Annotated in this window: 45 protein-coding genes and 1 tRNA gene; 24 read left to right on the forward strand and 22 right to left on the reverse strand. The window is 64.9% G+C overall.

What is annotated here, in order from left to right; translation table 11 throughout:
- The first annotated feature begins 223 nt into the window (after positions 1-223).
- Positions 224-355: a hypothetical protein gene (locus WFP39_RS13845; RefSeq protein ID WP_336920410.1), complete on the forward strand. Its 132-nt coding sequence runs from the start codon at positions 224-226 to the stop codon at positions 353-355.
- On the opposite strand, the gene WFP39_RS13850 is transcribed toward WFP39_RS13845, so the two are convergent.
- The gene (locus WFP39_RS13850; RefSeq protein ID WP_336920412.1) at positions 352-870 is read right to left on the reverse strand and encodes a winged helix DNA-binding protein; all 519 of its coding nucleotides are present in this window, start codon (positions 868-870) and stop codon (positions 352-354) included. The genes WFP39_RS13845 and WFP39_RS13850 overlap by 4 nt on opposite strands.
- A 699-nt stretch (positions 871-1569) precedes the next feature.
- Between WFP39_RS13850 and WFP39_RS13855 the strand changes: the two genes are divergently transcribed.
- The 3 genes from WFP39_RS13855 to WFP39_RS13865 all read left to right on the forward strand — a co-directional run bounded on the left by WFP39_RS13855 (position 1570) and on the right by WFP39_RS13865 (position 4290).
- Positions 1570-2808 (forward strand): hypothetical protein, encoded by a 1239-nt coding sequence (locus WFP39_RS13855; protein WP_336920414.1) that lies wholly within the window; start codon positions 1570-1572, stop codon positions 2806-2808.
- A 126-nt stretch (positions 2809-2934) separates the two neighbouring features.
- A complete protein-coding gene (locus tag WFP39_RS13860; protein ID WP_336920416.1) occupies positions 2935-3447 on the forward strand; it encodes an META domain-containing protein in 513 nt (170 codons plus the stop codon).
- Positions 3448-3522: 75 nt separating this feature from the next.
- Positions 3523-4290 carry a DUF2189 domain-containing protein gene (locus tag WFP39_RS13865; RefSeq protein WP_336920417.1) on the forward strand — a complete coding sequence of 256 codons (768 nt, stop codon included), beginning with the start codon at positions 3523-3525 and terminating at the stop codon, positions 4288-4290.
- Positions 4291-4347: 57 nt separating this feature from the next.
- On the opposite strand, the gene WFP39_RS13870 is transcribed toward WFP39_RS13865, so the two are convergent.
- From WFP39_RS13870 to WFP39_RS13880, 3 genes are all read right to left on the reverse strand, one after another.
- Entirely contained in the window at positions 4348-5631 is a 1284-nt protein-coding gene (locus WFP39_RS13870; RefSeq protein WP_336920418.1) for a PPC domain-containing protein, read from the reverse strand.
- A 108-nt stretch (positions 5632-5739) separates the two neighbouring features.
- Entirely contained in the window at positions 5740-6345 is a 606-nt protein-coding gene (locus tag WFP39_RS13875; RefSeq protein ID WP_419716205.1) for a GNAT family N-acetyltransferase, read from the reverse strand.
- Positions 6255-7046 carry a LysR family transcriptional regulator gene (locus tag WFP39_RS13880; protein ID WP_336920421.1) on the reverse strand — a complete coding sequence of 264 codons (792 nt, stop codon included), beginning with the start codon at positions 7044-7046 and terminating at the stop codon, positions 6255-6257. Before WFP39_RS13880 ends, WFP39_RS13875 begins: the two co-directional genes overlap by 91 nt.
- A 123-nt stretch (positions 7047-7169) precedes the next feature.
- Between WFP39_RS13880 and WFP39_RS13885 the strand changes: the two genes are divergently transcribed.
- Positions 7170-9785: a M14 metallopeptidase family protein gene (locus tag WFP39_RS13885; RefSeq protein WP_336920422.1), complete on the forward strand. Its 2616-nt coding sequence runs from the start codon at positions 7170-7172 to the stop codon at positions 9783-9785.
- Between the two features lie 20 nt (positions 9786-9805).
- On the opposite strand, the gene apaG is transcribed toward WFP39_RS13885, so the two are convergent.
- From apaG to WFP39_RS13905, 4 genes are all read right to left on the reverse strand, one after another.
- Entirely contained in the window at positions 9806-10219 is a 414-nt protein-coding gene (gene apaG, locus WFP39_RS13890; RefSeq protein WP_336920423.1) for a Co2+/Mg2+ efflux protein ApaG, read from the reverse strand.
- A gap of 89 nt (positions 10220-10308) precedes the next feature.
- Entirely contained in the window at positions 10309-11649 is a 1341-nt protein-coding gene (locus tag WFP39_RS13895) for a sensor histidine kinase (protein ID WP_336920424.1), read from the reverse strand.
- Positions 11650-11752: 103 nt separating this feature from the next.
- Positions 11753-13750, reverse strand: coding sequence for an alpha/beta hydrolase family protein (locus WFP39_RS13900; RefSeq protein WP_336920426.1), 1998 nt, complete (start codon positions 13748-13750; stop codon positions 11753-11755).
- A gap of 77 nt (positions 13751-13827) precedes the next feature.
- A complete protein-coding gene (locus WFP39_RS13905) occupies positions 13828-15039 on the reverse strand; it encodes a trans-sulfuration enzyme family protein (RefSeq protein ID WP_336920427.1) in 1212 nt (403 codons plus the stop codon).
- An 80-nt stretch (positions 15040-15119) separates the two neighbouring features.
- Here WFP39_RS13905 and WFP39_RS13910 point away from each other — a divergent pair, with 80 nt between their 5' ends.
- Complete coding sequence (locus WFP39_RS13910) at positions 15120-16394, forward strand: phospholipid carrier-dependent glycosyltransferase (protein WP_336920429.1); 1275 nt, start codon at positions 15120-15122, stop codon at positions 16392-16394.
- Here WFP39_RS13910 and WFP39_RS13915 read toward each other — a convergent pair.
- The 7 genes from WFP39_RS13915 to WFP39_RS13945 form a co-directional block, all read right to left on the reverse strand.
- Positions 16391-16573, reverse strand: a complete 183-nt coding sequence (locus WFP39_RS13915) for a PLD nuclease N-terminal domain-containing protein (protein ID WP_336920430.1) — start codon at positions 16571-16573, stop codon at positions 16391-16393. The genes WFP39_RS13910 and WFP39_RS13915 overlap by 4 nt on opposite strands.
- 85 nt (positions 16574-16658) lie before the next feature.
- Positions 16659-17768 (reverse strand): glycosyltransferase family 2 protein, encoded by a 1110-nt coding sequence (locus WFP39_RS13920; RefSeq protein ID WP_336920432.1) that lies wholly within the window; start codon positions 17766-17768, stop codon positions 16659-16661.
- Positions 17769-17783: 15 nt separating this feature from the next.
- Positions 17784-18842, reverse strand: a complete 1059-nt coding sequence (gene leuB / locus WFP39_RS13925; RefSeq protein ID WP_336920433.1) for a 3-isopropylmalate dehydrogenase — start codon at positions 18840-18842, stop codon at positions 17784-17786.
- Positions 18839-19441, reverse strand: coding sequence for a DNA repair protein RecO (gene recO / locus WFP39_RS13930; protein WP_336920434.1), 603 nt, complete (start codon positions 19439-19441; stop codon positions 18839-18841). The genes leuB and recO overlap by 4 nt, the downstream gene beginning before the upstream one ends.
- Positions 19442-19491: 50 nt before the next feature.
- Entirely contained in the window at positions 19492-19740 is a 249-nt protein-coding gene (locus WFP39_RS13935; protein WP_336920435.1) for an accessory factor UbiK family protein, read from the reverse strand.
- A 38-nt stretch (positions 19741-19778) separates the two neighbouring features.
- Positions 19779-20333, reverse strand: a complete 555-nt coding sequence (locus tag WFP39_RS13940) for a TspO/MBR family protein (RefSeq protein ID WP_336920436.1) — start codon at positions 20331-20333, stop codon at positions 19779-19781.
- Between the two features lie 108 nt (positions 20334-20441).
- Complete coding sequence (locus tag WFP39_RS13945) at positions 20442-21197, reverse strand: TlyA family RNA methyltransferase (protein WP_336920437.1); 756 nt, start codon at positions 21195-21197, stop codon at positions 20442-20444.
- A 124-nt stretch (positions 21198-21321) separates the two neighbouring features.
- Here WFP39_RS13945 and WFP39_RS13950 point away from each other — a divergent pair, with 124 nt between their 5' ends.
- The 4 genes from WFP39_RS13950 (at position 21322) to WFP39_RS13965 (ending at position 24360) form a co-directional block, all read left to right on the forward strand.
- Complete coding sequence (locus WFP39_RS13950; protein WP_336920438.1) at positions 21322-21867, forward strand: hypothetical protein; 546 nt, start codon at positions 21322-21324, stop codon at positions 21865-21867.
- Positions 21864-22463 carry a hypothetical protein gene (locus WFP39_RS13955; RefSeq protein WP_336920440.1) on the forward strand — a complete coding sequence of 200 codons (600 nt, stop codon included), beginning with the start codon at positions 21864-21866 and terminating at the stop codon, positions 22461-22463. The genes WFP39_RS13950 and WFP39_RS13955 overlap by 4 nt, the downstream gene beginning before the upstream one ends.
- Before the next feature lie 506 nt (positions 22464-22969).
- On the forward strand, positions 22970-24064 hold the full coding sequence (locus WFP39_RS13960) for a branched-chain amino acid aminotransferase (RefSeq protein ID WP_336920442.1): 1095 nt from the start codon (positions 22970-22972) through the stop codon (positions 24062-24064).
- Positions 24064-24360, forward strand: coding sequence for a DUF3817 domain-containing protein (locus WFP39_RS13965; protein WP_336920443.1), 297 nt, complete (start codon positions 24064-24066; stop codon positions 24358-24360). Before WFP39_RS13960 ends, WFP39_RS13965 begins: the two co-directional genes overlap by 1 nt.
- 3 nt (positions 24361-24363) lie before the next feature.
- Here WFP39_RS13965 and WFP39_RS13970 read toward each other — a convergent pair whose 3' ends face one another.
- Positions 24364-24789, reverse strand: a complete 426-nt coding sequence (locus WFP39_RS13970; RefSeq protein WP_336920445.1) for a carboxypeptidase-like regulatory domain-containing protein — start codon at positions 24787-24789, stop codon at positions 24364-24366.
- Positions 24790-24886: 97 nt separating this feature from the next.
- Positions 24887-26488 (reverse strand): GMC family oxidoreductase, encoded by a 1602-nt coding sequence (locus WFP39_RS13975; RefSeq protein WP_452039026.1) that lies wholly within the window; start codon positions 26486-26488, stop codon positions 24887-24889.
- 55 nt (positions 26489-26543) lie between these two features.
- Between WFP39_RS13975 and WFP39_RS13980 the strand changes: the two genes are divergently transcribed.
- The 3 genes from WFP39_RS13980 (at position 26544) to WFP39_RS13990 (ending at position 28106) form a co-directional block, all read left to right on the forward strand.
- Positions 26544-26987: an MEKHLA domain-containing protein gene (locus WFP39_RS13980; protein WP_336920449.1), complete on the forward strand. Its 444-nt coding sequence runs from the start codon at positions 26544-26546 to the stop codon at positions 26985-26987.
- An 85-nt stretch (positions 26988-27072) separates the two neighbouring features.
- Positions 27073-27942, forward strand: a complete 870-nt coding sequence (gene yghU / locus WFP39_RS13985) for a glutathione-dependent disulfide-bond oxidoreductase (protein ID WP_336920450.1) — start codon at positions 27073-27075, stop codon at positions 27940-27942.
- Positions 27943-28031: 89 nt separating this feature from the next.
- Positions 28032-28106: transfer RNA gene (locus tag WFP39_RS13990), tRNA-Gln, on the forward strand.
- A 28-nt stretch (positions 28107-28134) separates the two neighbouring features.
- Here the strand turns inward: WFP39_RS13990 and WFP39_RS13995 are convergent.
- Positions 28135-29610, reverse strand: coding sequence for an ATP-binding protein (locus tag WFP39_RS13995; protein ID WP_336920451.1), 1476 nt, complete (start codon positions 29608-29610; stop codon positions 28135-28137).
- An 85-nt stretch (positions 29611-29695) separates the two neighbouring features.
- Positions 29696-30955, reverse strand: a complete 1260-nt coding sequence (locus WFP39_RS14000; RefSeq protein ID WP_336920453.1) for a lipopolysaccharide biosynthesis protein — start codon at positions 30953-30955, stop codon at positions 29696-29698.
- Positions 30956-31038: 83 nt separating this feature from the next.
- On the opposite strand from WFP39_RS14000, the gene WFP39_RS14005 reads away from it, so the two are divergent.
- On the forward strand, positions 31039-31431 hold the full coding sequence (locus WFP39_RS14005; RefSeq protein WP_336920454.1) for a VOC family protein: 393 nt from the start codon (positions 31039-31041) through the stop codon (positions 31429-31431).
- A gap of 36 nt (positions 31432-31467) precedes the next feature.
- A complete protein-coding gene (locus tag WFP39_RS14010) occupies positions 31468-32901 on the forward strand; it encodes a sulfatase family protein (RefSeq protein WP_336920455.1) in 1434 nt (477 codons plus the stop codon).
- Between the two features lie 6 nt (positions 32902-32907).
- Here WFP39_RS14010 and WFP39_RS14015 read toward each other — a convergent pair whose 3' ends face one another.
- The 3 genes from WFP39_RS14015 to WFP39_RS14025 form a co-directional block, all read right to left on the reverse strand.
- Positions 32908-34296, reverse strand: coding sequence for an MFS transporter (locus tag WFP39_RS14015; RefSeq protein WP_336920456.1), 1389 nt, complete (start codon positions 34294-34296; stop codon positions 32908-32910).
- A gap of 143 nt (positions 34297-34439) precedes the next feature.
- Positions 34440-35819, reverse strand: a complete 1380-nt coding sequence (locus WFP39_RS14020) for a class II 3-deoxy-7-phosphoheptulonate synthase (RefSeq protein WP_336920471.1) — start codon at positions 35817-35819, stop codon at positions 34440-34442.
- 129 nt (positions 35820-35948) lie between these two features.
- Entirely contained in the window at positions 35949-38882 is a 2934-nt protein-coding gene (locus WFP39_RS14025) for a M16 family metallopeptidase (protein WP_336920457.1), read from the reverse strand.
- Between the two features lie 93 nt (positions 38883-38975).
- Here WFP39_RS14025 and WFP39_RS14030 point away from each other — a divergent pair, with 93 nt between their 5' ends.
- The 9 genes from WFP39_RS14030 (at position 38976) to WFP39_RS14070 (ending at position 45624) form a co-directional block, all read left to right on the forward strand.
- Positions 38976-39557 (forward strand): NifU family protein, encoded by a 582-nt coding sequence (locus WFP39_RS14030; protein ID WP_336920459.1) that lies wholly within the window; start codon positions 38976-38978, stop codon positions 39555-39557.
- Positions 39557-40153, forward strand: a complete 597-nt coding sequence (locus tag WFP39_RS14035) for a malonic semialdehyde reductase (RefSeq protein WP_336920461.1) — start codon at positions 39557-39559, stop codon at positions 40151-40153. The genes WFP39_RS14030 and WFP39_RS14035 overlap by 1 nt, the downstream gene beginning before the upstream one ends.
- A gap of 10 nt (positions 40154-40163) precedes the next feature.
- Positions 40164-40799, forward strand: coding sequence for a tRNA (adenosine(37)-N6)-threonylcarbamoyltransferase complex dimerization subunit type 1 TsaB (gene tsaB / locus WFP39_RS14040; protein ID WP_336920462.1), 636 nt, complete (start codon positions 40164-40166; stop codon positions 40797-40799).
- Positions 40799-41260, forward strand: coding sequence for a GNAT family N-acetyltransferase (locus tag WFP39_RS14045; protein ID WP_336920463.1), 462 nt, complete (start codon positions 40799-40801; stop codon positions 41258-41260). The genes tsaB and WFP39_RS14045 overlap by 1 nt, the downstream gene beginning before the upstream one ends.
- A gap of 141 nt (positions 41261-41401) precedes the next feature.
- Positions 41402-41842 (forward strand): Ros/MucR family transcriptional regulator, encoded by a 441-nt coding sequence (locus tag WFP39_RS14050; protein ID WP_336920464.1) that lies wholly within the window; start codon positions 41402-41404, stop codon positions 41840-41842.
- 94 nt (positions 41843-41936) lie between these two features.
- The gene (locus WFP39_RS14055) at positions 41937-42362 is read left to right on the forward strand and encodes a Fur family transcriptional regulator (protein WP_336920465.1); all 426 of its coding nucleotides are present in this window, start codon (positions 41937-41939) and stop codon (positions 42360-42362) included.
- Between the two features lie 67 nt (positions 42363-42429).
- Positions 42430-43122, forward strand: a complete 693-nt coding sequence (locus WFP39_RS14060; RefSeq protein ID WP_336920466.1) for a lysophospholipid acyltransferase family protein — start codon at positions 42430-42432, stop codon at positions 43120-43122.
- Between the two features lie 12 nt (positions 43123-43134).
- Positions 43135-44478, forward strand: coding sequence for a tRNA (N6-isopentenyl adenosine(37)-C2)-methylthiotransferase MiaB (gene miaB, locus WFP39_RS14065; RefSeq protein ID WP_336920468.1), 1344 nt, complete (start codon positions 43135-43137; stop codon positions 44476-44478).
- Between the two features lie 114 nt (positions 44479-44592).
- Positions 44593-45624 (forward strand): PhoH family protein, encoded by a 1032-nt coding sequence (locus tag WFP39_RS14070; RefSeq protein ID WP_336920470.1) that lies wholly within the window; start codon positions 44593-44595, stop codon positions 45622-45624.
- The last annotated feature ends 399 nt before the right edge of the window (positions 45625-46023 follow it).

A 46023-nucleotide genomic window follows, 5' to 3' on the forward strand; every position in this document is an offset into this window, starting at 1 on the left:
CGCCAGAAACTTCCTATCCGCCGTATGCCTTGCCGCCGCCGTGGCTTTCTGGCTCTGATTGAGTCTCGACCCTAGCGAAGGACGTGCAGATTATCCCCGAAATAGAGTTTGTTGGCCATGCCTGCGCTTGTGCCAAGGCGAGAAGGTGGCGGCAAGCCGTGCGTGCCGTAAACACTGCGGAAAAACCCTTTCTTGCAGCCATCCCCCTGCTCCCCCACCGGGCATGACAACACGCAAAATCCCTCGGCAGGCCACCTCCTACATGACCACGCGCAACGGCACTGCGCCGACGCCTGATGATCCGCTGCTCGGCCTTACCCCCGTTCCCGATGCGGCGGAAACGCCTGCGCCCTAATATTGTTCGAGATAGCGTCCCACCGCCAGCACGCCCTGATCGGTAAGGGCCACGAAGGTCACGCGCTTGTCGAACTCGGATGTGCTGCGCGTCACCAGCCCGGCCTCTTCCAGCGCGTTGATATAGCGCAGCGCCGTGGTGCTGGGCACGCGGCTCGCCATGCACAGGCTGGTGGTAGACACTTTCGCCCCGCCCGCAAACTGGATGAACAGGTCAAGCAGCATATCCCACGCCGGTTCGCCCAGCAGATCGGCCGGCAGATGATCCCAGCGCCTGCCGCGCTGTTCGTAGATCACCCGCGCCTTCATCGCGAGGTTGAGCGCGTTCTTCTCGATCCGCGCAAGTTCGCTGGGCCAGCGGAAGATCGATTTCACATTCGATCCGTTCCACGCTTGATCAAGCGAATCCGCGAGGCGCAGCAGCGTGGTGCCCAACTCGCGGATGTCACTGGCCTTCCAGTCATCGGCGAGGAGTTTCAGAACCTCCTGCTTCTTTACAGCCGTCGTCTCTCCCATAGGTCCCTCTTTGCGGCTTTAGTAAGAAACACCCGGCCCCATATCGTTGAAACAGCGATAGGCGCGGCCCGGCCAGGAACTGCAAATCTTTAATTAATAGATGTTCGAAATATGGCAAACATCAATTGCATCTATGTTAGCGATAACACTCAGATTATCTGCCTACCATTCACTGTAACGAGCGTTATCAAGGGAAACCCCGTATCTGTTCCTCAACATCTCTTAAGCACTATCGGGAGTAAATAGGGGTAAACCCCTAATTCTGGTTATCCAGCCAGCCCAACGACAATCATGCCCCGTTTGGCCTTCACACCGCGATTTTCCCTGCTGCAAGGCGTATGCCGCTAGGCGAAATTGATGCCTGGCGCACCATCCACGCAGCCGCCCAGCAAGCCAATTCCCGCAGTCGGCAAACCGAAGCCGATTTGATGTATTTTTCCTACATTTCCATCTGAATCTCTACATTTGCGCCAAATGTCCCAGATTTGCGCGGATGGCAAAGGGTATTTTTCCTACATACCCTACCGCAGCCCCGCACACAGGCCCAGTCAAGGGCGCTGCGACAAAGTGTTACAGACTTTATCAATCTCGACGCTGGCATCCCCGGCGCTTCGCGCCTAATCTGGGATCAAAACCGGGGCTTTGCGTAACAGGCGGGCTGCCGGTGGACAGGATCAATTGGGAAGGGAGCCCGATACTATGACCCGCAAAGGTCTCACCTCGCTTGTCGCCATCGCCGTCGCCTCGTGCGGCCTGGCGCTTACCGCCGCCCCCGCCGCCGCGCAAAGCCGCCCGTCCGATCTCTACACCCTGCCCCCGGTGCCGACCGATTACGAACCCGCGCGCCTGCCGTGGGGCGACTATGATTTCACCGGCACCTGGCCGATCGAACGGCTGAATGAAGGCCGCATCCTGTTTCAGCGGCCCGAACAATACGGGATGCGCTTCTGGGTGACCGACGAGGAGTTTCAGCGCCGGCTCGATGCTGCACGCGGGAATGACGGCCGCTTTGCCGCCGCGACCGAAAACGGCATCGGCACATCGGGCACCGAAGGGTTGGCCGAATGGTTCGAGCAAACCGATTTCGGCCACCGCACCTCGATGCTCGTCTCCCCGGCCAACGGCCAGCTGCCGCCGCTGACCGAGGAAGGGATGCGCCTGTTCCGCGCCGGCCGTTCGGGCTGGGTGCCGGGGCAAGCCTATAACTGGGTGAGCGATTTCGACAGCTGGGATCGCTGCGTGTCGCGTGGCTTCCCGGCGTCGATGTATCCCTTCCGCTACAATAACGGCATCCGCGTGTTCCAGAGCCCCGGTTACATGACCATCGTGCTCGAAATGCTCGGCACGCGCGTGATCAAGATCTACAACAGCAAGGAAGAGGCACAGGCCGCCAAGTGGCCCGAAGCCGTCGAGGCGTGGATGGGCAATTCACGCGGCTGGTGGGAAGGCAAGACGCTGGTGATTGAGACGACCAATATCGTCAGCGGCGACAGCGTGACCGAGGATATCTTCCGCCGCGCCGCCTCGCCGCTCAACATGGCGACGCAGTTCACCGGCACGCTCGATGTCCCCGCCTTCAACACCGTGCCGATGAGCACCGAGGCGATGACGGTGGAACGCCTGACCATGACCGGCCCCAATGCCATCGTGCACGAGCTGACCTATTCCGACCCGCTGATCTATACCGCGCCGTGGACCACTCGCATCGAATGGACGCGCGACGATGATTATGTCTTCTTCGAATATGCCTGCCACGAAGGCAATTACATGCCGCGCGACTATATCAACGCCAGCCGCGCGCAGCAGGCGCGCATAGCCGCGGGCGAGGAAGAACCGGTAACGCCCGAAAATGACGACCGCAGCCGCTTTGCGCGGCCCTTCGACTGGGATCCGGGTGTCGGCCCGCGCGCCGCGCCGGGCGCCGGCCGCGGCGGCTGATCACGGCGAGCCAGCAACCTTACCGACAAGGGCTTCGGCAGAAGATGCCGGAGCCCTTATTCATTACACTTTGCAGCAGGTCAGGCGTATGCTTGTGTTTCGCGCTCCTTGACGAGGACACCTGTGATGACATTCGCTGCCCAATCGTCCGTTCGCATTGTTCTGGCCACCCTGTACGCAACCGCGATTGCCGCATGCGCGCCGGTTCCCGCCGGAAATGACGGCGCTCCATCCTCTGCGCAGCGCCCGCAGGTGCAGGAACCGCTGGTCGATCTGCGCGGGACAAGCTGGCAATTGGTCAATTTCCAATCGTCGGATGACGATATCGGCACGCTGGTTCCGCCCAACCGCGAAGGCTACACGCTCACGCTCAACGCCGATGGCACAGCCAGCCTGCGGCTTGATTGCAACCGGGCATCCTCGCGCTGGACTGCCGATCCGGTGGCAGCGCGCAGCGGTGCCATCACGTTCGAGCCGGGCGCGATGACGCGGGCATTCTGCGGCGAGGCGGCGATGGACACACGCATTGCGGCCGATCTTCCAAACCTGCGATCGTGGGTGATTGCCGATGGCGATCTGTATCTGGCGCTGATTGCCGATGGCGGCATTTACCGGTGGACTCCCGCCCCCGCGCCATAACGCCCCACTTGCCATCACCGCCAAGCTGTTGCAGCTTGGCAAAGGGGGATCGCCCTTTGGGATGATGGGGCTGGGATGACGGCAACTGCCAATGGCGCACGCGCAAAACTGCGCGTCCGAGATGATCTGACCTTTGCCGATCTGGCCCGTGCGCTAGCCGCCGGGTGGGCCGATTTTCGCCGATTTCCCGCATTCGGCCTGTTCTTTGCCGCCTTCTATGTGGTGGCGGGCTGGGCGCTCTATTTCGTGCTGGTGCAGCACGGGCAATGGGTCTGGCTGGTTCCCGCAGCCGGTTTTCCGCTGATCGCGCCGTTCACCGCGGTGGGGATGTACGAGGCGAGCCGGCGGCGCGAGGCGGGCCTACCTCCCGATTGGCGCGCCGTTCTTGGCGCGGTGCGGGGGCGCGGTGACGGGCAGGTGCTGGGCGTGGGCGTGGTCGCCTTTGTGATCTTCTGCTTCTGGGTCATCATCGGCCACGGCATCTTCTACATCTTCATGGCGCAGGCCGGGATGACGAGCGAGAGCATGGCCTTTTTCGCCACGCCTGCGGGCATGGCAATGCTGGCGGTGGGCACCACGGTGGGCGCGGGCTTTGCATTGCTGATCTTCACGCTCACCGCCATCAGCCTGCCCATGCTGGTCGACCGCGACATGGATTGCATCACCGCGATGATTGCCAGCGTGTCTGCCGTGCGCGCCAACCGGGCAGTCATGCTCGGCTGGGCGGCGCTGATCGCGGTGGTGCTGTTTGCGGCGATGATCCCGGCGCTGCTGGGCCTGCTGCTGGCCCTGCCGCTGTTCGCGCATGCCAGTTGGCATCTTTATCGCCGGGCCACCGCCTGACGCGAAAAGGGGCAGGATCGCGCCTGCCCCCTGTTCAATAGCATCTGGCGCGCAAACCTATGGCGCAGGCGGCGCCACCGCAGCGTCAAACGGAACCTCCTCCACCGCGGAAAAGTCGGTTTCCTCCTCGACAGCTTGCAAGCCTTCCACCAGTTCCAGCGCGAAGGCCCCGCCGCCGCCAATGCTGCTGGCGCGGATGCGCAGCCGTTCCAGCCAGTCGCTGCCTTCCATCGCCAACGGGCGAAGGTCCACGGCGAGGCGCGCATTCAGCCCTTCTCCGCCGTCATCATCGCTCATCACGCTCGAATAGCCGAGAGGGGTTTCAAAACCGAGTTCGAGAAACGGATCGATGTTGCTCGGAAAGTCGCTGTCCTCAAACGCCGGTGTCGTCATGTTGATCGTCACCTCGCCTGCGCCGGCCCGTATGGCAGCGATGGCCTCGGCGCCGAGGCGATAGGTCACCGCGCTTTCTTCCCCCTCAACTTCGCCATAAGCGCTCTGAGTGAGATAGCCTTCGGCCGGGTCGCCAAAGCCCAGCGCCTGCTCGCCCGTGGTCGCCGCCACATCGCGCAAGGGGGCGACACGCAGCGTAAACTGCCCTTCGCTGGCGTTGTAAGCGGAAGCGGCAATCGTGTAGGTGCCACTTTCGGGCAGGCGGATGCGCAGCAGGGAATTGAGCCCCCCGCCCCCATCATCGTCGCGCGCCACTTCCTCGCCCATCGTGCCGCTGCCCTTGTAGAGGATCAGCAGCGGATCCAGATCATCGCCCCGCGCGGTGAGCGCCACCTCCAGCAATTGCCCCGCTTCCCCGCGAATCGTGTAGAGGCGCGGATTGCCCCCCGTCAGCCGCCCGCGCATTTCCGCCCCGTAATCGATCGCAGTGGTGTGTTCGGGCACGAAAGGCGCGGGGCGCAGTTGCAGTTCGAACGGGCCGTTGGTCTCCTCGCCTGAGAAGAAGGCGAAGGCCGAGACGGTAATTTCCACCTGGCGGCGCGCTTCGGTGACAATGCGGGCGCGGCTGGCCAGATTGCCGCCGCTGTCGTCATCCTCGGCCAGCACTTCGCCGGTGCGCACATCGGTGATGGTCAGCACGGGATCGAGATCCGAGCCTTCCTTGGGGATCACATCGACTTGCAGCGTGGTATTGGGCTGCATGGTGTAACGAAACACCGCCGGCGCCGTGGTCACCGCGCCGTCAAAGATCAGCACGTCGCTGCGCGCATTGTCGAGATTGCGGGCCGATTGGGCCGATGCCGCCACCGGCACAATCGCCGGAACCAGCACAGCCGCCGCCCCGGCCAGCAGAACCGCCCGGAACCCGCTTGTCACACGCCGAATCATGAAACCCCCTTAGCCGCCAGACTGGCGCCCCTTGATACCGGAGCACTGGCACCACAAAGCGGATAATTCGTCAAAGATTAATGGAAGCTGCGCGGCGATTCAAAATGCTCAATGCCGCCATTCATCGGCCAGCACGCCCCACAGCCATGTGTCGCACCAGCCGATATGCGTTTCCATTGCGCTGCGCAGATGCGCCTCGCGCGTAAAGCCCAGCCTTTGCAGCAGGCGGTTGGATGGCGTGTTGCGCGGATCGGTATCGGCAAAGACGCGGCTATAGCCTTCGGCCCGGAACAGATGCGTCACCAATGCGGCCACACATTCCCCGCCAATGCCTTGCCGCGCATGGCCGGGCAGCACCAGATAGCCGATCTCCGCCACGCCCGGCCGTGCTTCGGAAGCCACGAGCCGCGCCACCGGATCGCCGCCTGCCTTTGGCACGGCGACCCATGTCCGCCCGCCCCAGCTGGCATCGAGCAGCCATTCGGCAAACTGCGCCCGGTTATCGAAGGGGCCACGGCTCCAATATCGCATCGCGTCGGGATCGCAAAACGCGGGCAAGAGTGCGTCAACGTCACCCGCTTCGACTGCGCGCAAGACAAAGCGCGGCGTAGCGATCTGTGAAATCACCGGGCCGCCAGATGCGCGACCAGCGCCTGCACCTTCTTCTGCCGCCATTGCGGGCGCGGGGCGACCAGCCAATAAGCGCGGCGGCATTCCTCCGGCTCACCATCCACCACCAGTCGCCCGTCGGCCAGTGCTTCGGCCACCAGCGGCAGCGGCATTGCCGCACGGCCAAAGCCCGCCAACGCAGAGGACAGCGCCTGCCCGGCATTGCCCACCTGCAACACCACATCCGCGCCATCGGGAGCGGGGAAGCCCGGCCAGCTTATCCAGCCATCAGGCGCTTGCGGTGCGGCGACGACGACCTGCGCGCCATCGGCCAATTGCACGCCTTCCAGTTCGCCCGGCCCTTCGACAAGGCGGATCGCAAGATCGAGATTGGCCTCGGTAAAATCGGCGTCTTCGTCCGCGATCAGCTGAAAGCGCGCATCGGGGTTGGCGGCGCGGAATGACGCGAGCCTTGGCGCAAGCCATTGCGCATAGAATTCGCGCGGCACGGCAATGGCATAAACGCTGCTCGCCTGCCCTGCCTGCATCGCCTGCACCGCTTCCTCGAACTTCAGGAACCCGTCGCGCAGCGGATCGAGCCCCGCCACCGCCTCATCGGTCAGCTCCAGCCCCTTGGAGGTGCGGCGGAACAATATCACGCCCAGCACGTCTTCGAGCGCGCGAATCTGCTGCCCCACGGCGGCAGGCGTCACCGCCAGCTCGTCCGCGGCGCGGGTGAAGCTGAGGTGCCGGGCGGCGGCATCGAATACGCGCAAGGCGTTGAGAGGCAAATGGGTGCGCTTCATGGTCGTGCTGCGCCATGTAAGCGGGCGGCGCGCGGGCGGCAAGCGGGCCTGCGCAATATCGCTTGACCGCTTGCAGATGAAACCACAGGACTTGGCAAATCCCTGTCGGAGTCTTTCCCGCTCATGCTGCGCCGCCTTGCCGCCTTCGCCCTGCTGCTCATCACCTTGCCCGCAGCCGTATCGGCGCAAAGCATGGTCGACGGCCGTTTCCGCGCCGATATTCCCACGCTGGAACAGGTGGTGGGGCACCGGTTGGGGGCCGAGATTACTTCGCCGGAAGAAGCGCTCGCCTATATGCAGGCGCTCGCACGCGCTGCTCCCGACCGGGTGCGATTGGTGGAATATGCGCGCAGCTGGCAGGGGCGCCCGCTGGTCTATGCGGTGATCACCTCGGCGGCGAATATGGCGCGCATCGAGGCGGTGCGCGGCGATCTGGCGCGGCTGGCGGCTGGCACTGCGCCCTCTGCCTTGCCCAACCTGTTGCCCGTCACATGGCTGTCCTATGGCGTGCACGGCGACGAGATTTCCTCCACCGATGCCGCTTTGGCGATGGCCTATCACCTGCTGGCGGCCGAAGGCGATGCGCAGGTTGACCGGATCATGAGCGGCAGCGTGGTCATCATCGACCCCAGCCAGAACCCCGACGGGCGTGCGCGTTTCGTCCATTCCTTCCGTTCGCAGGCCGGGCTTGCCCCCTCGGCCGACCGCTACACCGCCGCCGCCGATCAGCCCTGGCCGGGAGGGCGCTTCAACCATTACCTGTTCGATCTGAACCGCGACTGGTTTGCCCTGACCCAGCCCGAAACGCGCGGGCGCGTGGCCGCGATCCAGCAATGGCAGCCCGTGGTGCTGGTCGACGCGCACGAGATGGGGGGCGATGAAAGCTATTTCTTCCCGCCATCTGCCGATCCGTTCAACCCGCACATCACCGGCGGCCAGCGCGACAAGCAGGTGCTGCTGGGCCGCAATATCGCCGCCAGCCTCGACCGGGCGGGCCAGCCCTATTTCACCCGCGAAGTGTTCGATGCCTTCTACCCCGGCTATGGCGACACCTGGCCCACGCTGAACGGCGCCATCGCCATGACCTTCGAGCAGGGCAGCGCGCGGGGCCTGTTGTGGGAACGCAAGGACGGCACGCTGCTGACCTATGCCGAAGGGGTGCGCAACCACTTCCTCGCCAGCCTCGCCACCGCGCAGACCGTGGCCGACAACGCCGCGCTGTTCCTGGGCGACTATGCCGAATACCGGCGCAGCGCCGCGGCCGGGCAAGCGGGCAGCGGCACCTATGTGATCGACCTTGCCCTGCGCCGCTGGAACGCCGAACACCTCGCCCGCCGGCTGGTAGCGCAAGGCGTGGCGGTGCGCCGCGTGACCGGGCCCGCCAATGCCTGCGGGCGCAGCTATCCGGCAGGATACCTTGCGATAAGCCGCAGCCAGCCCAGCGCGCGGCTGATCCGCAGCCTGCTCGATATCAGCACCGACCTGCCGCCCGAATTCGTCGCCGCGCAGGAAGCGCGCCGCAGCCGTGATCTGGCGCACGAACTGTATGACACCACCGCATGGTCAGTCGGGCTGATGTCGGGCGTGGATGTGACGCTGTGCAGCGGCGCGGTGGCACAGGGCGTGGCGGTATCCGCTGACGAGCCGCTCGCCGCGCTGGTAGAGGAACCGGGTGCCTTCGGCATGGTCGTGCCGTGGACCGATAGCGGGCAGGCGCGGCTTGTCGCGCTCGCGCTGTCGCGTGGCCTTGTGGGCCGCGCGACCGATACCGCCTTTGTGATCGGCGGGCGCGCATACGGGCGTGGCAGCGTGGTTTTTTCCCGCGCCGATAATCCTGAAAAGCTGGAGGAACTTGCCGCCCTCGCCCGCGAGATTGGCGCAGAGGCGCTGGCACTGGAGAATGGCTGGGTCGACAGCGGCCCCAATCTCGGCAGCGAGCGCTTCGTGCGCCTTGCCTCGCCGCGCGTGGCGATGCTGTGGGATGATGGTGTCGATCCGCTTTCGGCGGGCGCGATGCGCTACACGCTCGAACAGCGGCTCGGCATCGCCGTGGCCCCGATCCGCACACGCACCGTCGCCCGTGCGCAACTGGGCCGCTACAATGTGCTGCTGGTGCCCGATGGCACCTATGCCCGATCACTCGGCACCGGCGGGCGCGCGGCGATTGAAGCCTTCATCAATGGCGGCGGCGTGGTGGTGGTGACGGGCGAGGCGATGGCCGAATTCGCCACCGGCGACAACGCGCTGTTCACCCTGTCGCGCGAGACCGTGCTGGGCGGCGATCCCGAAGCGGAGGAGGTCGAGGCCGAAACCGCAGGCAGCGCAATTGCCAGCGAGGCCGATTATCGCGCGCTGATTGCCGATGGCACGCGCCGCCCGGACACGATGCCGGGCGCGCTGCTCCACACCGCGATCGATGCCGACAGCTTCCTGTCCGCCGGGTATGACCGCGCCGCCCCGGTGGTGTTTGCCAGCGGCGATCTGGTCTTTGCCCCGATGGCGCGGGCCAATGGCACCAATGTGGTGCGCTTTGCCGCCGCGGATCGCCTGCTTGCCAGCGGCTATTTGTGGGACGAGAACCGTCGGCAAATGGCGTTCAAGCCCTTCATGGTCGCGCAGCCTGCGCGGCGCGGGTTGGCGGTGGGCTTCGTCTATGATCCCGCAACGCGCGGTTATCTTGACGGGCTGGATCTGCTGCTGGCGAACGCGGTGATGATGGCGCCTGCGCGGGTGCGGTAGGTGGGGTAAACGCCCGTCGCTCACCCCACCGGGTCAGGCATCACCAGCCGGAAATGCGGGATTGCCACAAGGAAGCTCTGCCCTGCGCCGTCGGTAAAGCTGTAATGGCCCTGCATTGCGCCTTCGCTGGTGGTCAGTTCGCAGCCCGACACATAATCGAAGCTTTCGCCGGGCGCGAGCACGGGGGTTTCGCCCACCACGCCTTCGCCATCAACCACATTGATCATGCCGCGCGCGTCGCTGATGCGCCAATGGCGCGTGCGCAGACGCACGGTGTCGTCCCGATGGTTTTCCATGCGGATGTGATAGACCCAGAACCACCGGCCCGCCTCCACCCGCGATTGTTCGGGCATGAAGTTCACCGATACGCGCACCGTCACCCCCGCCGTGGTGGCGACATGCTGGAACAACGCGTTGAGAGCATCACGGGTCATCACAATTCACGCAAGGTAACGGCAATCGGCCCCGCGGCAAGAGGGCTTTGGGTCAGGGGCCGCCGATTTTTTGCGAAGCCCCGGTATCCTTACCCGGCCACTGCCGCCAGCGGCACCGCCAGTTCCCAGACAATACCTCGCGGATCATAGTCAATTGCCGCCGATCCGCCCAGCGCCCGTTGCGGCACTTCGCAGATCAGCCTTGTGCCAAAACCCTTGCGCGCGGGCTTTGCCACCGGCGGGCCGCCGCTTTCGCTCCAGCGCAGCACGAAAGTGCCCTCCTGCACGTGCCAGCGCACATCGACCTCGCCCCCGTCTGCCGACAGCGCGCCATATTTCAGCGAATTGGTCGCCAGTTCGTGCAGCGCCATGCCAAGGGTTTCGGCGGCGCGCGGATTGATCGCGATGTCCGGCCCTTCCGCCACGACCTTGCCCGCCGCATCGGCAGCAAATTCGAGTTGCAGTTCCACCAGCTCGTCCAGCGGCACTTCGCGCCATTCGCGGCGCACCAGGATATCCTGGTTGACTGCCAGGCACTGAATCCGCTGCTGGAAACGGCGCACGAATTCCTCGTCCTCTTCCACGCTGCGGCGCAACAGCGCCTGAATCGTGGTGAGCATATTCTTCGATCGGTGATTGACCTCCATCAGCAGGAGGCGGATTTGCTCTGCCTGTTCGCGCTGTTCGGTGATGTCCGAATTGGTGCCGAACCAGCGCAGCACGCGCCCGTCTTCATCGCGCATCGGCTTGGCCCGGCTCAGGAACCAGCGCCACACCCCATCGCGTCTGCGCAGGGGGAATGTATCCTCCCAATCCTGCCCGCTTTCCAGGCAAGCACGGAAATGCGCACGCACGCGTTCGGCATGATCGGGATGCAGGATTCCATCCGCCCCATGTGTCGTCATGTAATCATAATCGGTTCCGGTAAAGTCGTACCAGCGCTGGGAATACCATTCCACCTTGCCATCGGGAGCCACAATCCAGGCCATCGGGGCGATATTGTCCGCGAGCGCCTCGAACCGCTCCTTCGCCTCGCGCAGCTCGCGCTGGTTGCGCAGGTAATTGCCCGCATCGCGCGCGATCTTGCTGGCCCCGACGATCTGGCCTGCGGCATTATGCACTGGCGAGACGCTGACCCAGACATCGACCAGATGCCCGTCCCGGTGGAGGCGGCGCGTCAGGCGCTGGCCTACCTTTTCTCCGCTGCGGATCATGGCGAGGATCTCATCTTCCTCGTGCTGACGATCTTGGGGAATCAGGCGGCGGATCGATTGCCCCACAATCTCCGCCGCAGACCAGCCGAACAGCCTTTCGGCCGCCGGATTCCACGACAGCACGACGCCATCGGTATCCTTTGCCACGATGGCATCGTCGCAGGATGCGACAAGCGCCGCGTAAAGGTCAGTCACTTCAGGCAAGAGGCGATCCATCCAATCCTCGCACGAAAATTTCGCGAGAGCGCCTAATCGTTACAAAGGCGAACGACGAATTGCGACCAATTTGCGACGAACCGAGCCCGGCCCTTATGCCCGACTAGCGAAGGTCCGGCGGATTATGGCGCTGAAGGAAGTCGACCAGAGTGGAGAGGTAGGTCTGCCGATCCTCCGGCTTGTTGAATCCGTGGCCTGCCTCGTCGAAAACCAGCGTTTCCACCGGGGCGGAGGAGGAACGGGCACGGCTGCGCATCACTTCGAACTGGGTAAAGGGCACGCGGCTGTCCTTGCGCCCATGCGCCAGCAATATCGGCCGGGTCAACCGCGCGGCCTGCACGGCAGGCGACACCTGGTCGAGATTGAAGTCGGCGCTATCGCCCTGCACCTGCCGGCGCCATTCGCGTAGTCCGGCTGTGGTGGTGGAGAGGTAATTGCGGTCATAGGCGAGCTGCCGGTTGAAATGCGTGACCCCGGCCCAGCTGGCGGCGCAGCGGTAAATTTCCGGATTGCGGATAACGCCCCACAAGGCCGCATAGCCGCCATAGCTGCCGCCCACCAGGCACACGCGCCCCGCCGCGGCCACGCCTTCGGCCACCAGATGGTGCACCACATCATCGAGGTCATCCTGCATCGCGCGGCCAATCTGGCCGTCGCCCAATTGCTCGAACGCGTGGCCATACCCGCCCGATCCGCGAAAATTGGGCCGCACCACCGCATAGCCGCGATTGGCCAGCAATTGCGCTTCGTCATCGAAATCGAGCCTGTCGCGCACGCCATAGGGGCCGCCATGCGGGTTGACGATCAGCGGATAGGGGCCATCCCCCTCGCCCGGCGGGAGGGTAAGCATGGCGCGGATCTGCGTTCCGTCGCGCGCGGTATAGGTGAAGGCGCGCGACCGGCCGAGCGCATCGGGTGGCAGGTCGGGGCGCAGATCTCCCACCAGATTGAGTCTGCGCTGCGCCGGGGTGAAGACATAGAGCGCGCCCGGATCGTCCGCGCCGTGTTGCAGCACCAGCAGCCTGTCGGTGCTCGCCCAACTGATGATATCGACCCGACTGCCCGGCAACGCCGCCTGCAAGGCGGCGTGGTGGCGCGCCAGATCGGGTTCAAGCCAGCGCGTCTGCTCCACATCGCCTTCGTAATACAGTGCCACCAGCGAGCGTTCGGGCGACAGGCCAACCGCGCTGATATCGGCCCCGTCCACCCGGTGCACGATCTCGCCCGGTTCAGCGGTGGCGAAGTTGAAACTGCGCAGCACGGCGTGGTTTTCGCCTTCCGGCACGCTGAAGGCATAGCCTTCGTCGCTGCCCGCGCGCAGGCCGACAAAACCCCATTCCTTCAGTTCGCGGCTGTCGCGCCCCACACGTGCCGAGACGCGCCATTCGCTTTGCGCATCGGGGCGGTAACGCATTTCCATCCGCCGGGCTGGCGAATAGCCCACGCCCACGCGCACAACGCCCTGCTCGTCCGCAAACCAGCTCGACACGCTGGCATGGGCGCGCTGCACCTCCACCGGGCGGGCTGCGGGATCTTCCAGATCGAACCGCCAGACCGAAGGCGGCGACCAAAGCCGTTCCGCAATCGACACGAGGGCGTAGCGGCCTTCCGGATCGGTGAATATCAGGTCGTCGCCGTCCAGATCCTGCCGTTCCAGCACCAGCGGCCGCGGGCTGTCCCCGGCCAGCGGCAAGTGGAACAGACGGGAAAAGGCGACCTCCTCCCCCACCAGCCGGGTTGTGCCGTTGACGGAAAGGAGGAAGCCCGAATTGCCCGCCCAACGGAACCAATTGGTGTCAATATCCGTGCCAAGATTGCTGCCGCCCACCATTTCCAGCGTTTCGGCATCGCGCACCAGCACATAGGTGTTGCCGCCCTGCTGCGTCAGATAGGCGATCTTGCTGCCATCGGGCGATATCTGCGTGCCTTGCAACATCGCGCGTGCGGTAAAGGCCGCAACGGGAAACGGCGCAGGCAAGGCGGCGAAGGCTTCGGCCTGCGCGCCATCGGCATCACCATCCTGGCCCGCGGCCATCGGCGGAAAAGCCGTTACCATCGTCAGCGCGGCTGCGCCTGCCAGAAACCGCCGTACTGCCCGCATTGCCCTGCCCCTTCCCCATTCGGAAAATAGGCTAGCACTTACCGTAACTTACACAAGAAAAGAACGCAGCGCTCCGATCAAATGCCCGCCTTGGCGAAGGCCTGATCCAGATCCTCGATCACGTCGAGCGGGTCTTCCAGCCCGATATTGATACGGATCATGCCTTCCTCCACGCCCATTTCGGCGCGGCCTTCGGCGCCCATATTGTGATGCGTTGTGCTGGCAGGGTGGCAGGCGAGCGATTTGGAATCGCCGATATTGTTGGAAATATCGACCAGTTCGAGCGCGTCGAGAACGGCAAACGCCGCTTCGCGCCCGCCATCGACCACGAAGCTGAAAATCGGGCCGAAGGCATCCATTTGTTTTGCCGCGAGTTCGTGCTGATGGAAGGATGGCAGGCCCGGATGCAGGATCGGCTTCTTCAACCGCTCCTCCACGAAACGGCCCACGGCGAGCGCATTCTCGCTCTGCTTGTGCGCGCGCAGGGGCAGCGTCTCCAGCCCCTTCAGCACCACCCAGGCGTTGAACGGCGACAGCACCGGGCCGGTGTTGCGCTGAAAGGGGCTCAGCACCTCGTTGATCCATTGCGCGCTGCCGCAGATGGCGCCTGCCAGCACGCGCCCCTGCCCGTCCATCAGCTTGGTGGCGGAATAAGCGACGACATCCGCGCCGTATTCCATCGGGCGCTGCAAGGCGGCGGTGGCAAAGGCGTTGTCGACGATCGTGGTAATCCCGCGCGATTTTGCCAGCCCGCAAACATAGGCGAGATCGACGATGTCGAGCGTGGGATTGGCGGGCGTTTCGAAGAAGAACGCCTTGGTATTGGGCTGGATCGCGGCTTCCCACTCGTGGTTGTTGCGCCCGTCCACCACAGTATGCGTGATGCCGAAACGGTTGAGGACATTGGCGAGGATCCATCGGCACGAACCAAACGCCGCACGCCCGGCAACCACGTGATCGCCCTGGCTGAGCATGCACAACAGTGCCGATGTCATCGCGGCCATGCCGCTTGCCTGCACCTTGCACGCCTCTGCCCCCTCCATCGCGGCAATGCGTTCTTCCAGCATGGCGACGGTGGGGTTCTGGAACCGGGAATACTGCATCCCCGTGGCTTCCCCGGCAAAACGGGCGGCGACCGTGGCGGCGCTGTCATAGGTGTAGCCGCTGGTCAGGAACAGCGCCTCGCTCGTCTCGCCATGTTCGCTGCGCGTGGTGCCCGCGCGCACCGCACGGGTGGCGGGACGCCATTTGGAGGTGAGCGCGCGGTCGGTTCCGGATGTCCTTTTCATGGGGCAAGCGTTTAGGAGTGTGACCTTGCGCCTGCAAGTGTTGCGAAATGCCGTGCTGCTGCTTTATCGCTGGCCCCCGCATGAGCCCGCCCCCTGCCCGCCCCGCCGATCCGATCCGCTGGCATCTGCTGCTGGCGGCGGTGTTCGCCGTGCTGTGTGCGATCCGGCTGACGATCCCGTCAAAGCCCTATTTCGACGAGGTGCACTACCTGCCCGCCGCGCGCGCGCTGCTGGATATGAGTCAGGCGCTCAACCGCGAGCATCCGCCGCTGGGCAAGCAGGCGATTGCGCTGGCGATGCTGTTGTTTGGCGACAACCCGCTGGGCTGGCGCGCCATGCCCTTTGCCTGCGGCGTGCTGGCGCTGTTTGCCGCCTGCCGCGCGATGTGGTTTGCCAGCCAGAGCCGTGCGGCGAGCGTGCTGACCGGCGTGTTCCTGATCACCGGTTTTCCGCTGCTGGTGCAGGCGCGCATCGCCATGCTCGATGCCGTCATGCTGGGCTTTGTCATGCTGGCGCTGTGGATGTGCGCAGGTGCGGTGCGCGAGCATGAGACGGCGCGCTGGCGGCTGGCGATGGCGGGCGCGGCGCTGGGCGCGGCGATGGCGGCGAAGTGGAACGCTATTCCGCTGGCCATGGTGCCGGGGCTGGCCTTTCTGGCGGCGCGGGTCTGGCAGGCGAAAGGCCAGTTCCTCACCACCAAACGCGGCTGGCCGATCGGGGGCATGACCTTGTGGGAAGCGGGTATCTGGCTTGGCCTGCTGCCATTGGCGGTATATGCGCTGAGTTACTGGCCCTTCCTGCTGTTTGCCGATGTGCCGGGCAATCCCACGGGCCTGATCGACCTGCACCGCCAGATGCTTGATCTTCAGACGCAGGTGCTCGCCCCGCACCCTTACCAGAGCCAGTGGTGGCAATGGGCGACCAATGCCCGCGCGATCTGGTATCTGTATGAAGTGGCCGACGGGGCGCAGCGCGGCGTGGTGCTGCTGGGCAATCCGCTGTCCTCGCTCGCCATGCTGCCCGCGCTTGTCTGGTGCCTGTGGGCGGGTTTGAAGGAAGGTCGACGCGATTGCCTCGCGCTGGCGGTGCTTTACGCGGTCAGCCTGGGCATGTGGATCGTGGCGCCCAAGCCGGTGCAGTTCTACTACCACTACATCCTGCCGCATTGTTTCGGCATGGCGGCGCTTGCCTTGGCGACCGAGCGGTTGTGGCAAAGGAATGAGCGGCTGGTCCCCACCGTGCTGGTAGGGGGATCAGCCGTCCTGTTCCTGTGGTTCTACCCCATCCTGACCGCTGCGCCGCTGGAGAGCGATCAGGATTTCCTCCACTATGCTTGGATAGAGGGCTGGCGTTAGGCGATCACTCGCTTGCCGCCACGCGGGCCGGCAATAAGCCACACGATGAAGCCGAGGATCGGCAGCAGCACCAGGCCGATCGTCCAGCCGATCTTCGCACCGGTCGTGGCGCCGCTCGTCAGCACATTATAGATGGCATACAGCGCCAGCAGCAGGCCAATAAGACCAAAGATTTCCATGATTTGCTCCTGTTTCTTGCAAGACGGTGTCTGCTCCGTCCGATGTAACAGGAATGGCCGGGGGCGCGGTTTGGTTCCCGAAGATTTACCGGAACCGGCCCCAGACGAACTTGCTCGACAGCGCGTAATTCCACACCGATGCCAGCACGACGCCTACCAGAGCGGCGGCCCACCAGCGCCAGCCATGGCTTTGCAGATAGGTCGATACCGCCACATTGGCGAAAGCGCCGACCGCGCAGGTGGCGCAGAACCCCGCCCACCCCGCCAGCATGGCCCGCGCGCCGGACAAGCGCCGGTCACGGTAGGTGAGAAGGTTGTTGAGCCAGAAATTGAACGTCATCGCCGCCAAAGTCGCCGCGCTCGTCGCCAGCGCAAAGGCCATCAGCCCCGTGCGAAACAGCGCTGCCAGCACCGCCATATGCACCACCACCCCCAGTGCGCCCACCGTGCCGAACAGCGCGTAGCGCACCGGGATCAACCGCCCCAGATAGCGGTCATACAATCCGGCGAGGAAATCGAGCACCACGGCATTATCGAGCTTGCTTTCCCCTGCCAGCCGTGGGCCGAACTGCATCGGCAGTTCCTTGACCCTGAGCGGCGGAGATGCCGTGGCAAGTATATCGAGCATGATCTTGAAACCAATACCCGAAAGATCGCCCGCCTGCCGCCGGAGCTGATCCGAACGCATCAGGAAAAAGCCGCTCATCGCGTCCGAGAGTTCGCTGCCTGTCAAGCGCCGCGCCAGCGCGTTGGCAATCCGGCTGCCTTTCTCGCGCCGCGCATCGGCAAGACCCGCAGCGCTCGCCCCGTCGGCAAAGCGGCTGGCATAGGCAAGGTCTGCCTCGCCGCTTTTGACCGCCGCCAGCATGGTGAGCAGCAGCGCCGGATCGTGCTGGTGATCGGCATCCATCACCGCCACGAAAGGCGCGGCGGTGGCGCACATCCCCTCTATCGCCGCGCTGGCAAGCCCGCGCCGACCGATGCGCTGGATCACGCGGATGCGCGGATCGGTGCGGGCAATACGCCGGGCTTCTTCGGCCGTGCCGTCATGGCTGTTGTCATCGACGAACAGCGCTTCCCAGCCCGCAGGGCCAAGCGCCGCTTCGAGCCGGGCAACCATCGGCGCGATATTGCCCGCCTCGTTCAGCGTGGGCAGCACCACGGCCAGTTCAAGCTGCGGGCCGAGATTGCTCATCGCCCCGCCCCTCCGTCAGAGCCGCGCGACTACCGCGTCACCGATTTCCGCCGTGCCCGCATGGCCGCCCAGATCGGCGCCCTTGACGCCATCGGCCAGCGCCTTGGCCACGGCGGCTTCGACCCGCGCGGCCTCCGCCTCCAGCCCCAGCGAATGGCGCAGCAGCATGGCGAGGCTGAGGATCATCGCCATCGGATTGGCCTTGCCTTGGCCCGCAATATCGGGCGCGCTGCCGTGGATCGGCTCGTAAAGCCCCTTGGTGCCGAAAGCGGTCTGCGTCTCTCCCAGCGATGCGCTGGCGAGAAGGCCGATCGAGCCGACGCACATGCTCGCCTGATCGGACAGGATATCGCCAAACAGATTGCCGGTGACCACCACATCGAACTGGCCGGGATTGCGGACAAGCTGCATTGCGGCGTTATCGACATACATGTGCGACAGCTCAACATCGGGATATTCGGCTGAAACCTCGATCACGACATCGCGCCACAGCTGACTGGTTTCCAGCACATTGGCCTTGTCCACGCTGCACAGGCGCTTGGCCCGGCCCTGCGCCGCCCGGAAGGCGACATGGGCAATGCGGCGCACCTCGTCCTCGGCATAGGACATCAGGTCAAACCCCTGCCGCCGCCCATCGGGCAGCGTGCGGATCGCCTTTTCGCCGAAATAGACATCGCCGTTGAGCTCGCGCACGATCAGAAGGTCAATCTGGCGGGCGACTTCGGGGCGCAGGGCGGACAAATCCTCAAGGCCCGCAAACATCGTGGCGGGGCGCAGATTGGCGAACAGCGTCAACGCCTGCCGCAGGCCCAGGATCGCCTGTTCGGGGCGCAGATGCCGCTCCAGATTGTCGCAGGCCGGATCGCCCACCGCGCCGAACAGCACCGCATCGGATGCCTTGCACAGCTCCAGCGTTTCGGGCGGCAGCGGGTGGCCGTGCTTGCGATAGGCAACGCCGCCCACATCGGCATCCGCCGTTTCAATTCCGGCAATGTTGAGGGCGGCGAGCACCTTCTTGGCCTCTGCCATGATTTCCGGGCCAATACCGTCCCCGGCAAGACAAGCGATTTTCATTCCACCATCCGTTGCAAGAGTTCACGCAAGCGTTCGCGCGCCGCCATAACGCCTGCGCGCCGGTCGGCAAGAAGGTAGTGGTCAAGCGGCTGTGCCAGCGCGTCCATCGCGGCAAGGATCTCCGGCAAATCGCCCTCCGGCCGCTGCCCCTGCCCGCCATAGCCCAGCTCGCGCAGCAGCAGCATTTCGTAAGCCACCAGCGCCCCCGCCCAACCGCGCGCAGACGGCGCAAGGCAGATCGCATCGAGCAGCGCGCCAAGGGCCGTATGGAGCGAGGGGTAAGGCTGGCGTTCGGGCAGCGCGGTGGCGGTCAGCGCGGTGATCCAGCCGATCGCGGCGGCGGCGAGCGGTTCGGCAAGAAACGGCGCGCGGCTGGCCTGCAATTCGACTTTGGCAAAGGGAAGCTGGCTGTCCGAACGGGCGGAAACCTGCACCTCCACCCCGTTGCCAGGGATCAGCACAGGCCGCAAACTGCGCCCGCGCCCGCCCGCGACATAGGCGGCGACAAGGCCGTATTCGGCCGTCAGGAAACGCGCCACAACGGCCGTCTCGCCATGCGGACGGGTGGCAACCAGAATGGCAGGGGCGCGCAATTGCATCAGCGCGAGGTGTGCCGCTTAACGCCCTGATGGGCAAGCAGCGCGCGGGATCAGCCCTTGGTCTTGCCTTCCAGAGCGGCAAGGCGGGCTTCGAGCGCATCGACCTTTTCGCGTGCCGTAGCGGCCATCTGCTTGACAGCGTCAAACTCCTCGCGGCTCACGAAATCCATCCCGCCCAAGGCTTCCTTCATCCGCTCGCGCGCACTGTCGCGCGCTTCGCGGGTCATCCCCGCAAGCGTTCCGGCGGCCGCATTGGCCAGTTTGACGAAGTCGGCGATGATCGGGTTTTCGCTTTGCATGGGTGTTATCTGGGCCTCTGTGCGCGGATTCTCAAGAGCTAGAGTTCAATTCGCTGCACCGCATTGTTGCCTTCGATCTCTGCCGCGTTGGGGTTAAGTTGCCAGAACTGCCAGGTCAGCACGGTGGCAAAGCACACCCACGCCAGATAGGGCACCAGCAGCCAGGCGGCGGCACGGCGCACCTTGGCAAACAGCCAGATCGTGAGCACGAGGGCGGCGATAAGCGCCACGATCACCGCCAGTGCCAGCGGGATATCGTGCAGGGCAAAAAACACCGGCGACCAGGCGAGATTCAGCGCCAATTGCACGACAAAGGCCAGGATCGCCCACGGCCGCCAGCGCGCCCCCCACGCCGCGCACACCATCGCCAGCGCCACGCCCATCATCACATACAGGATCGTCCAGACGATGCCGAACAAGGCAGGAGGCGGGTAGATCGCGGGCTTTTCGAGCGCGTCGAACCACGGATTGCCCGGCCCGCTGCCCGCAAACTGCCCCGAAACAAAGCCAAGCAGCAGGACGGTGGGCACCAGAAACAGCGACCAGCGCAGCAGGCTGGCGCGCAATTGGCCGGGGGTGGCAAGGCGGTTCATCTCGGCTCCTTCACAGGGATGCGTGTAATCAAGCCCCTGAAAATCGTGAAGCGCGGAGTTTGGCGAGAGGTTCCCGCCAGCGCAAGCAGCCCTGCGCCGCTGGCCAGATTAATCCCCGCCCCTTTGTGCGGAAACAAGGAACTCCACATTGCCCTCGGTGCCCTTGATCGGGCTTTCGATGATGTCGTCCACCACCCAGCCGCCCAGTTCGAGCCAGCGGCGCACTTCGCCGCAGACTCGCTCGTGCAGGCGCGGATCGCGCACGATGCCGCCCTTGCCGACCTCGTCCCGCGCCACTTCGAATTGCGGCTTGATCAGGGCCACCAGCCGGCATGTGGGCGCCGCAAGTTGCAGCGGCACTTCCAGCACCTTGGCCAGCGAAATGAACGATGCATCGCAAACCACCCAATTGCACGGGCGGTCGATCAAGGCAGGCGTCAGGTCGCGTGCATTGGTCTGTTCCAGAACGGTGATGCGCGGGTCGCCGCGCAGCCGGTAATCCAGCTGGTTGGTCCCCACATCCACGGCAAAGACATGCGCCGCGCCGTGATGCAGCAGCACTTGCGTAAACCCGCCGGTCGAGCTGCCGATATCCATCGCCACCGCGCCGGTGGGATCAAGGCCGAAGCTCTTTATTGCGCCGTCCAGCTTTACCCCGCCGCGTCCGACCCACGGATGATCGCGGCCCTTTACCTCGATTTCGGCGTCGATCGGAACCTGCTGGCCGGGCTTTGCCACGCGCGCACCCTTGGCAAAGACCAGCCCCGCCATCACCAATGCCTGCGCGCGGGCGCGGCTTTCCGCATCGCCGCGTTCGACCAGCAACTGGTCGATCCGTATCTTGCCCGGTTTCTTGTCCGCCATGCCGCTTGCGATAGGGGCCTGCGGCGGACAAGCGCAAGGGACAAGCGGGCGGCTGTCGGGTTCCTGTCACATTTCGGGCGCAACCGGGTGGACCCGAATCGCATTATCAAGGATTGAAGCTGTCATGACCTTCCACGCCATCTTTTCGCGCAGCACCGTGATTGCCTTGGCCGCCGGCCTGCTGGCCGCATGCAGTTCGTCCGACGAGCCGGTGGCTGAGGAGAGCCCCGCTGCTGCCCCCATGCCCGTCCTTACGCCTTCGCCCACCCCCACCGTTGCGGCGGACGGATCGCCGCTGGCGCTGGGCAGCTGGAACATCAACGAGGATGCGACGGGGGCCAGCGCCAGCTTCCAACCGCCCGAAGGCGATGCGCTGCTGGTGATTACCTGCGATGCCGCGAGCCGCAGCCTCTCGCTGGCAGTCAGCAATGCCACCCCCGGCAACCAGACCTTCGTCATCGAATCGGGCGGCACCGCCGCGCGGCTGGACATGATGGCCGATGGCAATGCCGCGCTGCCCCGGCAGGTGGCGCAGATCGCGATCAACGCGCCCGTCTTCGGCGGTTTCGTGCAGCCGGGCGGCGCGATCGAAATCAGCCAGCCGGGCGGCGCAACGGTGCGCGTTCCGGCCGCGCCGGGCATCCGCCGCGTATTTGAAAGGTGCCAATGACCCTGAAGTCTTCCCCTCCCGCCCTGCGCCGCGCCGTCCTGTTGCTGGGAGGGGCGGCGGGTGCGCTCGCTCTGGCGGGCTGCATCCCGCCAGCCAGCGACGCGCCGCCTGCGCCGCGGACAGAGCCGGTCGCCGCTCCCGCGCCGGAACCCGCGCCCGCCCCTGCCCCTGCTCCGGCCGCTCCGGCAGTATCTTCTGCCCTCGAAGCGCATCCCGAAGAATGGATCGACCAGCCGCAAACCGCAGGCGATTGGCGCTGGATGATGGCGGGCGGGCAGAGCACGGCCGAATTCAGTGATCCCGCCGGGACGGTGCTGGCACGGCTTGTCTGCACGCCAGACCGGCACGTGCTGATCGCGGTGGCGGGCAGCCAGCCGACACGCGGCGTGCGGGTGCGCACCGAAACACGCGACGCCTTGCTGACCGCGAGCCTGCGCGAAGGATGGCTGGAAACACGCCTCGCCGCGCGCGATGCGATTCTTGATGCAATGGCCTTTTCGCGCGGGCGCTTTGCGCTGGAGGTGCAAGGGGGCCGCGCGCTCTATCTGCCCAGCTATCCCGAAATCACCCGCGTTCTGGAGGATTGCCGCCGCTGACAGGCCATGAGGTGAGCGGGCCGAAACCCCAATTCTGACTGTGAAAAACATTTTTACAAGACTTGTGTTGCAGCGCGGCAGGATTCACATTGCACCCAAGGCCAGCGGTTATCGCGGTCTTCGCCCGGCAGAATACTGGCGGGTGTAGGCTCAACAGCGCGAAAGGAGGTGATCCGATGTCTCATGGTTCAGCAGAGAGGTCGGTTAGTTTCCGCGCGGGGCATTGTCGGTTCTGATTTATCGCAACCGGTAAAGGCTTCGTGGGCGGCACTTCCGGCCGCTGACCATGCGAAAGGCGGTTCCCTGTCAGACAGGGGCCGCCTTTCTCATTTGTGGCGCGCGTGTTTGCCCTGTCCAGCCCTGCGCAAAAGCCCCCCTTCCCCTTGCACGCAATGCAAGCTAGCACGGCGGCAAATCTGGTTGCGAAAGATATAATAATTCAATCTTCCACAAGGGATTGAAATTATATAACAGGCGATCGACACAAGCCCGAAGGACATCCCCCCATGGCGACCGCCGCCGCGCCCCTAACCCTTTCCCGCCTTCCCCACCCGGCCCCCACCGCGCCCGATCGGCGCGAGAGCGCGATTGCCGATCCCGGCTTTGGCCGCGTGTTCACCGATCACATGGTGGTGATCGATTGGGACGAGGCAAATGGCTGGCACAACGCCACGCTGGGCCCGCGCGGCCCCATCCCGCTCGATCCGGCGGCGAGCGTGCTGCATTACGCGCAGGAAATCTTTGAAGGGCTGAAGGCTTACCGGCTGGACGATGGCGCGATGGCGCTGTTCCGTCCCGATCAGAATGCGGCCCGCTTCAACGCCAGCGCCCGCCGCCTTGCCATGCCCGAAATCCCGGAGGAGCTGTTTGTCGAGGCGGTGCGCCAACTGGTGCTGGCCGATGCCGACTGGTTTCCCAAGGTCGAAGGCGGATCGCTCTACATCCGGCCCTTCATGTTTGCGAGCGAGCCCTTTTTGGGTGTGCGCCCGGCCAAGCAATACAAGTTCGTGGTGATCCTCAGCCCTGCCGGCAATTACTTCAAGAGCGGCGCGCCCGCCGTGTCGGTGTGGGTGTCGGACTATACGCGCGCGGCGCCCGGCGGCACCGGCGCGGCCAAGTGCGGCGGCAACTACGCCGCCAGCCTCGTGCCCACCAGCGAAGCCTTCGCCAATGGCCACGATCAGGTGGTGTTCCTCGACGCGGCCGAACGCAAATGGATCGAGGAGCTGGGCGGCATGAACCTGTTCTTCGTGTTCGATGACGGGTCGCTGCTCACCCCGCCGCTGACCGGTACGATCCTGCCCGGCATCACCCGCGACAGCCTGCTGACGCTGGCGCGCGAAGAAGGGCTTGCGTTACGCGAAGAGCGTTACAGCATCGACCAGTGGCAGGCCGACGCCGCATCGGGCCGTCTGGTGGAAACCTTTGCCTGCGGCACCGCTGCGGTTGTCACCCCGGTGGGCCGCGTGGCGGGCCGCGCGCATGATTTCACCATCGGCACCGGCGGGCCGGGGCAACTCACCGGCAAGCTGAAGCAGAAACTGGTCGATATCCAGCGCGGCCTTGCCGAGGATCGCCACAGCTGGGTGATGCGCCTTTGATGCTGCAAACCTTCCGCTGGATCGCGCTGGTCGAAGGCGTGACGACGCTTGCCTTGTTCCTCGTCGCCATGCCGCTCAAATATTGGGGCGGCAATCCGGTGCTGGTGCCACCTGTCGGCATGGCGCACGGCCTTGCCTGGGTTGCCTATGTCGCGGCGATGGCTGTGTGCCTGCCGGGCAAGGGGTTCTCGGCCAGCGAATGGGCGCGCACCTTTGTGGCGGCGCTGTTTCCCTTCGGCACGTTCCTGAATGACGGGCTGATCCGCCGGAAAATGGCGGCGCGCGGGCCGGCCTGAGGCTCAGCCGCCGATATCGTTCCAGCGCCGCGGAGGAAGCGCGGCGGCTTCGGCCAGCATGGCGTCGGCCATGCGCATGGCATCGGCCATGGCGGCTTCGTTCTGCACCGGGGTCAGCGTTTCGCCGGTCACTGCGACACGCACGCTGCGCGACAGCAGGATGATATTGCGGCGCGTCTCGCCCGTTTCGGCAACGGTTACGCCCACGCGCTGCGATCCGGCAGTCACGCTGTGTTCGCCCGCTGCCACTTCGGCAAAGCGGTAGGAGCCATCCGCCCCGCTCACCGTGCGCGCATTGCCCAGCACCAGTTCGACGCCTGCTGCCGCCTGGCCGCGCGCATCATAGACCGTGCCCGCCACATCGCCGGCCTGCGCCGCCTCGGGGGCGAGCAGGGCAAGGACGGCGGCAAGGCAGAAAGATCGGCGCAAGGACAGGGTTCCACCGGCGCGACTCGGTGCCCCGCCTGAACCTTCTCCCAAGACGCGCAATGTGACGGCTGCATTACAATGGTGTCACAGGTGAGACTTACCGCAACGCCTCCAGCACCAGCGCGCTCGCCCGTTCGCCGATCATGATGCTGGTGGCGTTTGTGTTTCCTTGCGGGATGGTGGGCATCACGCTGGCATCGGCAACCCACAGCCCCTCGACGCCCTTCACCCGGCAATCGGCGGTGAGCGGCGCGGTGGAATCATCCGCCGCCCCCATCTTCACCGTTCCCACCGGGTGATACATCGGGATTGTCGCCGCGCCGACATAGGCGCGAAGCGCCTCTGGCGAAGAACAATCCGCGCCGGGGCGCACTTCGCGCGTCACCAGCGGGGCAATCGCGTCCTGCCGCATGATGCGCCGCGCGATCTGCAGGCCTTCGACCAGTTGCACGGCATCCTCCTCCACGCCGAGCAGTTGGTGGCGGATTACCGGGGCGGCATCGGGATCATCGCTGCGCAGGGTAATTGTGCCGCGCGCTTCGGGCCGCATCAGCGCAACGAAAGTGGACACGCTGCTATTTTCACGCAGCGCCAGATTGCCCGTGGGCGTCACATCAAAGGCAAAGGCGGAGAAGGCCAGCTGGATATTGGGCGCGGGCAGCCCCTCGCGGCTGCGCACAAAGGCTTGCGCATGGCCGATGCCGGTGGTGAGCGCCCCGCGCCTGCCGAACAGGAAGGCCAGCAGGCTCTTGAACCCAGCAAAGCCCCGGCTGTCGTCGTTGAGGGTGTGCGCGGCCACCTCGTTCACCAGGTGGACGCCGGGATGTTCCTGCAGATTCTGCCCCACACCCGGCGCATCCACCGCCACCGTAATGCCGTGTTCGCGCAGATGCTCTGCCGGGCCGATGCCGGACAGCATCAGCAGGCGCGGCGAATTGAGCGCGCCCGCGCACAGCACCACCCCTTCGCGCGTGGCAAGGGTGCGCACCTCACCCCCGCGCCGGATGGTGACGCCGGTGGCGCGGCCTTTCGCCAGTTCGATCTTCAGCACCTGCGCCTCGGTCAGGATATCGAGACCAAGCGGCCTGTCCTTCAGATATGCGGCAGCGGTGGAGGAACGCAGGCCATTCCTTTGCGAGAGCTGGATATAGTCGACGCCTTCATTCTGTTTGCCGTTGAGGTCGGGCGAACGGGGAAAACCCGCCTGAGTTACCGCCGCAATCCAGTCTGCCGTCACGCCATATTTGCTGCGTACTTCCGAGACGGCAATTGGGCCGCCCGCGCCCCGCCATTCATCGCTCCCGCGTTCGTTGTCCTCCAGCCGGCGGAAATAGGGCAGCACGCTGGCGTAGTCCCATCCGGTCGCGCCAAGGCTGGCCCAGCGGTCGTAATCATACGCGTGGCCGCGAATGAACATCATCCCGTTGATCGCGCTGCCGCCGCCCAGCCGCTTGCCCGCAGGCCACACATCGCCCCTTCCGCCCACGCTGGGATCAGGCTCTGCCCGGTACATCCAGTCGAACTGCGGCGTATGCACCATCCCCGCCATCAACGCGGGGACATAGGAGCGGATATCGCGATGGCTGCGCCCGGCTTCGAGCAGCAGCACCCGCTTGCCGCCTTGCGCCAGCCGCGTGGCCATTGCCATGCCGGCAGAGCCACCGCCGATTACGATCAGGTCCGGTTCCTGCGCCAAGATCTCTCTCCCCTTGCCCCTCGCCCTTTGCTGGCGAACATGCTTTACCGCAAGCCCTATGGATGAACGGACCCTGATGGAGCGGAGTGCGGGCGCCCGGCTGGGCTTGCTGGCAAATAGCTTTGCCAAGGCAACAGGCCGCCCGCTGGCCCCCGGCGGGGATATCTGGAGCAGCTCCGCCGCGATTGTCGCCCACGACACGCAGGATCCGCCGCGCTTCTTCTACGGCAACGCCACGGCGCTGGCGCTTTTCCGGATGAGCGCGGCGCACTTCATCAGCCTGCCCAGCCACGAAAGCGCCGAAAGCGCCTTGCGCGCGGAACGTGCGGCCATGCTCGCCCGGCTGGAGGCCGACGATGTGGTCACTGGCTACCACGGGGTGCGCATTGCGAGCGACGGCACCCGCTTTCGCATCCGCGACGCGGTAATCTGGAACCTGCGCGATGCAAACGGCCAGCGCCACGGCCAGGCCGCGTGGTTCGATCAGTGGGAATTGCTGTAGCGGCCTAAAGTATCGCTTGCTTGAGCGCGCACGACAACGCACCCATTATCCGACCGAACTTCACGGGAACAGGAGAGCGCTTCCCATGTCCGATACCTACACCCCGCCCCGCGTCTGGAGCCCCGACGACATGGGCGGCGCCTTCGGCGCCATCAACCGCCCCACATCGGGCGCGCGCGAGGAGAAGGCGCTGCCCGTGGGTGAGCACCCGTTCCAGCTCTATTCGCTGGGCACGCCCAACGGGGTGAAAGTGACGATCATGTTCGAGGAGTTGCTCGAAGCCGGTTTTTCGGATGCCGAATACGACGCCTGGCAGATCCGCATCTTTGCCGGCGACCAGTTCTGGTCGGGCTTTGTTGACCTCAATCCCAATTCCAAGATCCCGGCGCTGCTCGACCGCAGCGGGCCGGAGCCGTTCCGCGTGTTCGAAAGCGGGGCGATCCTGCTGCATCTGGCGGAAAAGTTCGATTTCCTGCTGCCCAAATCGAACCCGGCGCGTGCCGAGGTGTTCAGTTGGCTGATGTGGCAGATGGGCAGTGCGCCCTTCATCGGCGGGGGCTTTGGGCATTTCTATGTCTACGCGCCCGAACGCTACAAATATCCGATCGATCGGTATGCCATGGAAACCAAACGCCTGTTCGATGTGGCGGACAAGCAATTGGCCAGGACCGAATATCTTGCCGGGAATGATTACTCGATTGCCGATATCGCCGCCTATACCTGGCTGGGGAACCTGTTCCACGGCGCGTATAACCGCTGCGACATCTTTCTGGGCCTCGACGAATACCGCAATGTCGAACGCTGGGTGCGCGCGATCGATGCGCGGCCTGCCGCCATTCGCGGGCGGCTGGTGAACACGCAGGCCCTGCCCGAACGCCACAGCGCGGCAGATTTCGATACTGTGGAAGACCGCAGCCTGTTCGATCCGGTGCGCAAACGGCCCGACACGCTGTGAGGAGGACAAAATAGGGCCTTTTGGCCCCTTCCCATATCGGCCAGCCGCTTTATATGGGCGGCTCGCTCAGGCCCTGACGGGCCACCTGCTGGGGCGTCGCCAAGTGGTAAGGCACCGGTTTTTGGTACCGGCATTCGCAGGTTCGAATCCTGCCGCCCCAGCCAGCATCCTGCGAAAAATTGTGTGAGCCGCTCAGGCTTCCAGCGGCTCTGTTGCCAGGCCCAGTTCGGGGATGGAGACCGACCGGCGGCCGCTGAAATCGGTGCGCACCACGATCAAGCCGCATTTCTCGTAATGGTCGAGCAGGCGGCGCAGCCGGCCGGGGGAATTGGTGCCGTAAATGCGCGCCAGTTCCTCGTCATCGGGGCACGGCAACCCCTCGCGCGCGGCGCGGGCAATGGCAAGGAAGGGGGCCAGCAGGTCGTCGGACAATACGCTGCTCACACGCACAATGTCGCGCCATGCCTCGCTGGCCGGATCGTCCACGCCCGCCACAGCCATGGCAAAACGGCGGCGAAACTGGCCCATGTCGAGGCTGGAGGCAGTCAGGCGCTGCATCCGGCAGCGGACGGAAAAATCCTGATAAAGCTTGGCCGGGGGCTGGAAGGTGCAGCCTTCCTCTGCCGCCATATCGGTAAGGATTGCAGCAATGGCGGCGTCCACTTCGGCGGTGGACGGCGCGAACAGCAGCGGCTGCTCTGCCTCGCCCGCCTCGGTTTCGGCGGGCACGGCGGCAATCCGGGCGAGCAACTCGTCGGCACGCGGCGCGGATGGCGGTGAGGACACCACAGAAACAGGAGCGGCCTCCTCCAGATGCAGATCTTCGTGCAGCAGCGCGTGCAGCTCGTCGGGCGATGCGGTGGGCGGCGGGGCCATTTTGGGCACCGCCACGCGCGCACCGGTCTGCACCGAACCGATCTTCACCGCCACCGGGCGGCGGCTGATCGCGGGGCCAAGTCCCAGAAATTCACCCCGCGCCAGATCGCGGATCTGTTCGGCCTGCCGCCGCTCCATCCCCAGCAAGTCCGCCGCGCGCGCCATATCGATATCAAGAAAGGTGCGCCCCATCAGAAAGTTCGACGCCTCTGCCGCCACGTTCTTCGCCAGCTTGGCAAGGCGCTGGGTCGCCACGATCCCGGCAAGCCCGCGCTTGCGCCCGCGGCACATGAGGTTGGTCATCGCGGCAAGGCTAAGGCGGCGGGCCTCGTCGCTCACTTCGCCCGCAGCGGCAGGGGCGAACATCTGCGCCTCGTCCACCACCACCAGCGCCGGGAACCACTGTTCGCGCGGGGCATCGAACAAGGCCGACAGGAACAGCGCGGCGCAGCGCATCTGCGCCTCCACCTCCAGCCCGTCGAGCGCCAGCACGACCGAGGCGCGGTGTTCGCGGATGCGCGCGCCCAGCCGGGTGAGTTCAGCGGGCGAATAGGCCGCGCCATCCACAACAATATGCCCGAACACATCGGCCAGCGTCACGAAGTCCCCTTCGGGATCGATCACGATCTGCTGCACCAGCCCGGCGCTTTCTTCGAGCAGGCGGCGCAGCAGGTGCGACTTGCCCGACCCGCTATTCCCCTGCACCAGCAGGCGCGTGGCCAGCAGTTCCTCGATATCAATCGAAACGGGGCGACCGCTTGCTTCGGTGCCGATCTGGATGGATGCGCTCACGCCAGCGGGCCTAACGGGCCGCCGGGATTCGGGCCAAGGGCGCCGCGGCGGTTTTCCAGAGGTTTTGCCAGCAATCCTCGCCCGGTCAGCGCCGGCCGCCCGCCGCCGCCGCCACGCTGCCATCGTCCTTGCGGGTGGCAAGATAGAGGCCCGTCACCGTCGCCACGCTGGCGCCCAGCACCGCCATGCCCGCCCCTGCCGGCCCGTGAATATCCACCAGCCAGACCAGCGCGGCGAGCGCGCAGGCGGTGGGCACGGCGCGCAGCAGGAAATTGGTGACCGCCCGGCCCCGCGCCACCATCAGCGCCTCAAGGCTTGCCCCGCCCAGTTCGATCGCTGCGGCCGCTGACAACAGGATCATCGGCGTATAGGCGGCCAGGAAATCCGGCCCTGCGATCACGGTAATGACCCATCGACCTGCCACCAGCGAAAGCAGGACAGCGGCAAACCCCGTCACCACCGCAATCAGCGCGATACGCCCGGCGATCGAACGCGCCAATTCGGGCGAGCGCACCAGTTCGGGATAGGTCGCGCGCAGCAGCGCCTGCGCCAGCTTGAGCAGCCCCTCGCCCAGTTGCGCGGCGACGCGGTAAATCCCCGCCAGCGCCGGCCCGCCCAGCCCGCCGACGAGCAGCACCAGCACCTGCCGCGAGGAAATGGCGAGCAGGCCCGACAGCGACGTGCCGATGACGAAGGGCCATGCGCGTTCATGCTTGGACGGGATGCGGCGCAGGCTCATATGCCGCCAGAACAAGGGCTGCGTCTTGCGCGCAAAGTGCCAGTAGGTCGCCGCGGTGATCATTTCGGCCGCCGCCCAGGCCATCAGGAAGCCTTCGATCGTGGGATAGAACAGGAAGGCCAGCCCTGCCCCCGTCACCCGCACGATCGATGTCACCGCATCCGCCGTGGCGGCGCGGGCGAACTTGTCGTGCAGGCGCAGGATACCGGTGGGGGTGGAACGGATCGAGAGCAGCGCGACGCAGGTATAGGCGAAGGTTTCCAGCCGCAGCCAACCGGGCAGCGGCAGCCAGCTTCCCGCAAAATAGAGGATGATGGCGGCGAGCACGATACCCACCGCAATCGTCAACGCATCGAGCGCGAGCGCAAAGCCGGTCGCATCGGGCAGGCTTTCCTTGCTCTGCCCCCAGCGCACCACGGTCTGCCAGGTCTGGAATTGCGAAATGCCTGCCAGCGCCTGTCCGAAGGTAACTGCCAGAATAAACTGGCCGAAATCCTCCAGCCCCAGTGCGCGCGTGGCCATGGCGAGATAGGCGAGGCTGAGCACACCGTTGATTCCGCGCGCACTCATCAGCCAGCCGGTATTCTGCAAAGCGCGCTTGATCATGGTGGATTTCGCCCTGCCCCAGATTTGCGGGAATTGCAAAACCCCAATGCGGCGATACTGTCCACCTTTGGGAGAGAAAAACCATGGGGAATGCCGCAGTCAGCTTTCGCTTCGTCAAGCTGCATGTCGCGGACATGGCCGAAGCGCTGGCCTTCTGGCAGGCGGCTTTCGGCTTCGCGGTGCAGGCGACCTATGACGAGCCGGACTTTCTGGAGCATGTACTGGCGGCTGCCGGCGATGCCAACGGCCTGTCGCTGATGCTGGTGCAACCCAAGCCCGGTGCCCCGCTGGTGCCGGGAAATGCGCATGGGCCGCTCGGCCTGGTATGCGACGATATCGCGGCAGCGCAGCAACGGGCACTGGCGGCGGGGGCGCGAGGGACCATGCCGATCACGCAAGTCGCGCCGGGCGTGCGTGTCTGCCTGCTGGAAACGCCGCAAGGCCACGCGGTTGAACTGGTGCAGATCATCACCTGACGCACGCGACACATTCGGAACGGGAGAGGAACCGAAATGACCACAGAAAACCAACAATTCGGCCTGACTCGCCGCGACGTCGTTGCGGGCGCCTTGGGCACCGCCGCGCTTGCCGTGTCGCTGCCGGGCAAGACGCATGTGCCGGGACGCCGCCCCAACTTCCTGTTCATCATGGCCGATGACCTCGGCTATGCCGACCTTTCCTGCTATGGCCGCCGCGAATACACCACGCCGGTGCTCGATGCGCTGGCCGCGCAGGGGATGAAGTTTACCCACGGCTATGCCAATTCGGCGGTCTGCTCCGCAACCCGCGTGGGGCTGATTACCGGGCGATATCAATACCGGCTGGATGTAGGTCTGGACGAACCGCTGGGCCGCCCCGGCGTGGGGCTGGAACCGCACATACCCACGCTTCCCTCGCTGCTCAAAACAGTGGGATACCGCACTGCGCTGGTCGGCAAGTGGCATCTGGGCAATCTGCCCGATTTCAGCCCGCTGAAAAGCGGTTACGACGAATTCTGGGGCAATCGCGGCGGCGGGGTGGATTGTTACACGCACAGCATCAACGGCAATCGCGACCTGTGGGACGGCGATGTGCGCGTGGATGCCTTGGGGTATTACACCGATCTGCTGGCCGACCGATCCATCCGCTTTATCGAGGAACGCGCCGCCGAGCCGGACACACCCTGGCTGCTCAGCCTGCACCTCACCGCGCCGCACTGGCCGTGGCAGGGCAATGACGCCGAAGGGGCCAGCGAAAGCGCCCGCATCGCCAGCAAGGACCCGGTGCCGGGCGAATTGGACATCGTGCATTACGATGGCGGCACGATGGAAACCTATGCCGCGATGATGACCAATATGGACGCCAATATCGGCCGCGTGCTGGCGCGGCTGGCCGAATTGGGGCTGGATCAGGACACGGTGGTGGTCTTCACCAGCGACAATGGGGGCGAGCGTTTCAGCTTCAACTGGCCGTTCACCGGCATCAAGACCGAATTGCTCGAAGGCGGCATCCGTGTGCCGTTCATCGTCAAATGGCCGGGGCTGACCGCGCCGGGATCGGAAAGCGACACGCCTGCAATGTCGATGGACTTCCTGCCCACATTCCTGGCCGCCGCAGGCACTGCGCCGCATCCCGATTACCCTTCCGACGGGATCGATCTGCGCCCCGTGCTGGCGGGATATGCCACGCCGCAGCGCGACCTGTTCTGGCGCTATCGCAGCAAGAGCCAGCGGGCGCTTCGCCGCGGACGCTACAAATATCTCAAGATCAATGACAACGAATTCCTGTTCGATATCGTCGCTGACCCGATGGAGCGGGGCAATCTGAAGGACCGGATGCCTGACCTCTTCGCTGACCTCAAATCCACCTGGGAAGCATGGAATGCCGGGATGCTCGATGATCCGGCCGCGCCCAGTTATGGCTTTGAAAGCCGGATGCTGGCGGATCATTTCGCGCCAATAAGGTAACCCGGCTCAGCCGCGCGGCGGGGCGTCCATCGCTGCCCCGCCGATGCGGCCCTTGTTGTAAATGCCCAGCAGCGTGATCAGCACCGCAATCGCCAGCGCAGGCATCGCGGCGATCAGCATGATTTCCTGCAAGCTGAGCGCATAGACCAGCGCCAATCCGCCCGCCCAGGTAAACACGATCCCGCCGAAACGGCCCACAGCGCCCGCCCAGCCAATGCCGCTCGACCGCATTTCGGGCGGATAGCCCAGCGTGGCGAGGTTGTTGATGCCCGTTTGCCCGCCCACCTGGCAGAAATTCCACACGATCAGCGCGGTCACCATCATCACCGCCGCGCCCGGCGGAACATAGCCGATCGAGGCAATCGCAATCGCATCGACCACGAAATAGCCCGCAATGATCCAATAGGGGTTCATCCGGTCCATCAGCCAGCCCATCGCCAGCGTGCCGGTGGCCCCGCCGAAATAGCCGTAGATCATGTAGAGCGCGAAGGTTTCGATGGGCATATTCGCCAGCTCGAACATGAAGGCCGCCAGCCAGCTCGACAGCAGCGCGATATTGCCCAGCGAGAAGAAGCAGATGCACCAGAGCAGCGCGGTCTGCACGCGGAAGCGCTTGCCGAACATGGCGAGCGGTCCGGCCTTTTCCACCGCGGCCTGATCGCCCATCTGGAACAGCTCGTCGCCTTTCAGCATCAGCCCCTTGTTCATCCGTCGTAGCACGCGGGGGATTTCGGGATCCTTGGCATCGCGGTTGACGCGGAAGGCCACGCTTTCGGGGATCAGCAGCAGCAGCAGGATCGCCGCCAGCGGCACCACACCGCCCGCGATGAAGAAACCCTCCCAGCCGATCTCTTCCAGCCACCACGCGGTCATCGCGCCGCTGGCGAGGTTGCCGCCCGAAAAGCACACCAGCGCAATCGACATGAACAGCGCGCGGCGGCGCTTGGGCGTCGATTCGCTGAGCAGCGCAAGGCCCACGGGCAGCATGGCGGAAAAGAAGATGCCCGATATGCCGCGCAGCCACGCCAGCATTTCAAAACTGGTGGCAAAGGCGGCCCACAGCGACAGCGATCCGAACACGAACAGGCACAACGCCAGCACCGGCTTGCGCCCGATCTTGTCCGCCAGCGGCGGCATGATGATCGCGCCTGCCAGCATTCCCACCTGCGCATAGGTCAGCACTGGCTGCATATCGACCGATGTGCCGCCAAGCCCGGCGGCAATCGCGGGCACGATCTTGCCCACGAAATACATGTCGAACCCGTCAAGAAACAGGACGACCGAGACGACCACCAATGTCAGGATTTCGCGCGCGCCAATCGCCCGCTCGTCAATGAAGGCCGCAACGTCGAACCGCGCTGCCGTGGCGGTGCCAGTGATCGCCCTTGTGGCCATGTCCCCTCCCAAGGATTTTATGGAGGCGGAGAGTGGCGGGCCGCGTGCCGCGCGTCAATAAGCGCAAGTGTCGCGGGGTGTCGCAGATGCGCGACGCCCGGCCATGCAGTCGCACAACGGCATGGCCGGGCGGCGGGCGGGGCTTACGCCGCGTCGGCGCGGCGTTCGGCCAGTTCCAGGTTCAGCATTTCGGCCAGCGTGAACGCCATTTCCAGCGACTGCGCCGCGTTGAGGCGCGGGTCGCAATGCGTGTGGTAGCGGTCGGCAAGGCCCGCATCGGTGATCGCCACTGCACCGCCGGTACATTCGGTCACATCCTGCCCGGTCATTTCCAGGTGGATACCGCCCGCATGTGTGCCTTCGGCGCGGTGCACGGCGAAGAAGCCCTTCACTTCCGAAAGGATGCGGTCGAACGGGCGCGTCTTGTAGCCGCTGTCCGACTTGATGACATTGCCGTGCATCGGGTCGCAGCTCCACACCACCGGGTGCCCTTCGCGCGCCACGGCGCGGACAAGGCGCGGCAAAGCGGCTTCGACCTTGTCGTGCCCGAAACGCGCGATCAGCGTCATCCGGCCCGCTTCGCGTGCGGGGTTGAGCACGTCGAGCATCCGCAGCAGCGCGTCCGGCTCCAGACTGGGGCCGCACTTCATGCCGATGGGGTTGTTGATGCCGCGCATGAATTCGACATGCGCCGAATCCGGAAAGCGCGTGCGATCCCCGATCCACAGCATATGGGCAGAGGTGTCATACCATTCGCCGGTCAGCGAATCCTGCCGCGTCATCGCTTCCTCGTAAGGCAGCAGCAGCGCCTCGTGGCTGGTATAGAGGCTCGCCATCTTCAGCTGCGGCTGGTCTTCGATGTCGATCCCGCAGGCTTCCATGAAATCGAGCGCCTCGCCAATGCGGTCGGCGATCGACTTGTACTTCTCTGCCCACGGGCTGCGGCCCATGAAATCCAGCGTCCACTGGTGCACCTGCCGCAGATTGGCATAGCCGCCCGTGGTGAAGGCGCGGAGCAGGTTGAGCGTTGCGGCCGCCTGACTATAGGCGCGCACCATGCGCATGGGATCGTTGCGGCGGCTTTCGGGCGTGAAGTCGATGCCGTTGATGTTGTCGCCGTAATAGCTGGGCAGTTCCACCCCGCCGATCGTCTCGGTCGCGGCGCTGCGCGGCTTGGCAAACTGGCCTGCCATGCGCGCCACCTTCACCACCGGCATCTTGCTGGCATAGGTGAGCACGGCCGCCATCTGCAGGATTACGCGCAGCGTATCGCGGATGTTGTTGGGCGTGAATTCGGCAAAGCTTTCGGCGCAATCGCCGCCCTGCAACAGGAAGGCATTGCCCGCCGCCACATCGCCCAGCTTGGCCTTCAGCGCGCGCGCTTCGCCGGCAAAGACCAGCGGCGGAAACCCGGACAGCACCCGCTCGGCCTCGGCCAAAGCGGCAGCGTCTTCATAGTGCGGCAGGTGCTTTGCAACGAATTGCTCCTGCTTCCAGCTATCGGGTGTCCAGTTCTGTGCCACGGTCTTCATATTTTCCAAAAATGCCTCGTCCGTCTTCCGCATATCGGAACGGGACGCTGCCAATTGAAGGGGGAAAAGCCCCCTTAGTCGCGAGTCAGCGTCCGCGCAAAGGTTACTTTGGTTATGGTTTCACCGACCTACCAGCGCGGCTGCTTCGCCTGTGCGCGGCAGAACCGCCACACGGGTTCCGCCGTGCCCCAGCAGGTAACGCTGTGCCAGCGCCTGCATCTCTTCGCGCGTGGTCAGCACGTAATCCGCCGCCAGCGATGGCAATTGTGCCACGCGCATCGGATCGAATGCTCCGCCCTGAATCTGGCCCAGCCAAAAGGTGTGCCCGGTCTGCGCGCGCAGGATATATTGCCGCATCGGCTCGATCACGCGGGCGAGTTCGTCCTCGCTTGGGCCATTGGCGGACAGATCGCGGACAATCTTGTCCACTTCGGTATAAAAGGCATCCATGTCACGCGGGGCGATTTGCACCAGCGCCATCAGATAGCCGCCGCCGTCCATGTCGAGCGGCCAGTTCGAGGTGGCGAAGGGAGTATAGGACGATCCCGCCGTTTCGCGCAGGCCATCGAGCAGCCGGTTGGCGATGAGCTGCGCCAGCACTTCCAGCTTGCGCGATTGCGGCAGGCCCGCCGATCCGCCGCCCGTGGGCCAGGCGATTACCGCCGCCGCCTGATCCGGATCACCGCCGTGATAGAGGATGTGCGGCACGCTGTTGGCCGCGGCAAAGCCGGGCGGGTCGAGCACGGGGCGCGCATCGCCGCGCGGGTCGAGCGCGCCGAAGGTGCGGCTGAGGGCGGCCACGGTCGCTTCGGGGTCGATATCGCCGAACACCGCCACTTCGACCGGCCCCTGCGCCAACATCCGGCTCCACACGCGGCGGAATTCGCCCGCGGTTGCGCTGCGCAGATCGTCGGGCGTGGGGCGCGCAAAGCGCGGATCGCCGCCGCGCAGCAGCGTTTCAAGGTCGCGGTTCAGCACGCTCATCGGATCATTGTCCTGCGCGTCATAGCCTAGCAGCGCGCTTGCCTTGGCGCGTTCCACGGGGGCGACATCCCAGCGCGGCTGATCCAGCTTTGCCGCGAACAGATAGAGCTGGTCCTCCAGATCCTCCGCCCGCGTCAGACCTTCGAAAGTAAACACGCCCTCGCCCACCGAAAAGCCAAAGGTCAGCTTGCGGCCCGCGCCAATGCGGTCGATCTCGTTCTGGCCCAGCGGCCCCACGCCCGAACTGACCAGCGCGCGCGTGCCCAGTTCGGCATAGACGCCTTCGCCGGGCGCGAAGCCCGCACGGCCCTGGCCAAAGCGCACGCGCACGGTCACGCGGCCCGGTTCGTTATCGCTGTCGCGCAGCAGCGCGCGCACGCCGTTGGGGAACACGATGCGTTCGGTGGTGCTGACAAGGCCGGGGCCAAGCGGTTCGCGCAAGGCCGGATCGGCGGGCGCGCCGATCGGCGGCAGGTCGGCAAAGCTGATCGCGGGGCCATCGTTCCGCGCCAGCGCGGCGGTGTCGACCGGCGCAAGCAGCGCGGCGCGCACATCGGCGGCGGTCGCCTCGCCCGGAACCGGGGTCAGCAAGATGCCGCGCACCACATTGCCTTTGAACAGGTCCTGCGTGTGGCGCAGCAGCGTGTCGGGCGTCAGCCGCGGACGCAGCGAGCGGAAGACCGACAGGAAGGTTTCAGGCGCTGCCACCGCCTCGCGGATATCGACCGCGTTGACGATATCATCCGCCAGCTTCGATCCCGCCTCGATCCGGGCCTGTCCAACCATGTCGACAAAGGCAATGTCATATTGCGCGGCGGCCTGTTCGATTTCCGCCTCAGTCGGCGGGTTGACCAGCGCATCGGCAATCACGGCGCGCACATCGGCCAGGGCCGCGCGCCAATCCTCGCCCAGCGGCGCGAAATCGACAAAGGTGCCGTCCGCCGAACGGCTTACCTTGTCGCGGCGCACCTGCGCATAGAGATAACTGGCGCCCGCGCGGGCATTCTGTTCCAGCCGCTGGTTGAGGATGGCCTGCGCCACCGCATCGATCAGCAGGCCGCGATTATATTCCAGATTGTCGACCACTTCGACGAAGGGACGCAGCACGGCATAGGATACCGCGCGCGGCTGGCCCGCCTCGACAATCACCGCGGTCTCACCCACCGGATTGCCGGGATCGGCCCCTTCGGGCATTGCGGGCTGGCCGAAATCGGGCGCGGGCGTGGGGGTGCCCGGCACCTGCCAGCCGCCAAAATGCCGCTCCACCATGGCGGCAAGGACTTGCGGGCTGGCATCGCCCACCATCACCACCACCGTATTTTCCGGCCGGTACCAGCGCTGGTGAAAGGCGCGCACCGCTTCCGGCGTGGCCCCTTGCAGCGCCTCGACCGTGCCGATGGGCGCGCGCTGCGCCAGCCGCTGCCCGGTGTAAAACAATTCGCGTGTCGCCACCGCGATGCGCATGTCCGCACCCAGCCGCTCGCGCCGCTCGGCAAGGACAATGGGCACATCCGCCGCCAGGTTTTCCGCCGACAGCGTCGGCTCCTGGATCATCCCCGCAAACAGCATCATGCTTTCTTCCAGCCGCTGCCGGAACGCACCGGGCAGGTCGAGCTGGTAGACGGTATGCGTCGGGCTGGTGATCGCATTGGTATCAAACCCCAGCCCCGCGCCCCAGCGCTGGAAATGCGGGATCGCCTCGCCGGGACCGAAATGGCGGGACTGGCGGAAGGTCAGATGTTCGATCAGATGGGCAAAGCCCTGCTCGCCCTCCTCCTCGTGCAGCGAACCTGCATCGATGCGCACGCGGATCGATACCTGGCACGGCGGCACCCCGTTGCGGCGCACGGCATAGCGCACCCCGTTGGGCAGTTCCCCCATCAGCCATTGCGGATCGACCGGAATATCTGTGCCGCGAAAGATCCACGGATCGTCGGGCATCGCAAAGGCGGGCACATCGGCCTGGCTGGCAACGCCAATCGTGCAATCGTCCTGCGCCAGAAGCGGCGCCGGCACGGCAAGGATAAGCAGGGGAGCAAGAACGCGCGTCAGGCGCCGGATCAGGGTCATGGATCGGTATAGGCCAGCCAAGGGATGAAGGACCGGTGAATAGACCCAAAAGCCGCCTTGTGAACCCCTGCCCCGGCTCCTACAACGCTAGGCATGTTTATCGAGACCGAAACCACGCCCAACCCCGCCACGCTCAAATTCCTGCCCGGCCGGCAGGTCATGCCTTCGGGCACGCGCGATTTTGCCTCTCCCGAAGATGCTGAAGCCTCGCCGCTGGCGCAGGCGCTGTTCGACACGGGCGAGGTAAGCGGCGTGTTCTTCGGCGCGAACTTCGTCTCGGTCACTGCTGCACCGGGCGCTGATTGGGCCAGCCTCAAACCGCAGGTGGTGGGCGTGCTGCTCGACCATTTCATTTCCGAGGCGCCGCTTTTCCATACCCCAAACGCGGGGGGCATCGCGGTGCCGCCGGAAGAGGACGAGTTGCTGGTAGCCGACGATCCCGCAAATGCGGAAATCGTCGACATGATCAAGGAACTGCTCGAAACCCGCATCCGTCCCGCCGTTGCCAATGACGGCGGCGACATCCGCTATCGTGGTTTCCGCGACGGGGTGGTCTATCTGCAGATGCAGGGCGCCTGTTCAGGCTGCCCCAGCTCCACCGCCACGCTGAAACAGGGGATCGAGGGGCTGATGAAGCACTATATCCCCGAAGTCACCGAAGTGCGGGCCGCCTGATGTCGGGGGTTCTCGATCCTGCCGCGCTCGACCAGTTGTTCCGCGAGGCGCGCACCTGCCAGTGGTTCGACGGGCGCGAAGTAAGCGATGAGCAGATCGCCACCATCTGGGACCTGATGAAGATGGCCCCCACTTCGATGAACCAGCTTCCCGCGCGCATCGTCTGGTGCAAGAGCGCCGAGGCAAAGGAGCGGCTGGCGGGCCATGCGGCAGAAGGCAACAAGGACAAGGTGCGCAACGCGCCGGTCTGCGCGATCATCGCAATGGATACCGATTTCCACGAATATCTGCCCGAATTCTTCCCCCCCTCGCCCGATGCCAAGGCGATGTTCGACGGCAAGGAAGAGATGCGCCGCACGCAGGCCTTCCGCAATTCATCGCTCCAGGGCGGTTACTTCATCATGGCCGCGCGCGCGCTGGGGCTGGATTGCGGGCCGATGTCGGGTTTCGACAATGCGGCGGTCGATGCCGATTTCTTTGCCGATACGCCCAGCTGGAAAAGCAATTTCATCTGCTCGGTCGGCTATGGCGACAGATCCAAAGTGCATCCGCGCCTGCCCCGCCCGGACTTCGCGCGTTTCAACCGTCTGATCTGAGCGGGCAGCAATGCGCACGCTGGCCATCGACAGCGCCACGGAAGCCTGCTCGGTGGCGCTGTTTGAGGACGACGCCGTGATTGGCCATTCGCACGAGATCATCGGGCGCGGCCATGCCGAACGGCTGGTGCCCGCGATTGCCGCCCTGCCGGGCAAGGGACGCGCCGAACGCATCCTCATCTCGCTCGGCCCCGGCAGCTTTACCGGTGTGCGCATCGGCCTTGCCGCCGCGCGTGCGCTGGGGCTTGCCTGGGCAGCGGAGGTGCGGGGCTATCCCACGCTGGCGCTGGTGGCGGCGATGGCCCGGCATATGCGCGGCGCTGTTACGGTCACGGCGTGCATGAATGGCGGGCACGGCGAATGGTTCGTGGGCGATTTTGACGCGGACGGACTGGCGCAGGGCGAGACGCTGTCGCTGCCGCCGGCGCAGGCGGTACAGCAGCACGGGCGGCAGGGCATTGTCGCGGGAAACCGCGCAGCCGAATTTGCGGCACTGGCGGGAAAAGCGGTGGAGGCGATCGACCTGCTGCCCGATGCGCGCCACGCATTGCTGGTGCCGCCCGCGCTGCTGACGCCGGATCTGGCCCCACTGTACGGCCGCGCGCCCGATGCCGCCCTGCCCGGCGCGGCGGTGGTGCGACAGTGATGGACGCGCTCGATGCCATCATGGCGGTGATGGAGGCCGCGTTCGACCCCGCTTTTGGCGAAGCGTGGAACCGCCGCCAGGTGGGCGATGCGCTGGCGCAGCCCAACACCCATTTCCTGCTGGCCGATGCGACGGGGAAGGAACCGCTGGCGGCAGAAGATGCAGTGGGCTTCACCCTCTCGCGCCAGATCGGGCCGGAAGAAGAATTGCTGCTTATCGCGGTGATGCCCGCCGCGCGCGGAAACGGCGTGGGCGGCGCCTTGCTTGCCCGTTTCATTGCAGACGCACACAGCCGCGGGGCAAATCGCCTGTTTCTTGAAATGCGCGACGGCAATCCCGCGCAGGCTCTGTATTTGCGCCACGGATTTGCCCCAGTAGGCAGGCGTCCGAACTATTACCGCGCGGGGACATCCGGGCCGCTTGATGCAATTACCTATCTGCGGGAGGCTTTGCTCAAGTAATTCCGAAGGATTTTTCCTTCCACCCGCGACTTTCCTCTCTTGCAATGTTATTATCTTGAGCGCAGGGGCCGATTCGGCCGCGAATCGCAATTCTCGTGCCCAAGAAATATAATCGTCGCACTCAAGATTGCCGAGGTAACTATGGATAATCTCCAGAATGACATGAACGAGATGCTGATCTCGCTCACCGCGGATATTGTCACCGCCCATGTCGCCAACAACAATGTCGATGTTTCCGATCTGCCGCCCCTGATACAGAGCGTGTATGGCGCGCTGGCCGGTCTTGGCGGAACGCCGGTTGTGGAAGAAGCGCGGCCGGAACCCGCCGTTTCCATCCGCGCTTCGGTAAAGCCCGATCATCTTGTCTGTCTGGAAGACGGCAAGAAGCTGAAAATGCTCAAGCGTTACTTGCGGACCAATTACAATATGAGCCCGGAAGAATACCGCGCCCGCTGGGGTCTGCCGGCCGATTATCCGATGGTCGCGCCCGATTACGCCGAAAAGCGCCGTGAACTGGCGAAGAAGATCGGCCTTGGCCGCCAACCCGGCCAGCGCCGCGGTCGCCGGAAAAAGTCGGCCTGAGGCCCGCCTTTCTTGCGCAGGTTGAAGGTTGAAAATGCGCCCCGCCGCTCTCATAGTGGCGGGGCGTGTTTCATTATTGGCAGGATGCAGGGCATTGCCGCACACCAGGATCGACCTTGAAGCTCTCTGCGCCGAACGCGGCCTGCGCATCACCGAACAGCGCCGCGTGATCGCGCGCGTCCTGTCCGACAGCGAAGACCACCCCGATGTCGAGGCGCTGCACGAACGTGCCTCTGCCATCGATCCCAAGATTTCCATTGCCACCGTCTACCGCACGGTGCGCCTGTTCGAGGAAGCGGGCATTCTCGACCGGCACGATTTCGGCGATGGCCGTGCCCGCTATGAAGCCGCACCCGAAGCGCATCACGATCACCTGATCGATGTCGAAACGGGCAAGGTGCTCGAATTCGTCGATCCCGAACTCGAAGCGCTGCAAAAGGTGATTGCCGAAAAGCTGGGCTACCGCCTTGTCGATCACCGGATGGAACTCTACGGCGTGCGCATTGATCGCGAAGGCTGAGACAGCGCCTGAGCCGCCTCTTGGCTGGCGCTGGGGACTGGTCGGATTGCGGGTCGCCCTGTGGCTCGTGATTTTTGCAGCCATCGTCGTGCCGCATCTGGTTTTTGCGGCCTTCGGGCGGCGCGACATCATTCCTCCGCTGTTTCTGGGCGCGTTGGCGCGGATTGCGGGGCTGCGAATCCGCGTGATTGGCAAGCCGCTGAAAGGCGCGCTGCTGCTGGGCAATCATGTGAGTTGGCTCGACATTCTGGCGCTGGCGGGCACCAGTCGCACCGCCTTTGTCGCGCATGATGGCCTTGCCGGGCATCCCATGCTCGAATGGCTGTGCCTGCAGAACGACACGCTGTTCATCACCCGCGATCAGCGCGGCACCGTGGCCGCGCAGGTCGAACAGGTGGTGGCACGGCTGGGCCACCGGCGGCTGACCATTTTCCCCGAAGCCACCACAGGTGACGGGCGCACGCTGCTGCCTTTCCGTTCCAGCCTGCTATCCGCGGTGGAGCGCCTGCCGCACGATATTCCGGTGCAGCCCTTTGCGCTCGATTTCGAGGAGGCGGCAGACATCGCCTGGGTGGGGGACGAACCGGGCCTTGCCAATTTCCGCCGTATCATGGCGCGCACCCGGCCCATTTACCTCACCATCCGCTTCCTCGATCCGCTGAGCGGGGCGGAGCTGACCAACCGCAAGACGATGGCGACAGCGGCGCAAGGGCGCGTGGCGGCGGCGCTGGGGATGGAAATCGGCCCGGCTTTGGCGTAAGCGCCGCAGCCCATGACCGCACACACCCCACCCAAGACCTACCGCGTCAAGAGCTTCGGCTGCCAGATGAACGTCTATGACGGCGAACGCATGGCCGAATTGCTCAGCCAAAAGGGCATCACGCCCGCCCCCGAAGGCGAGGACGCCGATCTGGTAGTGCTCAACACCTGCCACATCCGCGAAAAAGCGGCCGAGAAGGTCTATTCGGACATTGGCCGGCTGGTGAAGGCAGGGCGCGAGGCAGGCAAGGAGCCGCTGATCGCGGTGGCCGGATGCGTGGCGCAGGCCGAGGGCGAGGAGATCATGGCGCGTGCGCCCGCCGTCTCCATGGTGGTCGGCCCGCAGGCCTATCACCGCCTTGGCGACATGATCGACCGCGCGGTGGCGGGCGAGCGCGCGACCGACACCGACATGCCCGAAGATGCGAAGTTTGCCGCCCTCCCCAAACGGCGCAAGGTCGGCCCCAGCGCTTTCCTGACCATTCAGGAGGGCTGCGACAAGTTTTGCACCTATTGCGTGGTGCCCTATACGCGCGGGGCAGAAATATCACGTCCGTTCAATGATCTGCTGCGCGAAGCTCAGATCCTGCTCGAAGCGGGTGCTATCGAGATCACGCTGCTGGGGCAGAATGTGAATGCGTGGACAGGCGTGGACGATACCGGGCGCGACATCGGCTTTGACGCTCTGGTGCGCGCGCTCGCCGCCCTGCCCGACCTCAAGCGCATCCGCTACACCACCAGCCATCCCAATGACGTGACCGAAGGCATGATCGCCATGCACGGCGAGGTGGACAAGCTGATGCCTTACCTGCATCTGCCAGTGCAGAGCGGGTCTGACCGGGTGCTGAAGGCGATGAACCGCAGGCACACCGCCCGCGGCTATCTCAAACTGCTCGACCGCTTCCGCGAGGCGCGGCCCGATATTGCGCTGTCGGGCGATTTCATTGTCGGCTTTCCGGGCGAGACCGAGGCCGAGTTTGCCGAGACGCTGGCGCTGGTCGATGCGGTAAAATACGCCGCCGCCTTCAGCTTCAAATACTCGCCCCGCCCCGGCACACCTGCCGCCACGATGGACGGGCAGATCGCGCGCGAGGTGATGGAGGAGCGACTCGCCCGCCTGCAAAATGCGCTCAACCGCGACCAATACGCCTTCAACACGGCAAGCGTCGGCAAGACCTGCGAGGTGCTGGTCGAACGGCGCGGCAAGCTCCCCGGCCAATGGCTGGGCAAATCGCCCTGGCTGCAATCGGTGTTCTTTACCGGCGATGCGGCGATAGGCGATCTGGTGCGCGTGGAACTGGTGGAAGCGGGGCCGAACTCGCTGGCGGGCCGGGTGCTGGAGCGGGTTTCAGCCTGACGCGCACCCTTCGATTTGCGACGGCTGGATGACTTTCCACCGCTGACTTTCGCCGGCCACCTTGCAAGCCGGCGGCGGCGGCCTAATCTTGCACCCATCAACCGAAAGGACTCCATGGCCCGCAAATCCCCCGTGTCTGAAAGGACAGCCGCCTTCCACCCCGAAGACCGCCGCGATCATGCGCGCCGCGCCAGAGTGGAAGTGGAGTTTGAACAGCAGGCGACACTGGGCGCGCTGTTCGGGGAATTCGATGCCAATCTGGTGCTGCTGGAGAACCGGCTGGGCGTCTATATCGGCGCGCGCGGCAACCGGCTGGTGATCGAGGGGGCGGAGGATGATGTCGCCCGCGCGCGCGATGTGCTGCTCAAACTGCATGACCGGCTGCTGACCGGACAGGACATCGATACCGGCACGATCGAGGCGCTGATCGCCATGTCGAACGAGCCGGTGTTTGACGGCATCATCGCGGACGAAAAGCACCACCCGCCGATCATGATCCGCACGCGCAAGAAAACCATCGTGCCGCGCACCGCGGTGCAGGCCGATTATATGCGGATGCTCGCCAGCCGCGACATGATCTTCGCGCTCGGCCCGGCAGGCACGGGCAAAACCTATATCGCGGTGGCGCAGGCGGTTTCGCAGCTTATCACGGGCAGCGTGCAGCGCCTGATCCTTTCGCGCCCGGCGGTGGAAGCGGGCGAGAAGCTCGGCTTCCTGCCCGGCGACATGAAGGAGAAGGTCGACCCCTATCTGCGCCCGCTTTACGATGCGCTGTTCGATTGTATGCCGCCCGAACAGGTGGAGCGGCGGCTGGCCAGCGGGGAGATCGAGATTGCGCCCATCGCCTTCATGCGCGGGCGCACATTGGCCGATGCCTTCGTGATTCTGGACGAGGCGCAGAACACCACGCGCGAACAGATGAAGATGTTCCTCACCCGTTTCGGCCAGAACAGCCGCATGGTGATCTGCGGCGATCCGAAACAGGTCGACATCCCCGGCGGCGACCGGATGAGCGGCCTTGCCGACGCAGTCGAACGGCTGGAAGGCGTCGAAGGCATCGGCGTGACCCGCTTCACCGCCGCGGATGTGGTGCGCCACCCGATCGTGGGCCGCATTGTCGAGGCTTACGAAGGGACGGGGGAGTAGGTTTTTGGTGTTGAGGGTTGTGGGTAGCTGGCAGGAGCTGGCTTTTAGGCCAATAATGCGGTTAAGAGCCTTTGTTTGCCGTAAATGCTAATCAAACAATGCTAGCATATCATCTGATAGCTCTCGTCTACAGACTTCAACGGTACTTTCTTGCTCAATATCGACAGGATACCACATTGCCGCGCCCGTCTTGATACACAATCCATGTGGCATCATGTAAAAGCTGTCTTCTGTGTACGAGCGGCCACCATCCCCTTCCTCCCTTGTCAAAATAAAGCTTTTGGCTTTATTTTTTCGGTGACTCATTCCCTTTATTACTCCTTTAGGGTCTAAACCCAATCAGCCTCTTGAAATTCAGTGCGTGTATTGATTCAGAGTGTCTCCGCTGAAGCAGGAGAC

Origin of the sequence: Alteraurantiacibacter lauratis (genome assembly GCF_037154155.1) — a bacterium.
GTDB lineage: Bacteria > Pseudomonadota > Alphaproteobacteria > Sphingomonadales > Sphingomonadaceae > Alteraurantiacibacter > Alteraurantiacibacter lauratis.

Excerpts from the sequence above, each read along its gene's own strand:
- WFP39_RS14010 (WP_336920455.1), top strand. The coding sequence starts at position 31,468 with ATGACCACAGAAAACCAACAATTCGGCCTGACTCGCCGCGACGTCGTT.
- recO (WP_336920434.1), bottom strand. The coding sequence starts at position 19,441 with ATGCAATTGCGCGCCCCTGCCATTCTGGTTGCCACCCGTCCGCATGGC.
- WFP39_RS13960 (WP_336920442.1), top strand. The coding sequence starts at position 22,970 with ATGGCGACCGCCGCCGCGCCCCTAACCCTTTCCCGCCTTCCCCACCCG.
- WFP39_RS13945 (WP_336920437.1), bottom strand. The coding sequence starts at position 21,197 with ATGGCGGACAAGAAACCGGGCAAGATACGGATCGACCAGTTGCTGGTC.
- WFP39_RS13880 (WP_336920421.1), bottom strand. The coding sequence starts at position 7,046 with ATGAAGCGCACCCATTTGCCTCTCAACGCCTTGCGCGTATTCGATGCC.
- WFP39_RS13910 (WP_336920429.1), top strand. The coding sequence starts at position 15,120 with ATGAGCCCGCCCCCTGCCCGCCCCGCCGATCCGATCCGCTGGCATCTG.
- WFP39_RS13965 (WP_336920443.1), top strand. The coding sequence starts at position 24,064 with ATGCTGCAAACCTTCCGCTGGATCGCGCTGGTCGAAGGCGTGACGACG.
- WFP39_RS14000 (WP_336920453.1), bottom strand. The coding sequence starts at position 30,955 with ATGATCAAGCGCGCTTTGCAGAATACCGGCTGGCTGATGAGTGCGCGC.
- WFP39_RS13955 (WP_336920440.1), top strand. The coding sequence starts at position 21,864 with ATGACCCTGAAGTCTTCCCCTCCCGCCCTGCGCCGCGCCGTCCTGTTG.
- WFP39_RS14045 (WP_336920463.1), top strand. The coding sequence starts at position 40,799 with ATGGACGCGCTCGATGCCATCATGGCGGTGATGGAGGCCGCGTTCGAC.
- WFP39_RS13950 (WP_336920438.1), top strand. The coding sequence starts at position 21,322 with ATGACCTTCCACGCCATCTTTTCGCGCAGCACCGTGATTGCCTTGGCC.
- WFP39_RS13870 (WP_336920418.1), bottom strand. The coding sequence starts at position 5,631 with ATGATTCGGCGTGTGACAAGCGGGTTCCGGGCGGTTCTGCTGGCCGGG.
- WFP39_RS13885 (WP_336920422.1), top strand. The coding sequence starts at position 7,170 with ATGCTGCGCCGCCTTGCCGCCTTCGCCCTGCTGCTCATCACCTTGCCC.
- miaB (WP_336920468.1), top strand. The coding sequence starts at position 43,135 with ATGACCGCACACACCCCACCCAAGACCTACCGCGTCAAGAGCTTCGGC.
- WFP39_RS14030 (WP_336920459.1), top strand. The coding sequence starts at position 38,976 with ATGTTTATCGAGACCGAAACCACGCCCAACCCCGCCACGCTCAAATTC.
- WFP39_RS13845 (WP_336920410.1), top strand. The coding sequence starts at position 224 with ATGACAACACGCAAAATCCCTCGGCAGGCCACCTCCTACATGACCACG.
- WFP39_RS13850 (WP_336920412.1), bottom strand. The coding sequence starts at position 870 with ATGGGAGAGACGACGGCTGTAAAGAAGCAGGAGGTTCTGAAACTCCTC.
- WFP39_RS13895 (WP_336920424.1), bottom strand. The coding sequence starts at position 11,649 with ATGGATCGCCTCTTGCCTGAAGTGACTGACCTTTACGCGGCGCTTGTC.
- WFP39_RS13855 (WP_336920414.1), top strand. The coding sequence starts at position 1,570 with ATGACCCGCAAAGGTCTCACCTCGCTTGTCGCCATCGCCGTCGCCTCG.
- WFP39_RS13905 (WP_336920427.1), bottom strand. The coding sequence starts at position 15,039 with ATGAAAAGGACATCCGGAACCGACCGCGCGCTCACCTCCAAATGGCGT.
- WFP39_RS13920 (WP_336920432.1), bottom strand. The coding sequence starts at position 17,768 with ATGAGCAATCTCGGCCCGCAGCTTGAACTGGCCGTGGTGCTGCCCACG.
- yghU (WP_336920450.1), top strand. The coding sequence starts at position 27,073 with ATGTCCGATACCTACACCCCGCCCCGCGTCTGGAGCCCCGACGACATG.
- apaG (WP_336920423.1), bottom strand. The coding sequence starts at position 10,219 with ATGACCCGTGATGCTCTCAACGCGTTGTTCCAGCATGTCGCCACCACG.
- WFP39_RS13860 (WP_336920416.1), top strand. The coding sequence starts at position 2,935 with ATGACATTCGCTGCCCAATCGTCCGTTCGCATTGTTCTGGCCACCCTG.
- WFP39_RS13980 (WP_336920449.1), top strand. The coding sequence starts at position 26,544 with ATGGATGAACGGACCCTGATGGAGCGGAGTGCGGGCGCCCGGCTGGGC.
- WFP39_RS14025 (WP_336920457.1), bottom strand. The coding sequence starts at position 38,882 with ATGACCCTGATCCGGCGCCTGACGCGCGTTCTTGCTCCCCTGCTTATC.
- WFP39_RS14050 (WP_336920464.1), top strand. The coding sequence starts at position 41,402 with ATGGATAATCTCCAGAATGACATGAACGAGATGCTGATCTCGCTCACC.
- leuB (WP_336920433.1), bottom strand. The coding sequence starts at position 18,842 with ATGAAAATCGCTTGTCTTGCCGGGGACGGTATTGGCCCGGAAATCATG.
- WFP39_RS13940 (WP_336920436.1), bottom strand. The coding sequence starts at position 20,333 with ATGAACCGCCTTGCCACCCCCGGCCAATTGCGCGCCAGCCTGCTGCGC.
- WFP39_RS13875 (WP_419716205.1), bottom strand. The coding sequence starts at position 6,345 with ATGCCGCCGCGCTTATTGGCTGGTCGCCCCGCGCCCGCAATGGCGGCA.
- WFP39_RS14015 (WP_336920456.1), bottom strand. The coding sequence starts at position 34,296 with ATGGCCACAAGGGCGATCACTGGCACCGCCACGGCAGCGCGGTTCGAC.
- tsaB (WP_336920462.1), top strand. The coding sequence starts at position 40,164 with ATGCGCACGCTGGCCATCGACAGCGCCACGGAAGCCTGCTCGGTGGCG.
- WFP39_RS13915 (WP_336920430.1), bottom strand. The coding sequence starts at position 16,573 with ATGGAAATCTTTGGTCTTATTGGCCTGCTGCTGGCGCTGTATGCCATC.
- WFP39_RS14035 (WP_336920461.1), top strand. The coding sequence starts at position 39,557 with ATGTCGGGGGTTCTCGATCCTGCCGCGCTCGACCAGTTGTTCCGCGAG.
- WFP39_RS13935 (WP_336920435.1), bottom strand. The coding sequence starts at position 19,740 with ATGCAAAGCGAAAACCCGATCATCGCCGACTTCGTCAAACTGGCCAAT.
- WFP39_RS13865 (WP_336920417.1), top strand. The coding sequence starts at position 3,523 with ATGACGGCAACTGCCAATGGCGCACGCGCAAAACTGCGCGTCCGAGAT.
- WFP39_RS14070 (WP_336920470.1), top strand. The coding sequence starts at position 44,593 with ATGGCCCGCAAATCCCCCGTGTCTGAAAGGACAGCCGCCTTCCACCCC.
- WFP39_RS13900 (WP_336920426.1), bottom strand. The coding sequence starts at position 13,750 with ATGCGGGCAGTACGGCGGTTTCTGGCAGGCGCAGCCGCGCTGACGATG.
- WFP39_RS14005 (WP_336920454.1), top strand. The coding sequence starts at position 31,039 with ATGGGGAATGCCGCAGTCAGCTTTCGCTTCGTCAAGCTGCATGTCGCG.